Here is a 57,203-nt window from a genome sequence, read left to right as displayed (position 1 = left end):
GCCGCAATGTAGGGATTTTCGCTCGCATTGACAGCCGTGACGACGCCATGCGCACCGGATTTTTCCGCCCCTCAGTCCGGTCGGACGCAGCGGGTCAGGAACTCCATGACGGCGCGAATGAGGGGCGTGCGCCTGAGGTCGCGATGAACGATGAGCCAGATGTCCCTGCTGATGGCCGCGCCGGCTTCGAAGCGGGTGAGGTCGGGATCATGATCGCCGAGAAAATGCGGCAGGGCGGCGAGCCCCAGCCCTGCGCGCGCCGCTGCAGCCTGGCTCTCGAGATCGCTGCTCCGAAACACGATCGTGCGCTGCCCGGCGACCGCCTTCAGCCATTGCTGCTGGGGTGCCGAGTCCATGCTGGCATCATAGGCGATGAATCCGAGCGCATGCTGCGGCGTCTCCTTGAGATAGTGCGGCGCGCCGTAGAGGTTGAAGCCGAAGCTGCCGATCTTGCGTGCGATCAGGCCGGGCTCGTCGGGACGCGACAGTCGCAGAGCGATGTCGGCTTCCCGTCGGTTGAGCGAGGCGCTGCGCTTCTCGCCGATCAGCTTGATGATGATGGCAGGATGCCGTCGGTGCAGCTCGACCAGCCGTGGCGCGATCAGCCTGTTGGCGAGCGTCGGCGGCGCGCTGACCGAGACCTCACCGGCCAGACCGGGACGCGATGCGACCACGGCGCGCTCGATCGCGAACGCGGCCTGCTCCATCGGGCCGGCGGCCGCGGCGAGGCGGCGGCCGTCCTCGGTCAGCTCATAGGCCCGCGCTCGGCGGTCGACCAGCTTCAGCCCGGTGACCCGTTCCAGGGCCGCGACCCGGCGGGCCACCGTGACATGATCGACGCCGAGACCACGAGCGGCGGCCGACAGCGTGCCCTCGCGGGCCAGGGTCACGAAGTGGTGAAGGTCGGTCCAGTCGATCCGCATGTTCGAATATTCACAATAGGGGAGCCAAATTGGGCAATTCCGCAGAATGCCAACGCTGACCACACTGTCCGGATCAAGGCAAGATGTGTGGAGACGGGCATGGTTGCTATCGTTCGACTGAAGGCACCGGGTGGCGCGGAGAATCTGGTGCTGGAGAATGTTGAGCTGCCGGCGCCGGGCGCCAACGAGATCCGGCTGCGCCACACCGTGATCGGCGTGAACTTCATCGATATCTATCAGCGCAGCGGCCTCTATCCGCTGCCCGATGGAATTCCTGGCGTCGAAGGGGCGGGGATCGTGACGGCGAAAGGCGCCGACGTGACAGAGTTGTCCGTCGGCGACCGCGTCGCCTATGCCGGCGCCCCGGTCGGCGCCTATGCCTCGGAGCGAAATCTGCCCGCCTGGCGCGCGATGCCGCTGCCCGACGCCGTGTCTGAAGCGAGCGCTGCGTCGACCCTGCTGAAAGGCATCACCGCGGTGATGCTGCTCAATCGTACCTATGCCGTCGGAGCCGGAACGACGCTGTTGGTGCACAGTGCCGCCGGCGGGCTCGGCCTGGTGCTGACGCGACTGGCTCGGCTGCGCGGCGCGACCGTCATCGGCACGGTGAGCTCGGAGGCCAAGGCGGAGCTCGCGCGTGCCGCCGGCGCGCGCCATCTGATCGTCGGCCGGGATGCTGACTTTGTCGATGCCGTGAAGCGATTGACCGACGGGCGCGGCGTCGACGTCGCCTATGATGGCGTCGGCGGCAAGACGCTTGCGCGGACGCTCGCCTGCGTCAGGCCGTTCGGGACGGTCGCCAGCATCGGTCAGTCCGGCGGTCCAATTCCAAGCCTTGCCGTCGAGGAGCTGGGGCCGCGCCGCAGCCTGTCGCTGGCACGCCCGAGCGTGATGGCCCATGTCAACGATGTCGCCGACTATCGCAGGGATGCAGCGACGGTTCTCGCCGCGCTCGCCGATGGCGATCTCGTCGGCCACGGCACCGCGTATCCGCTGGCGCGGGTCGTCGAGGCCCATATCGATCTGGAGAGCGGCCGCAGCCGTGGCGCGCTGCTTTTGGTGCCCTGACGGTGAGGCTACTCCGCCGGCTGCAACACGGCTTTCGGCTTCGGCGGCGCGATCCAGAACGCGATGGGGCGTTCGAACAGGAAGCGGGCGCCGACGCGGAGCGCGAGGCGCCAGATCACGAGCGCGCCGAGCACGCCGGCGATCGTGACCAGCAGCGAGATCGTTCCGATGTCCCCGATCACCCCGGTCTTCAGCAGGACTGTACGTGTGGCTGCCATTGGCAGGAAGAAGGCGAGATAGATCACGATCGAATGCTCGCCACAGAAGCGCAGCGCATTGAGGAGTTGCGCGCGCGCCAGCAGCGTGCCGGCGATGATGATGGCGACCGCGCCGGCATAGCCGAGCATGAGGGAGACAGCCGGCCATTCGCTGACACCGAGGTTCACCAGCGACTGGTTGATGACAGCCCAGGCGAGCAGGCCGACGATGGCGAGCATCGGCTGCGCCCGCGCGCGGTCCGACAGCGCGAAGATGGTGGTCGCGAACAGATAGCCGGAATAGATGTAGACGAAGCGGGCGCAGAATTCGTCGATCACGGTCCAGCCAGTGACGATATGCGACATTTCCAGGCCGGCCGCGATGCCCCAGATCACCGGCGCGGGCAGCTTTCGTGTCAGTTTGATGACGACGAAGAAGATCGGCAGCAGATAGATGAACCACAGCGTGCCGAACGGCTCGATGAAGGATTCGAGATACAGATAGCCGGCATGTTGCCAGCCGGAGGCCGCGGCGAAGCCGGGCGCCTTGAAGCCGAACTGGATGGTCACCCACAGCACGTAGAAATAGGCGAAATGCACGACCTTGCGGTCGATATAGGTGCGCCAATCCCGGTCGATCACCAGCGGCAGGAACAGGCCGGAAATCAGGAAGAAGTCGGGCATCCGGAACGGCTTGGCGAATGCGACGACGGCGTGCATGAAGCCGGTCTCGCCGGCGGCCAGCTCGACGCCGAGCACCGAGTGCATCATCACGACCATGATGATGCAGATACCCTTGGCGTAGTCGACCCAGTCGATGCGCGCCTCGGTTCCGGCCGATTTCGGCGTACCATTTGCGGTCATGCTGTCCCTCTTTGGCGCGGAGCTGCCGCATTGTCGGGCAGAGCCGTTAATACTCCTCCTTGTCATCCAAACGTCATGCCGTTTTCTAAATTCCCCTTGAACCGCAAATGGTTTAAGACGCGAAAGTATTAACCTTGAAGGATGGGTTTCGATGCGAATTGCGATGATCGGCACGGGCTATGTGGGGCTGGTGTCCGGTGCCTGCTTCGCCGATTTCGGCCACCAGGTGACCTGCGTGGACAAGGACGAGAGCAAGATCGCCGCGCTGCATCGCGGAGAAATCCCGATCTTCGAGCCCGGCCTGGATGCGCTGGTCGCGGCCAACGTAAAGGCCAAGCGGCTCGATTTCACCACGGACCTCAAGCAGCCGGTCGCGGAGGCCGACGCCGTGTTCATCGCGGTTGGTACGCCGTCGCGACGCGGCGACGGTCACGCCGACCTCACCTACGTCTATGCCGCAGCGCGCGAGATCGCAGCGTCCCTCACCGGCTTCACCGTGGTCGTGACGAAGTCGACGGTGCCGGTCGGCACCGGCGACGAGGTCGAGCGCATCATCCGCGAGACCAATCCGACGGCCGACGTCGTCGTCGCCTCCAATCCGGAATTCCTGCGCGAAGGTGCCGCGATCCGCGATTTCAAATGGCCGGATCGCATCGTCGTCGGCACCGCGGACGAGCGCGGCCGCAAGGTGCTCGGCGACATCTATCGCCCGCTGTCGTTGAACCAGGCGCCGATGATGTACACCGAGCGCCGCACCGCCGAGCTGATCAAATACGCCGCCAACGCGTTCCTCGCCACCAAGATCACCTTCATCAACGAGGTCGCCGATCTCGCCGAGAAGGTCGGCGCCGACGTGCAGGAGGTGGCGCGCGGCATCGGTCTCGACAACCGCATCGGCTCCAAGTTCCTGCATGCCGGTCCGGGCTTCGGCGGCTCGTGCTTTCCGAAGGATACGCGCGCGCTGATCAAGATCGCGCAGGACTACGACACGCAGCTGCGCATCGTCGAATCGGTGCTGGCCGTCAACGACAACCGCAAGCGAGCGATGGCGCGCAAGGTCGCGCATGCGGTCGGCGGCAATCTGCGCGGCAAGACGGTGGCGGTGCTCGGCCTCACCTTCAAGCCGGAGACCGACGACATGCGCGAGGCGCCGTCGATCCCGCTGGTGACCGGGCTGCTCGACATGGGCGCCAAGGTGCGCGCGCATGACCCGGTCGGCATCGAGCAGGCCAAGAAGGAGCTGCCGGAGATCGCCTATTTCGACGATCCCTATGAGTGCGCGACGGGCGCCGATGCGATCGTGCTGGTGACCGAATGGGTGCAGTACCGCGCCATGGATCTCGATCGCCTCAAGGAGGTGATGGCCCATCCGGTCGTCGTCGACCTGCGCAACGTCTACCGTCCCGACGAGATGGCCGCTCACGGCTTCGTCTACGAGAGCGTCGGCAGGCCGTCGGTGAAGGGCGCGTGATGCGAGGAGCGTGACATGACATTGTCATACCCCGCGCAGGCGGGGTATCCAGTAGCCTCGATCTTCGTCATCCGCGAGATCTGCGTCTACTGGATTGTCCGCCTTCGCGGGCAATGACGGGTTCAACGATTGCCCCTTCGCTTCGATACACCGCTGCCCATCGATGCCGTGCTGGACGAACTGTCCGGCACGCTCGAGCGCAGCAACACCGCCGTGCTGGTGGCGCCGCCCGGCGCCGGCAAGACCACGCGGGTGCCGCTGGCCTTGCGTGATGCGCCGTGGGTCGGGGACAACAAGATCATCGTGCTGGAGCCCCGCCGGATCGCGGCCCGCGCCAGCGCCGAGCGGATGGCGAAGTCGCTCGGCGAGCGCGTAGGCGACACCGTCGGCTACCGCGTGCGCTTCGGCTCGAAGATCTCGCGCGCGACCCGCATCGAGGTCGTCACCGAGGGCATCTTCACGCGGCAGATCCTGGATGATCCCGAGCTGACCGGCGTCGCCGCCGTGCTGTTCGACGAATTCCACGAGCGCTCGCTCGATGCTGATCTCGGCCTGGCGTTGGCGCGCGACGCGCAGCAGGGGCTGCGCGAGGATCTCCGCATTCTCGTGATGTCGGCGACGCTCGACGGCGCCCGCGTCGCCAGCCTGCTCGGCAATGCACCGGTGGTCGAGAGCGAGGGCCGCGCCTATCCGGTCGAGACCCGCTATGTCGGCCGCAAGCCGGATGCGCCGGTCGAGCGCCAGATGGCCGAGACCATCGCCAGCGCGCTGCGCGCCGATGCCGGCTCCGTGCTCGCCTTCCTGCCAGGCGCCGCCGAAATCCGGCGCACCCAGACGATGCTCGCCGAGCGCGTCCACGATGCCAGCATCGAGATCGTGCCGCTGTTCGGTGCGCTCGATGCCGCCGTGCAGGATCGTGCCATCTCGCCCGCCCCAAAAGGGCAGCGCAAGGTGGTGCTGGCGACCTCGATTGCCGAGACTTCGCTGACCATCGAAGGCGTCCGCATCGTGGTCGATTCCGGGCTCGCCCGGGTGCCGCGCTACGAGCCGGACATCGGCCTGACCCGGCTGGAGACGGTGCGGGCTTCGCGCGCCGCCGTCGATCAGCGCCGCGGCCGCGCCGGCCGCACCGAGCCTGGTGTCTGCTACCGGTTATGGGACGAGCCGCAGACGGCCTCTCTGGCGGCCTATACGCAGCCGGAAATTCTCAGCGCCGACCTGTCCTCGCTGGTGCTCGATCTGGCGCAATGGGGTGTCAGTGACCCCTCCGCGCTGAGCTTCCTCGATCCGCCGCCGCAACCGGCCTGGAAGGAGGCGCGTGATTTGCTGCGCGAGATCGACGCTCTCGACGAAGAAGGCCGCCTCACCGACGAGGGCCGCCGCCTGCGGGCACTGGCGCTGCCGCCGCGGCTCGCCCGCATGATCGTCGACGCCGCCGATTATGGCGCCGCCGCGCAGGCCGCCGACATCGCCGCCATCCTGACCGAGCGCGGGCTGGGCGGCGACAGCGTTGATCTCGAGGTCAGGCTCGATCAGTTCCGTCGCGACCGCTCGCAACGGGCGCAGAGTGCGCGAGACATGGCACGGCGCTGGGCGCAGCAGGTCGGGGCGGCTTCCTCCCCGCAAGTGCAAGGGCAGCTCAGCACCGGCTTGATGCTCGCCTTTGCCTTTCCGGACCGGGTCGCGCGCAACCGCGGCAATGCCAGCTTTGTGCTCGCCAATGGCCGTGGCGCCGCCGTCGAGCCGACCTCGTCGCTGGCGCGCGTACCCTATATCGCGGTCGGTGAGCTGACGGGAACGGCGGCCAGCGGCCGCATCCTGCTGGCGGCGCCGCTGGCGATCGAGGATATCGAGCGGCATTTTGCTGCGCATATCGAAGCGAGAGACGAGGTCAGCTTCGATCAAGACGCGATGGCGTTGCGGGCGCGGCGCCGACGCAAGCTGCATGCGATCACCATGGCCGATGCGCCGGTCGCGCTGACGCCGTCGGAGGAGACCGCGCGCATCTTCGCCGACGGCATCTGCGCCGCGGGCCTTGACAGGCTGCCGTGGTCGAAGGCCGCCCTGCAATGGCGCGATCGCGTTACCTTCCTGCGCAAGGCGGAAGGCGACAGTTGGCCGGACCTGTCGGATGCGGGGCTTGCCGAGCGGCGCGAGGACTGGCTGGTGCCGCTGCTGGCCGACAAGACCTCGCTCAAGGATGTCTCGCCCGGCGACGTCTCGGATGCCGTCATGGCACTGCTCCCCTGGGATCTGCGGGCCCGGCTCGACCGGGAGGCGCCGACGCATTTCGAGGCGCCGACCGGCACCATGCTGGCGATCGACTACGAGGCCGAGCAGGGGCCCACCATCGCGGTGCGGCTGCAGGAGCTGTTCGGCCTGAACGTCCATCCCTCGATCGCGCGCGGCGCGGTGCCCCTGGTGCTGGAGCTGCTGTCGCCGGCGCAGCGGCCGGTACAGGTGACGCGCGATCTGCCCGGCTTCTGGCGCGGCTCCTATGCCGCGGTCCGCACCGACCTGCGCGGCCGTTATCCGCGCCATCCCTGGCCCGACGATCCGGCCCATGCCGAGCCGACCCGGCGGGCCAAGCCGCGGGGAACGTAGCTCATGCAAATTGTACCGCCGCTATCGTTGTCGTTAACGCTTCACTCATCGTTTTCGCCAAAATGGCGGCGGCAGCCGGTCGCTCGCAGTCGCCCGTCAGCGGCTTTGATGGTCAAATCGGTTGCGGGGTAAAGTCGGGCGTTTGCGTCATGCGTAACATAATGATCTTTGCGGCCGTTCTCGTCGGTCTCGGCACCTTCATGGCGCAACTGGCCGATCGCCTGACCCCCGCGTCGGCATCCGCGACACCGTCCGTGCGGGTTGCCACGGCGGAACCGTCTGCCGCGGGCCAGCGCAGCCTGAGCATTCCGACCGACCGCCGCGGTCACTTCCGCGCCGACGGCCGCATCGACGGCCAGCGCATCAGCTTCATGGTCGATACCGGCGCCTCGATGGTCGCGCTGAACGAGAGCTCGGCCGCCCGTTTCGGCCTGCGTCCGGCGCGCGGCGACTACACCGCCACCGTGACCACGGCCAACGGCACCGTGAAGGCCGCCCGGGCCAAGCTTGCGATGGTCGAGCTCGGCGAGCTCACCGTGCGTGACGTCGATGCCCTGGTGCTGCCCGATACGGCGCTGTCGGAGAATCTGCTTGGCCTGTCGTTCCTGTCCAAGCTGAAGCGTTTCGCCTACGCCAACGGCCAGATGGTGCTGGAGCAGTAGGCTGCACCGAAGCGGAATGTTGTTTCGCGCGTCACCGGCCCCCATATACCGGCAGGCAGGCCGATCCCGAGTCGCAGTCATTGAATAGTTCGTCGGGTGGCCTGCGCGAGCGGTCCTGCCCGATTGTTGCCTGCATTCCTCTGCCTTCTGACACTGTTGTCTGACGTCGTGCTAAGCATGAACGCCTTCTTCCATTGATGTGATATTGCCGAGGCCGTCTCCTGATGTTTCCGAAACCCAAGCCCGTCCTGGTTCCCAATACCTACGCCTTCGAATCCGAGCCGATGGTGAAGCCGACGGGCTTCCGCGAATATGACGCGCGCTGGCTGTTCAACAAGGAGATCAATCTGATGGGGGTGCAGGCGCTCGGCATGGGGCTGGGCGCGCTGATCGCCGAACGCGGCGTGAAGCAGGAGATCGTGACCGGGCACGATTTCCGCGGCTATTCCGCCTCGATCAAATACGCCCTGATTTCGGGCCTGATGGCCGCCGGCTGCAAGGTGCATGACGTCGGCCTCGCGGTGACGCCGATGGCCTATTTCGCGCAGTTCGATCTCGACGTGCCCTGCGTCGCCATGGTGACCGCCTCGCACAATGACAACGGCTGGACCGGCGTGAAGATGGGCGCCAACCGTCCGCTCACCTTCGGGCCCGAGGAGATGACCCGGCTGAAGGAGTTCGTGCTCAACGCTGAGTTCAAGAACGGCGGTGGCGGCTCCTACCAATTTCACGAGAATTATCCGGCGCGCTACATCGCCGACCTCACCAGCCGGCCCAAGCTCAAGCGCAGGCTCAAGGTGGTCGCGGCCTGCGGCAACGGCACCGCGGGCGCGTTCGCGCCGCAGGTGCTGGAGGCGATCGGCTGCGAGGTGATCCCGCTCGACACCGAGCTCGACCACACCTTCCCGAAATACAATCCCAATCCCGAAGACATGGAGATGCTGCACGCCATCCGCGATGCCGTGCTCGCGCACGAGGCCGATGTCGGTCTCGGATTTGATGGCGACGGCGACCGCTGCGGCGTGGTCGACAACACCGGCGAGGAGATTTTTGCCGACAAGGTCGGCGTGATGCTGGCGCGCGACATGTCGGCGATCCACAAGAATGCGCAGTTCGTCGTCGACGTGAAATCAACCGGGCTGTTCATGACCGATCCGGTGCTGCAGGCCCAGGGCGCGAAGACCGTCTATTGGAAGACCGGCCATTCCTACATGAAGCGCCGCACCAACGAGCTCGGCGCGCTCGCCGGTTTCGAGAAATCCGGCCACTTCTTCTTCAACAAGCCATTCGGTCGCGGCTATGACGATGGTCTGGTCTCGGCGATCGCGATCTGCGAGATGCTCGATCGCGCGCCCGGAAAATCGATGGCCGACCTGAAGGACGCGCTGCCGAAGACCTGGTCGTCGCCGACGATGTCGCCGCATTGTGGCGACGAGGTCAAATACGGCGTCGCCGACGCCGTAGTGAAGCATTTCCAGGCGCTGCAGCAGCAGGGCGGCAAGGTCGCGGGCCAGCCGATCCGCGATCTCGTCACCGTCAATGGCGTGCGCGTCACGGTCGAGGACGGCAGCTGGGGTCTGGTGCGAGCGTCATCCAATAAGCCCGAGCTCGTGGTGGTAGTCGAAAGCCCGGTGTCCGAGCGGCGCATGCACGACATGTTCGAGGCGGTCAACGAGGTGCTGCGGACGCATCCCGAAGTCGGCGCCTACAACCAGACGATCTGAGGCCGCGTTGATGATGTCGCGCTGGGGCCGATGCTCGCGCTGATCCCATCCTATTCGATGGGATCAAGCAGCCCTCAGGGAGCTCAGGAACTGATCGACCTCGGATTTGAGCCGGGTGGATTGCGAGGATAGTCCGTTCGCCGACTCCAGCAGCCGGGACGCGGCGCTGCCGGTCTCGTCGGAGGCACGGGTCACGCTGCCCATGCTTTGGCTGACAAGCCGCGTGCCTTCGGCCGCCTGCTGCACGTTGCCGGAAATTTCTCCGGTGGCGAGGCCCTGCTGCTCGACCGCGGTGGCGATCTCCTTGGAGATTTCGTCGATCTCGGCAATCGTTCCCCCGATCGCCTGGATGGCGCTGACGGCGTCCCCCGTGGCGCTCTGGATGCTCTGCACCTGGCTGGAAATTTCCTCGGTGGCCTTCGCGGTCTGGTTGGCGAGCGCCTTGACCTCGCTTGCCACGACGGCGAAGCCCTTGCCGTGCTCGCCAGCGCGCGCCGCCTCGATGGTGGCATTCAGCGCCAGCAGGTTGGTCTGGCTGGCGATCGTCTGGATCAGCGTCACCACCTCGCCGATCTTCTGGGTGCCGGCAGCCAGGCTCTCGACCACCGTGTTGGTACGGCGAGCTTCGTCCGCCGCCTTCGCGGCGATCTCCGCCGAGCGCGTCACCTGCTGTGAGATGTTGTTGATCGAGGCCGTCAGCTCTTCCGTTGCGGCAGCGACCGTCTCGACATTGGTCGACGCCTGTTGCGAGGCGCCGGCCGCGGCCGACGTCTGGCGCGAGGACTCGGCGCTGCTCCGGCTCATCGACGAGGACAGGCTCTGCATCTCGTTGGCGGCGACGGCCACCGCTTCGACGATGCCGCCGATCTTGCGCTCGAAGCCCTCTGCCAGCTCGCGCCGGGCAAGATCGGCCTGCTGCTTGACGCGTTGCTCGGCCTCGAACCGCTCGGCGTTGGCGCGCGCCTCGGCAGCGATCGCCGATTCGGCTTCCGCGGTCTTGCGCGCGCTGGTTTCGAACAACTGCGTCAGCTTGAGCGCGAGGGCGATGAGAACGCCGGCCTCGATCAGCAGGATGGCCGCATGCAGCACAACGCGGCCGAAATCAGCGCCGCCCGGATAGATCGCTGCAGGAAAGATGAAGTTCAGGACCAGATGGTGAAGCGCGACGGCAACGGTGCCGGCCAGGATCGGCCGGTAGTCGCAATATGCGACCAGACAGGCCAGCGCCGCGAAGAAATACATGTGCATGTCGATCTGCCAGGGATGTCCAGACATTTGGTAGACAAGCACGGATACGCCGCCCATGACGGCGACTGCGACGGTGAGCTGGGTCGACAAAGTGTCGCCAGCGCTGCGCCAGGAAAGGGTTGCCACCACTGCCATGACGACCATGAGCATGGTCGGCATCAACCAGTCGCCGCGCGACAGCCCGATGATGAGGGAGAGCGGAACGTGAACCCAGAGCACCGCCAGCAGAAGCTTGCTGGTCGTGTGCCGGAGGGTTGCCAGATCGCTGGTCTCGACGGTCATTTCCTATTCCCCCAAAGAGATCATTTTGCAAAGCAGGCGGACACCGCCTGCGGATCGATGATGAGCCAGGCGCCAGCCTCGCGCAGCCGCGCCAAGCCGTCGTGTTCGCCGGGACGGACGACCAGCAGCGATGAAACGGTTGTCGTGCGCACGAGAGCGGCGTCAGCCGAGGCCGCAGCGAGCATCGCCTGTTGCGCGCTCCACCAAGGTGGGAAAGCGACGGCCACGATTTCGCTCCCCATGCGCACCTGGAGTGACAGCGCAGCAACCGCGACGAAGCTCGCGATCAGGAGTGCCGTGGCATTGAGCCAGGCGCGCGAAGACTGAGGTATGGTTGCACCGGACGTCATCGCATCCAAGAATAGAGGGATGGGAATAACTTCCGGTAAACGTTCGTTAGGGATGACGACCGAGGTTCGGGACGCTAGCGCTGCAACGTCGAAGCTGCCCGGAATGCTCGGCTCAGACCGGCGGCACCGGCAGCGCCGTGACCGACTTGATCTTCTCCATGGCGAAGCGCGAGGTGACGTTCTTGAGGGGCACCGCGCTGATCAGCTTCTTGTAGAAGACATCGTAGCTCTGCATGTCCGCAACGACGACGCGTAGCATGTAGTCGACGTCGCCGGCCATCCGGTAGAACTCCATCACCTCCGGCATCGAGCTGACCGCCTCGGCGAATTTGCGCAGCCAGGCCTCGGAATGGTCGGCGCTCTCCACCGACACGAACACGGAGATGCCGAGCCCGATCTTGTTCTGATCGACCAGAGCCACCCGGCGCAGGATCACGCCATCGGCCTCCAGCCGCTGGATGCGCTTCCAGCACGGTGTCGACGACAGTCCGACCCGGTCGCCGATCTCGGCGACGGACAGCGAAGCGTCCTCCTGCAGGACCATCAGAATCTTGCGGTCGATGGCATCGAGCCGGCGATTGGCCTCGGAGCTTTGGGCGGCGACATCGGTCATGGAGAAACTTGTTCCATATGAAGGCTATAAAACCCTCATATAGAGAAAATCGTTCCAAGGCAAGGATCGGCCGTTCAGCCCTTTGCGGACGGGCTGGCCGTTTCCGCGGAGCGATAGCTGGTTTCCTGCTACCGCTCGTCGTTCTCTTTCAGCCAGCGGCCGACCAGATGATGAGCAATCGCGAACGGATGCGGTCCCGCCAAGCCATCTGGATGCTGCCGCACCAGCATCTGCCGGGCCTCGTCGCGGCTGAACCAGCGCACGTCCTCGAGCTCGTTACGGTCGATGACGATGTCTTCGTTGAGCGCCCGGGCGCTGCAGCCGATCATCAGCGACGACGGGTAAGGCCAGGGCTGGGTCATGTAATAAGTCACGTCGGTGCAGCGAATGCCGGATTCTTCGAACACCTCGCGCCGGACGGCGTCCTCGATCGTCTCGGCCGCCTCGACGAAGCCGGCGAGGCAGGAATACATGCCGGCCGGAAACTGCTTCTGCCGCCCGAGCAGGCACTTGTCGCCGGAAGCGACCAGCGAGATCACGACCGGATCGGTGCGCGGGAAATGCTCGGTCTTACAGCTCGGGCATTCGCGCTTCCAGCCGCCCTCGCGCATCGCGGTCTTGGCGCCGCAATTGGCGCAGAAGCCGTGACGCTGATGCCAGGACACCAGGGATTTCGCCATCGCGATCGTCGCCAGCTGGTCGACCGGGGTCGCACCCTGCATCGCCATCCCGCGCAGCTCGGCGACCGACACATCGTCGCGCCCGGCGAGCTTTTCGACGGCGGCCGGCGAGATGCCCATGCCGAACACGGCCGCGCCGTCCTGCAGCCCGAGGAAGATCGTTCCCGGATTGGCACCGAACTTCAGCGCCTCGTCGATCGACAGCAGCGCGCGCAGCTGGTCGCCGTCGCGCTTCAGCACCAGCGAATCGCGGTGCACGACATAGGCGCGCGTCGAGGGATTGCTCTCGAAGGCGATCAGCTTGTCATCATGGAAGCGCAGATGGGCGGCGCGATCGATTGGATGGCTGACGAAGGCCGGCTTGCCGAGCGGAAACAAGTCGAATGGCGACATCTCTTACCCTAACCAGATCTTGCGCCTGACAGCGCTGATGAACTGCTGCACCTCCTGCGCATCGTGCGGCACAGGCGGCGCGGCGCCCCACACCGGTCGCGGCCAGGCCACGTCACTTGTGCGTCGCGCGATGATGTGGACGTGCAACTGCGGCACCATGTTGCCGAGCGCGGCGACGTTGAGCTTGTCGCATTTGGTGATCTCCTTGAGTGCGCGCGACACCCGCGTGATCTCGGTCATCAGCTGCGCCTGCGCGACCTCGTCGAGATCGATGATCTCGACCGCGCCCTCGCGGCGCGGCACCACCAGCAGCCAAGGATAGTTCGCGTCCTTGATCACCAGCACGCGGGACAGCGGCAGGTCGCCAATGTCGATCGTATCCTTCGCAAGTTGCGGATGCAGCGACCAGGCTGATTCGGGCATGCGGCGGTTCCTGGCGGACGGTCTGGCGGGGAATTCGACGGCACCTAAAGCCTTTCCGAGCTGCGGCACAAGCCCGCGGGGCGGTGGGCCGCCCCGGCGAAGCTCGCGCTTGCTTTCCGGACCGTTTGGCCCCAAATAGGCAGCGGGAGATTGGCGGTGGACGAGCCACTCGCCAACCGGGTCAGGTCCGGAAGGAAGCAGCCCTAACGAGGTCCGGATCGGGTCGCTCGTCAGTCTCCTACCTGTTTTCTCGAGCGAATCGCGCAAAGATGGCGGGGACCCCGCGCAGGGCGGGCGCTCGACCGCGCTCCGGCTGATTGCGTCGACGATCGCGATCGATGCCGGCCTGGAATACTCACTTGCGGATCGCTCGATGACCGACGCTGGCGCCCCACCTGTTCCGCCTGACAGCGCCGACGCTCCCGCCAAGCCCTACCGGGTGCTGGCGCGCAAATACCGCCCCGCCAGCTTCGCAGATCTGATCGGCCAGGAGGCCGTGGTGCGCACGGTCTCGAACGCGTTCGAGACCGGCCGGATTCCGCAGGCCTGGATTCTGACCGGCGTCCGCGGCGTCGGCAAGACGACCACCGCCCGCATTCTCGCCCGCGCATTGAATTACGAGCTGCCGGACGGCTCGGTGAAGGGGCCGACCATCCACATGCCGGTGCTCGGCACCCATTGCCAGGCGATCATGGAAAGCCGGCACATGGACATCCTCGAGATGGACGCGGCGTCCCATACCGGCGTCGACGACGTCCGCCAGATCAATGACAGCGTCCGCTATGCGCCGGCCAGCGCGCGCTACAAGGTCTACATCATCGACGAAGTCCACATGCTGTCGACGGCGGCGTTCAACGCCTTCCTGAAGACGCTGGAGGAGCCGCCGGAGCACGCCAAGTTCGTGTTCGCCACCACCGAGATCCGCAAGGTGCCGGTCACGGTGCTGTCGCGCTGTCAGCGCTTCGATCTGCGCCGGGTCGAGGCCGAGGTGCTGATGAAGCATCTCCAGGGCATCGCGACCAAGGAAGGCGTGACGATCGAACCCGAGGCGCTCGGCATCATCGCGCGCGCCGCCGAAGGCTCGGTGCGCGATTCGTTGTCGCTGCTCGATCAGGCGATCGCGCACAGCGCCGGCGAAGTCCGCGCCGATGACGTCCGTCAGATGCTGGGCCTCGCCGACCGCACCCGCGTGATCGACCTGTTCCACCATCTCGCCAGCGGCGACATCGCCGCCGCCTTCAAGGAATTCCGCGAGCAATATGACGTCGGCGCCGACCCCGTGGTCGTGCTGTCGGATCTGGCCGAGTTCGTGAACTTCGTCACCCGGGTGAAGGTCGTGCCGGCGACGGCCGACAACGTCGCCTTCAGCGAGACCGAGCGGCTGCGCGCGCGCGACTTCGCCACCAAGCTGTCGATGCGGGTGCTGTCGCGGATGTGGCAGATGCTGCTGAAGGGCATTGCGGAGACGCAAGGCGCGACGCGCCCGGCTGCAGCGGCGGAAATGGTGCTGGTGCGCATCGCCTACGCGGCCGATCTGCCGACGCCCGACGAAGCCATTCGTATGATCGAGCAGAGCGGTGGTGGCTCGCCGATCGTCACGAACGGCGGCGGGGCGCGCCCTGCGCCGGCATCCGGCATGAGCGCGGGGGCGCCGCCTGTGATGACGTCGGCGCCGATGCAGGCGCCGCGCGCGCAAGGCCCGACGCTCGCCGCGGTCGGCGGTTCGATGCGCCCGCAGGCGATGTCATCGCAGCCGTCGCCGGCATCACAGGACCAGCCCGCACTGCGCATAGGGAGCTTTCAGGAACTCGTCGCGCTGGCCGGCAAGAATCGTGACCTGATCACCAAGAGCGCGCTCGAGATGGACGTGCGGCTGGTCCGCTTCGAGGAGGGACGGCTGGAGATCGCGCTGGAACGGACGGCGCAGCGCTCGCTTGTCTCGGACCTCGGGCGCAAGCTGGAGGACTGGACCGGCCGGCGCTGGACGGTGATCGTTTCCAACGAGCCAGGCCAGGCGACCTTGCGCGAGCAGAATCTGCGCGCCAAGAGCGAGCGCGAGGCGGCGGCGGAGGCCGATCCGCGCGTGCAGGAGATCCTGGCGCGGTTCCCGGGCACCAAGGTGGTCGAAGTGCGCCGGCTCGCCCCCGAGCCGCCCGAATCGGACGCCAGTGCTGTCGAGCCGCCTGACGAGTCCGACGATGATGATTTCTAGAGCATGATCCGGAAAAGTGGAAACCGGTTTTCCTCGCGACAAACGCCAAAGGCGTTTGCGCGGAGATCATGCTCAACAAGATGGCTAATGATGAGGTGCTCCGATGGCTGACTTTCTCGGCATGATGAAACAGGCGGCGCAGCTGCAGACGAAGATGCAGGAGATGCAGGAGGAACTCGGCAACGTCGAGGTCGAGGGCATCTCGGGCGGCGGTCTGGTTGCCGTGCGCATGACCGCCAAGATGGACGTGAAGAGCATCAAGATCGATCCGTCGCTGCTCAAGCCGGAGGAGGCCGAGATCCTGGAGGACCTGCTGGTCACCGCGCATGGCGATGCGCGCCGCAAGGCTGAAGCCGCGATGCAGGAGAAGATGCAGGCCATCACCGGCAAGCTCGGCCTGCCGCCGGGCTTCGGTTTCGGTTAGTTGACCTGATGACATTCGTGAACTGATGGCCGTCGCCGGTCCCGAGATCGAACGCCTGATCCAATTGCTTGCGCGCCTGCCCGGCCTCGGGCCGCGCTCGGCGCGGCGCGCCGCACTGCATCTGATCAAGAAGCGCGAGGCGCTGATGGTGCCGCTTGCCTCGGCGCTGCAGGTCGCGATCGATCGCATCCAGGTCTGCAAGACCTGCGGCAACATCGATACGCAAAGCCCGTGCACTGTGTGCACCGATCCGCGTCGCGATCCCGCGATGATCGTCGTCGTCGCCGACGTCGCCGACCTCTGGGCGCTGGAGCGCGCCAAGGCCTCCAACGGCCGCTATCACGTGCTCGGCGGCACGCTGTCGCCGCTCGACGGCGTGGGCCCGCAGGATCTCACCATCGATGCGCTGGTGCAGCGCGCGCATGCGCCCGAGGTGCAGGAGATCATCCTCGCTTTGAATGCGACGGTCGACGGCCAGACCACCGCGCACTACATCACCGACCTCCTGCAGGAGGCGAACGTCAAGGTCACGCGGCTGGCACATGGCGTGCCGGTCGGCGGCGAGCTCGACTATCTCGACGAAGGCACGCTCTCGGCCGCGATGCGGCAGCGGACCTTATTCTAAGCATAGACGGAAGTGGAATGATGACGAAACGCGGATTCGGCAAACGGCTGGCTTTGGGCGCGATTCTGGCGGCGCTCTCGGCGCCGTCAGTGCTGGCGCAGCAAAGCGAGGCGGCGCAGAAGGCGGGCAAGCCGCTCAATGCCGGTGACGTGCTGTCGGGAGAGCTGAACGCGCTCAAGCTCAAAGGCGCCAAGCCGGGCCAGCCGTCCGCCGCCTATCAGATCACGAGCGAGCCGCGCCGCCTGCCGCCGCCGAGCGGGCTGTGCAACCTGGAGACCGGCCCGGAGACGTTCCAGCTCGTCACCGCGAACACGGCGCAGGCGTCGCAGCTCAAGGGTCTGCTCGGCAAGCAGATCGCGGTCAAGGTCGACGAGATCGCCTGCGCCCAGGATGCGGGACAGATGAGCGAGGCGGTCGTGACCAAGTGGAGCTTAGTGAAGCGGTGAGACCTGATTGGGCCGTCCACGCGAGCGCGGCGTCCTGACTTTCCGCTGTCAGCGCCCGGCTCGACCGGGCGATCCAGTACCCCGCGGCTGCTCGGTCGATGGCTGACGTCTCTGGAATACTGGGTCACCCGTCGGAGCCTGTCATCGGGCTCGTCGAAGACGACACCCGGTGGTGGGTGACGACGGTCGAATGTGAGGCGGCAGCTACACCTTCACTGGCCCCAACTGGTCGAAATGTCCGCGCCGCTGCAGCCAGGCGAGCAGCACGAGGCTCGGGATCGCGACCAGCACGCAGATCACGAAGAACAGCGGCCAGCCGGTCGCCTTCGCCACGTAGCCGGCGCCTGACGACAAATAGGTGCGCCCGACCGCGGCGAGCGCGGTCAGCAGTGCATATTGGGTGGCGGTGTGCAGCGGGTTCTGACACAGCGCGGAGAGATAGGCGACGAAGATCACGGTGCCGACCGCGCTGGTGAAGTTTTCCGCCGAGATCGCCAGCGCCAGTGCCCATTGATTGACTCCGACGATCGCAAGCCAGGAGAACGAGAGGTTCGCCAGCGCCTGCACCATGCCGCCGATCCAGAGACTCGTCGCGAGCGAATAGCGTCGCGCGACGAAGCCGCCGGCAAAGCCGCCGGCGAGCGTCGCGGCGAGGCCCACGCCTTTCACAATCGCGGCGTAGTCGACCTTGCTGAAGCCGAGATCGATCACGAACGGCGCGGTCATCGTGCCGGAGAAGGCGTCGGTGAACTTGAACAGCACGACGAAGGCGAGCGCCGTGAGCGCATCACGTCGGCCGAGGAACTCGACGAAGGCTCCGGCAGCCGCATGCATCACGCGGGTGAGCGCGGTGTCCGCACCCATCGCGGCCTCCGCCTGCTGCGACTGGGCCGGCTCGGTCGCCGCGAGGGCCGTGATCGTGCCGATCAGCACCAGTCCGGCCATCGCGACATAGCCCCACATCCAGGACGATGGCCGCGACAGTCCGCTGGTTTCGAACGCACTGACCGCCACCAGCGCGCCGGCGGTCGAGACCAGCATGCCGATGCGATAGGCGGCGACATACGCCGCCATGCCCGCGGCCTGCTCGCTCTCCGGCAGGCTCTCGACGCGGAAGGCATCGACCACGATGTCCTGGGTCGCCGACATCGCGGCGACCAGCAGCGCGGCCAGCGCCACCATGAACGGCGCATGTGCCGGATCGGTGAGCGCCAGCAGCAGGATGGCGCCGATCAAGAGCAGCTGTGCGAATACCAGCCAGCCGCGCCGCCGTCCAAACGCGCGCGTGAGCAGCGGCACGTGCAGCGCGTCCACCAGCGGCGCCCAAAGGAATTTCAGCGTGTACGGCGTCCCGACGAGGGCGAACAGCCCGATCGTGCCGAGATCGACGCCGAGCTCACGCATCCAGATCTGAAGCGTCGAGCCGGACAACGCCAGCGGCAGTCCCGACGAGAAGCCGAGGAACAGCACCACGAGCACGCGCGGCTGCAAGTAGACGGCCATGCTCTCGCGCCAGGTGGGGGCGGGTTTGGCGGCGGACTCTGCGGCGGTCGCGGTGATCTCGGAAGCGGTGTCGGGTGCAGTCATGACCGGGTGGTAACAGATTTCGACAGCACCACAAACACGGCCGTCATCGCCCGGCTTGACCGGGCGATGACAATCTTGTCTGGATTGCCCTCTCATGCAACAGACGCAGCCAACGATCACTCTCCGGCCTGCATGCGCCCCGTAAGAGGAAACAGGTCCGGCGTCGTCCCCGCAGCCGGAGCGATGCGTGGTGAGTCCACCGGCGAATCCTGCTTGCTGAAATCGAGCTCCTCGATGCGGGCGGCGCGCTTCTCGATCTTGTCGGCGGAAATGAGGATCTGGCGGATGTCCTCGCCGACATCGCCGAAATGCTTCTGCAGTTTGAGCACGCGCTCGCGCAGGCGGCCGAGATCGTCGCCGAGATGGATCACCTCGTTGCGGATCTGGTCGGCGGCGTCGCGGATGCGCGCATCCTTCATGATCTGCTGCATGACCTGGATCGCGAGCATCAGCAGCGACGGCGACACCAGCACGACGCGCGCGCGATAGGCTTTCTGGATCACGTCGTCGAAGCCGTCATGGATCTCGGCATAGACCGATTCCGACGGCACGAACATCAGCGCCGTGTCCTGCGTCTCGCCGACCACGAGGTACTTCTCGGCAATGTCATTGACGTGGCGGAGCACGTCGGTGCGCAGCCGCTGCGCCGCGGCGCGCTTCTCCTCCTCGGTCACGGCGTCGTGCAGTGCGGTCACGGCTTCCAGCGGAAACTTGGCGTCGATGCACAGCGGTCGCGAATCGGGCAGGAACACGACGCAGTCGGGCCGCTTGCCGCTGGCGAGCGTGTGCTGAAACGCGTAGCTGCCCTTCGGAAGCCCGTCCTGGACGATCGCCTCCATGCGCGCCTGGCCGAAGGCGCCGCGCGACTGTTTGTTGGCGAGGACGTCGCGCAAGGTCGTCACTTGCGTCGTCAGCTCGCTGAGATCACGATGGGCGTTGTCGATGATGCCGAGGCGCTCGTGCAGCACGCGCAGACTATCCATTGTGTGGCGCGTGCTCTGCTCCATCGACTGTCCGACGCGGTGGGTGACCGCATCGAGCCGTTCGTTCACGCTGCGGGCCAGGTCCACCTGACGGCCGGCGAGCAGCTGGGCCATCGCGTCGACCCGGCCGGAGGCCTCGCTCTGGACGCGGATCATCTCGCCGAACCGTTGTTCGAGCTCGTCAGCCCGCATCGCCTGCTGGGCGGCGAGCTCCGCGCCGCGCCGTCCGGAGCGGGCCACGGCGGCCACGATGATCACGAGCAGTAGCAGCACCAGTACGCCGAATCCGATCAGCGCATCGCTCGCCCTGATGGGCAGGTCGCCGATGATGACGACGACAGGATTGAGGGATTGGCTGACGGTCATCACCCCCGTCTATCCGATTCGCGCAAGCTCGCGAACGAAGAGAGAACAATTATGGTTAAGGGCACGTTAAGAATCATGGTTAACGAAACGTTGAAATTCATGGTTAGTGAAGTCTTAACCGCGAGCCATCACATTGACCCCGCCGGTTCCGCGGCTTAAATCGCGCGCCATGTCCCTAAGAGAAATCATCATCCTGCCGGACCGGCAGTTGCGGCTGGTGTCCAAGCCGGTCGAGAAGGTCACGCTGGAGATCCGGCAGCTGGTCGACGACATGTTCCAGACCATGTATGACGCGCCGGGCATCGGGCTCGCAGCGATCCAGGTCGCGCAGCCGCTGCGCGTCATCACCATGGATCTGGCCAAGCCCGACGCGAACGGGGAAGGCAAGCGCGAGCCGCGCGTCTTCATCAATCCGGAGATCGTCGCCAAGTCGGACGAGCTGTCGGTCTACGAGGAAGGCTGCCTGTCGATCCCCGAATATTACGAGGAGGTCGAGCGGCCGGCGCGCGTGCGCGTGCGGTTCATCGATCTCGACGGGGTGGTCCGCGAGGAGGATGCCGAGGGGCTCTACGCCACCTGCATCCAGCATGAGATCGATCATCTCAACGGCGTGCTGTTCATCGACTATCTGTCGAAGCTGAAGCGCGACCGCGTGATGAAGAAGTTCACCAAGGCCGCCAAGCGCGCCAGCGAGTAACGATCAACTCTCTCCTCCGTCATGCCCGGGCTTGACCCGGGCATCCACGTCTCGCCGCGCGTTACAGGCAGCTCGACGTGGATGGCCGGGACAAGCCCGGCCATGACGCGGAGGATTCGGCAATGCAGGATCTTCCACCAGATGCCGCTTCGCCTGATCTTCATGGGCACGCCGGATTTCGCCGTGCCGACCCTGCTCGAACTCGCCGGCCACGGCCACGAGATCGCGGCGGTCTATACGCGCGCGCCGAAACCCGGCGGCCGCCGCGGCCTCGCGCTGCAGCCGACGCCGGTCGAGACCGAGGCGCGCCGGCTCGGCATTGCCGTGTTCACGCCGAAGACGCTGAAGACCGAGGAGGCCTTGGCCGAGTTTCAGGCTCATCAGGCCGATGCGGCCGTGGTCGTCGCCTACGGCATGATCCTTCCCCAAGCCATTCTCGATGCGCCCAAGCTCGGCTGCTACAATCTCCACGCTTCCCTGCTGCCGCGCTGGCGCGGTGCCGCGCCTATCAACCGCGCGATCATGGCGGGTGATGCCGAGTCCGGCGTCATGGTGATGAAGATGGATGTCGGGCTCGACACCGGCGATGTCGCGATGGCCGAGCGCCTTGCGATCACCGACGCGATGACGGCGTCCGATCTGCACGACCGCCTGTCGCGGATCGGCGCCGATCTCATGGTGCGCGCGATGGCGGCGCTAGAGCGCGGCGGGCTGACGCTGACGAAGCAGGCAGAGGAAGGCGTCACCTACGCCGCCAAGATCGAGAAGGCCGAGGCGCGGATCGACTGGACGAAGCCGGCCCACGCGGTGCTGCGGCACATCCACGGCCTGTCGCCATTTCCTGGCGCCTGGAGTGAGTTCACGCTTGATGGCGAAGCGGTCCGCTTGAAGATCCTGCGCTGCGCGCTTGCCGACGGCGGGGGCGAGCCGGGCGCCGTTCTTGACGAGCAGCTCACCATCGCCTGCGCCGACGGCGCCATCCGCGTCACCGAGCTACAGCGCGCCGGCAAGGGTCCCATGAAGGCCGCGGATTTCCTGCGCGGCACCCGTATCGCGCCGGGCCTGCGTTTCGGCTGACCACCTCATCTCGTCATGCGCGGGCTTGACCCGCGCATCCATCTCAAGAACAAGCTTCGTCCAGGGATGGATTGCCGGGTCGAGCCCGGCAATGACGGCAAAACTCGATCGGGTCAGATGCCCCGCTACAAGCTCACCATCGAATATGACGGCGCGCCGTACTGCGGCTGGCAACTGCAGGCGACCTTGCCGTCGGTGCAGGGCGCGCTCGAAGCGGCGGTGCAGGCGACCTGTGGCGTGCCGACCCGGGTGCATGGCTCGGGGCGCACCGATGCCGGCGTCCACGCCACCGGTCAGGTCGCGCATTGCGACGTTGAGAAAGAATTCCGGCCCGACAAATTGCGCGACGCGCTCAACGCGCATCTGCGGCCCAACCCGATCGCGGTGCTCAACGCCGAGATCGTCCCCGACACCTTCGAAGCACGCTTCTCCGCCCGCAGGCGGCACTATCGCTATCGCATCGTCAACCGCCGCTCCAATCTCGCGCTCGAGGTCGGCCGCGTCTGGCGCGTGCCGCAGCGGCTCGACTCGGACGCGATGCACGCGGCGGCCCAGCGGCTGATCGGCAAGCATGATTTCACGACTTTCCGCGACACGGAATGTCAGGCAAAATCGCCGGAGAAGACGCTCGATCAGCTCGACGTCGTCAGGGACGGCGATGCCATCACCATCCTCACCTCCGCACGCTCCTATCTGCACAGCCAGGTGCGCTCGATGGTTGGCTCGCTGGTGTGGGTCGGGCAGGGCCGCTGGAGCGCCGATGATCTCGCCGCCGCGCTCGCCGCGCGCAATCGCGCCGCCTGTGGCGTCGTCGCCCCGCCGGAAGGCCTCTATCTCATGAAGGTCGACTATTGAGATCGTTCTGCAGTGGAACCCGCGAATCGCTACTAGCTGCCAATGATTGTCCTAATGAGTAGTCGTTTCGGGAGTAAGGAACAGGATTCATTAACTCCAAATTGAAGCCCTCGCTGCTATCCGGACCTCAGGCTGCTGTCCAGCGAGGTCGATCGTGCGCATTCGTCAAGTCTTCCTGCTCTCTTTGCTGCTCGGGGCCGTCATCGGCCTGCTCGCAACCATGTTGTTCGCCTGGCAGCAGTTGACCTCGCTGCAGGCCGCGAGGACGGCAGGCCGTGATACCCAGCTGCTGGCCGCCATGCTGCGGCTGCCGGAAAAGCTGAACCTCGAGCGCGCCATGGTCAATCCGCGCCTGGCATCGCCGAATCCGGCGACGGCCGATGAGCTGGCCGCGCTGCAGAAGATACTTCAAGGCTCTGACGACGCCTTCGCCAAGGCGCGCAGCCTGGCGCTGCTGAGTGAAGACACCGCCGCGCTGGACTCGATCCAACAGAAATTGCGTGCGACGCGCGGGGCCGCTCTCGATGCCGTCGCGCAGGCCAAGGCGGCGCGATCCGAAGCAATCGTCCGTGATTACGTGCCGCAGATGTTCACGATCCAGGAAACGACCGGCAGCCATGTCGACGTGATCGTGCGCCGGATCAATGCGGCCAATCCCGCGGTAGGCCAAGCGGCGCGTCTCGCGGTGATCGGCTGGGATTTGCGCGACTGGGCCGGTCGCGCCACGACGACGTTCGTTCGCATGATCGCGACCAAGCAGCCGATGGCGGGTGAACCGGCCGAGGCGCTCGCGACGTTCAAGGGACGCATCGAGCGCATCTGGACGACGGCCAAGCTCGCTGCCGCAGAGATCAACCAGAAGCCGATCTTCGCGGCCCTGACCGAGGTCGAGAATGGCTATTGGGCCCGCGGTGGCGAGTTCTATTCGTCGCAGGTGGTGCCGAACCGGGGCAAGGTGCTCGAGCTCGATCCCGACCAGTTCCTGCGGTCCGTATTCCCGATCCTCGATACGATCCTGCCGCTGCGGGATGCAGCCCTCGCCGAGGCGCTGAGCCAGAGCGAGGTCGCGATTGCCGAGTCGCAGACCCGTTTTGCCCTGGCGCTGGTCCTGTTGCTGATCAACGTCGCGGCCGCCGCACTGGGGACGGTCTGGTTCAATGCCCGCGTGATCAAGCCGCTGTCGAATCTGACCGAGATGATCCGTCGGATCGCCGGTGGCGAGCGCAGCGTCGAGATCGGATATGGCGATCGGACCGACGAGATCGGCACGCTCGCCAACGCCATCGGTGTTCTGCAGGAGAAATCGGCGGAGGCCGACCGGCTGTCGCTGCAGGGCGCCGATGCCGAGGCCCGGCGCGACGCCCGCCGGCAGAAGATCGAGGCGCTCACGCGCCGCTTCGGCGAGGTCATCGACACGCTGTGTGGCCGGCTGAGCGATGCCGCGAGCGGCCTGAAGCAATCGGCCGAGACGCTCGACGGCTCGGCCAGCACCACCGCGTCCCGTGCCACCGCCGTGGCCGAAGCGGCGGCGCAGGCGACCTCTGGCGTCAATACGGTGGCGGCTGCCTCCGAGGAGCTGGACGCGTCGATGAAGGAGATCACCCGACAGATCGCGGAAGCCGCGTCGGAATCCTCGAACGCGACCAGCCAGGCGCTCGATACCACCGACAAGGTCCGGACGCTCGCCGGCAGCGCCACGCGCATCGGCGACGTCGTGCAGCTGATCCGCGCCATCGCCTCGCAGACCAATCTGCTCGCGCTCAACGCCACGATCGAATCCGCGCGTGCGGGTGAGGCGGGCAAGGGGTTTGCCGTGGTCGCGTCAGAGGTGAAGAGTCTCGCATCCCAGACCAGCAAGGCCACCGAGGAGATCGAAAGCCAGATCGCCGCGATCCAGAACGAGACCGGCAGCACGGTGGCCGCGATCGAGAAGATCGCCGCCGTCGTCAACACCATCAGCGGCGTCACCGGTGCGGTGGCGAGCGCGGTGGCCGAGCAGAGCGCCACGACCCGCGAGATCGCCCGCAGTGTGCAGCAGACCGCGAGCGGCACCAACGACGTCTCGTCGTCGATCGCGCTGGTCAGCGCGGCCGCCGCGGACACCCGCGGATCGGCGCGCTCGCTGCTCGACTCCGCGGCGAGCCTTGCCGGCCAGGCCACCGACCTGCGTCGCGAGGTCGATCAGTTCCTGGCGGAGGTGAAGGCCGCCTGATCAGGATCAGGCGCGCCGCTCAGGCGAAATATCTTTCGAGAATGCCGCGATAGATCTTCGTCAGGGTCGCGATGTCGGCGACCGAGGCGCGCTCGTCGATCTGGTGCATGGTCTGGCCGACCAGGCCGAACTCGATCACCGGGCAGTAGCTCGATATGAAGCGCGCGTCCGAGGTGCCGCCGGTGGTCGACAGCTCCGGCTTGCGCCCCGTCACGCTCTCGATCGCGGCGACGGCGAGCTCGGTGAACGGTCCGGGCTTGGTCAGGAACACGTTGGAGTTCGACGGCAGCCAGTCGATGTGGGCGCGGATGCGGTTGCCACAGGCCTTGGCGAGCCGCTCTTCCACCAGCGCGCGCAGCGTCTCCTGCGTATGGCAGTCATTGTAGCGGATGTTGAACTTCGCCCGCGCCAGGCCCGGGATGACGTTGGTTGCGGTGTTGCCGACATCGACGGTGGTGAATTCGAGATTCGACGGCTGGAACTGCGCGCTGCCATGATCGAGCGGCTCGTCCGACAGTGCGACGATCAGGCGCGAGATGTCCGGCACCGGGTTGGAGGCACGGTGCGGATAGGCGACGTGGCCCTGCTTGCCCTCGACGATCAGGGTGCCCGACTGCGAGCCGCGGCGGCCGATCTTGATGCAGTCGCCCATGACCTCTTGATTGGACGGTTCGCCGAGCACGCAATGGTCGAACCGCTCGCCGCGCTCGGCCGCCCACTGCAACAGCTTGATGGTGCCGTTGACCGAGACGTCCTCTTCGTCGCCAGTGATCAGGAACGAGATCGAGCCTTTTGGCTGTCCGCCGTGATCGCGTAGATAGTCGAGCACGGCCGCAACGCTGCAGGCGATGCCGCCCTTCATGTCGACGGCGCCGCGGCCATAGATGTAGCCGTCCTTCACCTCGCCGGAGAACGCGCCAAGGCTCCACGCCGCTTCATCGCCGGGCGGCACCACGTCGGTGTGGCCGGCGAAGGTGATGTGCGGCCCCTCGGTGCCGATACGGGCGTAGAGATTGTCGATGTCGGCCGTGCCTGCTTCCGAGAAGGTCACGCGATGGGTCGTGAAGCCGGCCTGTTTCAGCAGGGCCTCGAGCACGCCGAGCGCCCCGGCATCGGCGGGGGTCACTGAGGGACAGCGGATCAGGTCGCGGGTGATGGCGAGGGCATCGGTCATGCCCTCGCTTAACATGGGCGTTCGGGCGGCGGCTAGTGCGGCCGCCCGAGCGCGGACGATCAGTCGCGCAAGAGCTCGTTGATCGAGGTCTTGGAGCGGGTGCGCTCGTCGACCCGCTTGACGATGACGGCGCAGGCGGTGGAGGGGCCGATCTGGCCGTTCTTCATCGGCTTGCCCGGCAGTGCGCCCGGCACAACGACGGCGTATTCCGGCACCTCGCCGACGAACACCTCGCCGGTCTCGCGGTCGACGATCTTGGTCGACGCGCCCAGGAACACGCCCATCGACAGCACCGCACCCTTGCGCACGACCACGCCCTCGGCAACCTCCGATCGCGCGCCGATGAAGCAGTCATCCTCGATGATCACAGGACCGGCCTGCAGCGGCTCCAGCACGCCGCCGATGCCGACGCCGCCGGAGATGTGCACACGCTTGCCGATCTGGGCGCAGGAGCCGACCGTCGACCAGGTGTCGACCATGGTGGCTTCGTCGACATAGGCGCCGAGATTGACGAAGGACGGCATCAGCACGACGTTCTTAGCGATGTAGGCCGAGCGGCGCACGATCGCGCCGGGCACGGCGCGGAAGCCGGCATCGCGAAAACGGTTCTCGCCCCAGCCTTCGAACTTCGACGGCACCTTGTCCCACCACGACGCCTGGCCAGGGCCGCCTGGGATCACGCTCATGTCGTTGAGGCGGAACGACAGCAGCACGGCCTTCTTGAGCCACTGGTTGACGCTCCACTTGCCGTCCGATCCGCGCTCGGCGACGCGCGCCTCGCCCTTGTCGAGCAGCTCCAGCGCGCTCTCCACGGCGTCGCGGACCTCGCCCTTGGTCGTGGTCGAGACGCCGTCACGGGCATCGAAGGCGCTGTTGATGGTGGATTCCAGGGCGGACAGTGACATCGGTCGATCCTCGCTTGGTCCCTGGGCAGAAAGCCGGGGACGGCCGTGTACGAGCATGGTGGGCAGGGCGGCTTTTTCGGGATTTGGACCCGGAGAGTCAAGGACGCATCGGTGGCGTGGCCGTCCGCGCGGGAGGTGCAGCTTATCGCGCTCCGTCATTCCGGGATGGTCCGAAGGACCAGACCCGAAATCTCGAGATTCCGGGTTCGATGCATCGCATCGCCCCGGAATGACAGTTCAATGCGTGGCGGGTTTCACCCCGCCAGCCGCTGCAAGAATCCGGTCAGATCGTCCGTGACATGATCGACATGCGGGTCGTCGCGACCCGCCAGCTCCCAGTCCTCGCGCACCACCTCCTTGGTGCCGTCCGGCACCACGAGCACCGTGGTCATGCCGAGGTCGTGCGGCACCACGAGGTTGCGGGAAAGGTCCTCGAACATCGCCGCCCGTGTCGGATCGACGGCATGCAGCTTGAGGAATTTGTCGTAGGTCTCGCGCGCCGGCTTCGGCGTCAGCTCGGCCGCGATGATGTCGAACACGCCATGGAAATGCCCGGCAATGTCGAGCCGCGCCAGCACGGCATCGACATGGTCGACCGAGCCGTTGGTCAGGATCAGCTTGCGTCCGGGCAGCTTCTCGATCGCCGCGCCCATCGCCGGATTCGGCTCCAGCGGCGAGTGGTCGATCTTGTGCACATAGGCCAGGAAGTCGTCGGCGTGTACGCCGTGCTCGGTCATCATGCCGCGCATCGTCGTGCCATAGCGGCGGTAGTAGTCCTTCTGGATCCGGCGCGCCTCATCCGCGTCGACCTTGAGCCAGTTGGAGACGAACTCGCCGATCCGCGCATCGACCTGCTGCCACAGATTGACGTGATGCGGATATAGCGTGTTGTCGAGATCGAACACCCAGGTGTCGACGTGATCGAAGGCGCGGGGGGATTCTGTCATGTGGGCGTCGGTCCATCCTGCCTTCGGTCATCATGCCCGGCTAGGGCGGCATATTCCGCTGTCGTTCCGGCGAACGCCGGGACCCATACCGCGGAAGCTATCTTGCGGCATGATGGCTGATGCCGATGGCCCAAACCTCGGCCGGTGGTTATGGATCCCGGCGTTCGCCGGGATGACAGCTGTGGGTGTGGTGGCAACGTGGGCAACATCGATATGCCTATCAAGGCAGTGCAAATCGCAGCGTCTTGCCGCCGCGGGTGATGTCGACGGCGGTGAAGCCGGTGGCGGTGAAGCCGCGGCTCGGACAGTCGCCCTGCTCGGATGTCTCGAACTTGTTCTCGCGGGTGCAGAGCTGCACCAGCCCGCCCCAGTTCAGCGGCTTGTTCTTCACTTTGATGGTGCGGTTCTCATCGTCGACCGCTTCGGCGAAGCTGTAGACCTTCTTCGGCTGTCCGGTGATGTCCGGATGCAGGCATTTGCCGGCATCGATCCGGTACCAGCCGCGGCTGACCACGGTGCGGCCGTCGTCCGTCGCCACCGCCGCCATCACCTTGTGCGGTGTGTCGTTGCACCAGGTCAGCCCGGTGGGTGAGGGCGTCTGCACGGCGTCCACCATCGTGGCAAAGAACGTCGGCTGCGACACGACATCGGACCCAAGCCCGCGGCTTTTCAGGAACGCAGCGAGCGCCGCTTGCGTCTTCGGCCCCTCGACGCCGTCGATCGGCGAGGCGTCATAGCCGGCGATGCCGAGCAGCCGCTGGATGCCGGCGAGCCGCGCCTGCTCGTCGTCATATTCGGCGCTCTCGGCGAGGTAGGCGATCAGGGTGCCGTCGTCGGTCTTGCTCGGTGTCACCTGCGTGAACGCTGCCGGCGTCTGCCCGGTGCGGCACTGGCGGGCGGCTGCGATGACGAAATTGTCCGGCGCCACGCATAGCTGGTCGTTGCCATTCTCGGCGAGCGGCGAAGCGCCGTAGAGGCTCAACGCGCGCGCATGCAGCAGGATGCGGTCGGCGGTCATGGTCCCCTGCAGCACCACACGGCAGGTCGCCGGATCGAGCCGGAACCAGCCGCGCGTCGCGGTCGCTGCTTTCTCGTCGATGCCGATCGCGGCCTCGACGACATAGCTCATGCGGTTGCATAGCTTGAGGTCGGCGAGGGCGGGGGTGATGGTGGTGAGGAGAGGAAGAAGTAAAGCGGATAGAGCGAGAGCGATGCGAGTTTTGGTGGACGTTTTATCCGCGGATATTTCCGTAGCGTCATGGCCGGGCTTGACCCGGCCATCCACGTCTTTGCAACCACCGGAAAGGAAATCGTGGAAGCCCGGGCCTTCGCCGCGCCGAAGCGGCTTCGGCCGCGCAGGCGGGTCAAGCCCGGGTACGACGAGTCCTGACTGCGTGGCGACCGTGTCCATCACTTATGAATCAGTGTGCCCGTGCCTTGGTTGGTGAACAGCTCGAGCAGCACGGCGTGCTGCACCTTGCCGTCCAGGATGACGACGCCCTGCACGCCCTGCTCGAGTGCGTAGATGCAGGTCTCGACCTTCGGGATCATGCCGCCGGAGATGGTGCCATCGGCGATCAGCTTGCGCGCGTCCTTCACCGACAATTCCGGGATCAGCTTCTTCGACTTGTCGAGCACGCCGGGCACGTCGGTGAGCAGCAAGAGGCGCTTGGCCTTCAGCGTACCGGCCACAGCCCCGGCGAACGTATCGGCATTCACGTTGAAGGTCTGGCCTTCCTTCGAGGTCGCCAGCGGCGCGAGGATCGGGATCAGCTCGTAGCCGATCAGCTGATTCAGCAGCGTCAGATCGACCTTGTCCGGCTCGCCGACGAAGCCGAGATCGACCACCTTCTCGATGTGACTGTCGGGATCGACCATGGTGCGGGTCGCCTTGACCGCGCGCACCATGTTGCCGTCCTTGCCGCACAGCCCGACGGCCTTGCCGCCGGCCTCGTTGATGTAGCCGACCAGCTGCTTGTTGATGGAGCCGGCCAGCACCATCTCGACGATCTCGATGGTTGCGGCATCGGTGATGCGCAGGCCGGCGGCGAATTCGGAGACGATGCCGAGGCGCTTGAGCATGGTCGCGATCTGCGGTCCGCCGCCGTGCACCACCACCGGATTGATGGCGGTCTGCTCGAGCAGCACGATGTCGCGCGCGAACGCTTTCGCGGTGTCCTCGTCACCCATGGCGTGGCCGCCATATTTGATGACGATGGTCTCGTCGTCATACTCCTGCATGTGCGGGAGCGCTTCGGACAGGATGCGGGCCTGATCGAGCGGGCTGATGGTGGTCGCGTCGGTCATGTCTGGGAGGTCTCGGCTGTCGGGGGCGTCGCGCCGCGTTCTAGCCGATTGCCGCCCGCGGCGCAAAGCGCCGGATCACGCCCGCCGCGGCCACAGCGCGCAGACCGCGAGTGCGAGCCAGCTCGCGATCTGCAAGCTACCGCCGATCGGCGCCGCGAACGGAAACAGCCGATCGCCGGTGAACTGCCGCATCAGGAGGTCGCCGGCGAACAGGGCCGGGCCGAGCACGAAGCCGATCGCCGTGATCAGGCCGATGCGCCGATGAACCACGCCGCGCTCTGCCAGCGCGATGGTGCCGAGCAGGGCGCAGGCGTGGAACAGCAGCATGGTGGAGGCGGTCGCGAGCCGCGATGCGTCAGGCTCGTGCGCGGCCTTGGCCGCCAGCGCGACGCCGGCGGCGCCCATCAGCCCGGCCATCGCGACCAGGATTCGCCACGGCGTCATCATGTGCTCCGCTCTTCCAGCAGCCGCACCATGGCGGCACGCAGCTCCGGCATGCCGGCGCCGGATCGTGACGACGTCGCCAGCACCTGAGGAAACGCCGCCGGATGCTTGGCGAGCGCGGCCTCGGTCTCGGCGATCCGGCTTGCGAGCTCAGCCGGCTTGATCTGGTCGGCCTTGGTCAGGACGAGCTGATAGCTGACGGCGGACCTGTCGAGCGTTTTGAGAATCTCCTGATCGACCTCCTTCAGCCCATGACGGGCATCGATCAGCACATAGACGCGGGCGAGCGAGGCGCGGCCGAGCAGGAATTTGTGGATCAGCTCGGTCCAGGACGCGACCTTGGTCTTCGCCGCGGCGGCATATCCATAGCCGGGCATGTCGACCAGCCGCAGCGGCGCATGCTCGGGCCCCTCGAAGAAGATCAGCTCCTGGGTGCGGCCCGGCGTATGCGAGGTGCGCGCCAGCGCGTTCTGGCCGGTCAGTGCGTTGATCAGGCTGGACTTGCCGACATTGGAGCGGCCGGCGAAGGCGACTTCGAGGCTTCCCATCGGCGGCAGGCTCTCGATCGAGGGCGAGGCGTGGGTGAAGCGCCACGATTGAGCGAACAGCTTGCGGCCTTTTTCGATCAGGCGCTCGTCAGTGTCGTGGCTGGTGGTCATGACAAGGCCTCGCTCTTCGTCATGCCCGGGCCTGACCCGGGCATCCACGCCCATTGCGCGGGATATCAAAACGTGGATGGCCGGGACAAGCCCGGCCATGACGGTAGATGGTTTGTTGCTTCAGCGGCTCACGCCGCCTTACTCGTCACGCCGCTTTTTTTTTGAACGTGCCGCGGATGTTGTCGAACAGCTCCACCTTCACGCCGTTGCGGCGCATGATGAAGCCCTGCTGCAACACCGACAGCGTGTTGTTCCAGGCCCAATAGATCACGAGGCCGGCCGGGAAGCCCGCGAGCATGAAGGTGAAGATCAGCGGCATCCAGTTGAAGATCATCGCCTGCGTCGGATCCGGCGGCGTCGGGTTCAGCTTCATCTGGAACCACATCGTGATGCCCATGATGATCGGCCAGATGCCGAGCGCCAGGTAGTGGCCGAACAGCGGCAGCTGGGTCGGGTCGAACGGGATCAGGCCGAACAGCGTGAACAGATTGGTCGGATCCGGCGCCGACAGGTCCTTGATCCAGCCATAGAACGGCGCATGCCGCATCTCGATGGTGACGAACAGCACCTTGTAGAGCGAGAAGAACACCGGGATCTGCAGCACGACCGGAAGACAGCCGGCGACCGGGTTGATCTTCTCCTTCTTGTAGATCTCCATCATCTCCTGCTGCTGCTTCATCCGGTCGTCCGGATAGCGCTCCTTGAGCGCCTGGAGCTGCGGCTGGATCGCCTTCATCTTCGCCATCGAGGCGTAGGACTTGTTGGCGAGCGGGAAGAACAGGAGCTTCACCAGCACCGTCACCAGCAGGATCGAGATGCCGAAATTGCCGAAGAAGCGGAAGAAGAAATCCAGCGCCAGGAACATCGGCTTGGTCAGGAAGTAGAACCAGCCCCAGTCGATCAGGAGATCGAAATGGTTCAGCCCGAGCTGCTGGTTGTAGCCGCCGAGGCCGCCGATCGGGAAGTTGATGCCGACGACGCCGGCCTCCTTGGCGCCGGCGAACAGCCGCGTGGAGACGCTGGCCGAGCCGCCGGCCGGTACCGTCTGCGGGGTCTCGACATAGTCCGTCTGGTAGCGATGCTGGTTGTCGACCAGCTTCGACGAATAGTTCGCCTGCAGGCGGGCATCCGTCATCGGCAGCAGCGCGGCCGCCCAATATTTGTCGGTGATGCCGAGCCAGCCATTGGTGACGTCGAACTTCGCCGCCTTCTCGTCGTCCATCTTCTTGTAGGTGAATTCCTGCAGGCCCTTTTCGCCGAGATAGCCGATCAGGCCTTCATGCAGGATGTAATAGCCCGAGACTTGCGGCGTGCCATGACGCGAGATCAGGCCGTAGGGATACAGCGTCACCGGCGCATTGCCGGCGTTGGTGACGTCGTCCTTGATGGTGAAGAGATAGTGGTCGTCCACGGAAATGGTGCGCTGGAAGGTCAGGCCGTCGCCGTTGGTGAAGGTCAGCTTCACCGGGGTCGAGGGCGTCAGCGCGTTGGAGCCGTCCTGCTGCCACATCGTGCTCTGGTCCGGCACCTGCACCTTGGCGCCGGCGGCGTTGACCCAGCCGAACTCGGCGTAATAGGGCTCGGCGGTGTTGGACGGCGAGAACAGCACGATCGCCGGCGATTTCGGATCGACCGTCTCGCGGTACTTCACGAAAGCCAGATCGTCGATGCGCGCGCCCTTCAGCGAGATGCTGCCGGTCAGCCGCGGCGTGTCGATCTTGACGCGCGGGGTGGCGGCGATGGCGGTGTCGCGCGGCATCACGCCTGTGCTGATCACGGCCCCGCCCGGTGCGCTCGGGCTGCCGGTTGCGGAAGCGCCCGGCTGCGGGGTGGCAGACGGAGCGGTGCTGTCGGGCTGCGTTGCCGGCGCCTGCTTCTTGGCGAGCTCGGCCTGCAGTTGGGCCTGCGCGCGCTGCTTCTCCATCTGCGGTCCGTTGTAGAAGACCTGCCACAGGATCAGCACGAGGCCGGACAGAATGACGGCGAGGATGGTGTTGCGATTGTCGGTCATCGTTTTCTTATCGTCTCGTCGTTCAATCCGGTTTGCGGGAATGCGCGTCCGGTGCGGGAGCGTTTGGCTGATCCGCATCCGACGGCTTGCGCGGCTGCGGCTTGGCCTGCGGCCGGTCGAGGCGGCGGAGCGTCGCCTGGAGGTCGGCGAGCATGGTCGAGAAGTCGCGTGACAGGGCATCCCGCCGGCCGACCAGCACGTAATCACTGTGCGGCCGCATCGACAGGGGATCGAGCCGTTTCACAAGCTCGCGCAACCGCCGACGGATGCGATTACGCTCCGTGGCGGTGCCATTCTTCTTGGTGACGGTAAAGCCGATCCGGATCGGGCCCTGGTCCGGCCGTTCCCGGCGCTGGACCCCGAAGGCAGGGCTGTTCGCCCGCACGCCATCGGCAACGGCGAGGAAGTCCGCCCGCTGCCGCAGCCGATCCATGATGGAAATCTCCGGGACAGACGCCCTGGCTTCAGGCGCTGAGACGCTTGCGGCCCCGGGCGCGACGCGCGGCAAGGACCTTGCGGCCGCCGGTGGTGGCGAGACGGGCGCGGAAGCCGTGACGGCGCTTGCGCACCAGTTTGCTGGGTTGATAAGTCCGCTTCACGGGTCGTTCTCCGCTGCCGGGCAATTTGCCAGTTGACAACTTGCCTGCTTGAAATGTCGATTGATGTCCGGTGATGCTTCCGGGCCCGAAATGGACCGCTGCCGGCCCTGAAATCGAGCCGCTCCCGGGCGGGCCGGGTCATCGCGGACGGTTGGCGCGGCTTATAAGGGAGCGTCCCGCCTTCGTCAATCGCGGCAAGGCGTCCTAGGCGGTGCAGGCGATCGACGGCGCCGTGATCTCGTAAAGACCTTCGTCACCGGGTCGGCATGGCGAATGAGACGAAGCAAGACGAGAACGCAAGACCCTGGGCGCAGGACGAGGGCAAGAATAGCCTCCGCACGGCGGGGTTGAAGACGTCAGAGGTCGTGCAGTTTTGGGTTCCATTATGAACGATTTGGAAACCGGAACATGAGCGATCCGTAATTTGACCGGACTCCGGTGCAGTCCCATCTTGCGGTCCCGTAAGGGTGGGGGTGTCTCTTACAAGGGCGATACGTGACCGAGAGCGACAACCAGCCAATCCTGGAGCGCCTGCGACCGAAAAGGTCGCGCCGGCTCGGCTTGTCTGGAAAGCTGCTGCTGTTGACCATTCCGCTGGTGATGATCGCGGAGGTGCTGATCTACGTGCCGGCGATCGCCAATTTCTGGACCAACCGGCTCAACGATCGCCTGGCGGCCGCCAATACCGCTGCGCTGGTGCTTGATGCCGCGCCGTCCGGCATGGTGCCGGATTCGCTGGCGCGGCAGATCCTCACCTCCATCAACGCGCGCGGCGTCGCCATCAAGATGGGCCAGCAGCGCCGCCTGCTCGCCAGCGCCGACCTGCCCGCCTCGATCGACCACGACTTCGACATGCGCGACATGACGGTGTGGTCGTCGATCGTGAACTCGCTGACGATGATGACGGAGACCGGCGATCACACCATGCGCGTGATCGGGCCGTCGCCGGGCCGCGCCCAGTTCATCGAGGTCGTGACCGACGAGAAGCCGTTGCGCAAGGCGATGTATCGCTTCTCGCGCAATCTGCTCGGCGTGTCGCTGCTGCTGGCGGTGCTGACCGCGGCGCTGGTCTATCTTGCTCTGCATTTCCTGTTCGTGCGGCCAATGCGGCGCCTCACCGCGAGCCTCGTCGGCTTCCACGAAAATCCGGAGAGCGTGGCGCGAATCATCGTGCCGAGCCAGCGTTCCGACGAGATCGGCGTCGCCGAGCGTGAGCTCGCCGACATGCAGCGCGACCTCGTCTCGATGCTGCATCAGAAGAGCCGGCTCGCCGCCCTCGGCCTCGCCGTGTCCAAGATCAACCATGACCTCCGCAACCTGCTGGCCTCGTCGCAACTGCTGTCGGACCAGCTCGCCAGCGTTCCCGATCCGCGGGTGCAGCGCTTCGCGCCGAAGCTGATGCGCTCGCTGGAGCGCGCCATCGCGTTCTGCCAGTCGACGCTGTCCTACGGCAAGGTGCAGGAGCCGGCGCCGGACCGCCGCATGGTGGCGGTCGAGCAGGTGGTGGCGGAGGTGCGGGAGACCGCTGGCCTGTCGCCGGATGCCTCGATCACGTGGATCGCGGCGATCGAGCGCGGGCTGAAGATCGATGCTGATCCGGACCAGCTGTTCCGCGTGCTGCTCAACCTGGTGCGCAATGCCGCCCAGGCCTTGGACAGCCTCGCGGCGGATGCCGGCGTGCGCCAGATCCGCATCACCGGCCGCCGCGAGGGCGGGGTGGCGATCCTGGAGGTCTCGGACACGGGTCCCGGCGTCCCGGCGAAGGTGCGAGAGCACCTGTTCGAGGCCTTCCGTGGTGCCGGTCGTCCGGGCGGCTCGGGGCTGGGCCTTGCGATCGCGGCCGAGCTGGTCCGGGCCCATGATGGCGACATCCAGCTGGTCGAAGGGACCCTGGGGGCCACCTTCCGAATCACGATTCCCGACCGCCCTGTCGAGCTGCAGACCTTCTGGACCGAGCGCGCCAGCGCCTGAACCGGACCGGCCTCACCTGCCATTCCGGGGCGATGCCGCAGGCGTCGAGCCCGGAACTCCGGGCGTGCCGGAACGAAGCCCGTCCGCTCCGGCCCTACCGAACCGCGCCAGCGCGTCTGCGGAAAAATGGTCGCAAATTGTCCCGCTCCAGCCTTGCCAAGCGGTCTCCGAGCCGTTAGTCAGAGGCCCTTCGCGAGGCCTGCCGGCATTTGCCGCCCCGGCCTTCCGGGATCCGGCCCCTGGCCCGGAGCCTGCCAAACGCGAAAAACGCGCCCGTAGCTCAGCTGGATAGAGCATCAGACTACGAATCTGAGGGTCGGACGTTCGAATCGTTCCGGGCGCGCCATTTAAATCAATGACTTAGCTAAAGTCACCGTTTGAGATTTGAAAACTAAAACGGTTTTGGTGTGCGACATGCATGCTTGTGGACGGTGCCGCTCCTGGCAAAGGATTGCATCCAGATCGGAGAATTAACGGGAGTTCGAATTCCACTCTCTCCGCCAGTGCCTCTGAGGTCCTATAAATCATCGAAGCCGTCGAGATGGCTATGGCGTGGCCGAAGCCACGCGTTCGAGAAGAGCCAATAGCCCGCGGAGAATTTCGAGCGGAGCGGGCGGGCACCCCGGGACATGCAGATCGACCGGCACGACCTCTCCCACGCCCCCCACCACGGCATAGCTGCCGGCGAAGCACCCGCCGTCGCGGGCGCAGTCGCCCACGGCCACGACCCACTTCGGATTTGGCGTTGCGTTGTAGGTCCGCTCCAGCGCCATGCGCATGTTCTTCGTCACCGGCCCAGTCACCAGCAGCACGTCCGCGTGGCGCGGTGAGGCGACGAAGCGGAGGCCGAAGCGTTCGAGATCGTAATAGGCGTTGTTGAGCGCATGAATTTCCAGCTCGCAGCCGTTGCAGGAGCCGGCGTCGACCTCGCGGATCGACAGCGACCGGCCAAGGCGCCGGCGGGCCGCCCGCTCCAGCGCAGCGCCCACTTCTGCAAGTGCCCGGTCGTCGGCCGACGGCGCCGGCTCCGTCAACGGCATCTGCACGAGACTCTGGAACAGCAGCTTTCTCATCTGGATGGACGTCCCTAGAGGTCGTGGCCCGAGTAGGAGCAGTTGAACGATTTGTTGCAGAGCGGGAAATCGGCAACGATGTTGTCTTGGATCGCGGCCTCCAGCAGCGGCCATTGGAACCAGGAAGGGTCACGCAGATGGCAGTGCGCAATGCTGTTGTCGGCATTGAGCCTGAGCCAGACCAGGATGTCGCCGCGAAAACCCTCCACCAGCGCCATGCCCTCGCGAACCTCGCCGGCCATGGGCAGATCGATCCGCAACTCGCCCTGCGGCATCCGCTCCAGCAATTGGGTGACGAGCCCTAGACTCTGCTCGATCTCGCGAAGGCGAATCCACACCCGCGCGTTGACGTCGCCGGCCTCAAGCACAGGAATCTCGAAGGCGAGCTTGTCATAGGGCGCGTAGGCAAGATGCTTGCGCGCGTCGAAGGCGCGGCCCGATGCGCGGCCGATGAAGCCGCCGGGCGCGTATTGACGGGCGAGATCGGCCTTCACCGTGCCCGTGGTGACGGTGCGATCCTGGAGCGAGGCCGTGTTGTCGTAGAGTTCGACCAGGGCCGGGAAGCGTGCCTGGATATCGCTCACCAGCGATCGGATCGCCTGGATGCCACCCTGGTTGATATCGGTCGCAACGCCGCCGGGCAGGATCAAGTCGCGCATCAGGCGGTGCCCGAAAACATTGCCCGCGCCGCGCAGCACCTTCTCGCGCAACACGCCGCAATGGGCCAGCATCAGGGCGAAGGAAGCATCGTTGCAGATTGCGCCGAAATCGCCGAGATGATTGGCGAGACGTTCCAGCTCCGCCATCAGCGCGCGCAGATGGTGCGCACGCAGCGGAACTTCCACCCCCAACGCGGCCTCCACCGCGCGCGCGAAGGCCAGTCCGTAGGCGACCGTGCTGTCACCGGAGGCGCGAGCTGCGAGCTTGCCCGCCTTCGCAAGGTTCGCGCCCGCAATCAGGCCTTCGATACCCTTGTGCACATAGCCGAGCCGAGGCTCTAACCGCACAACGGTCTCGCCGTTGGCTGTGAAGCGGAAGTGGCCGGGCTCGATGATGCCGGCATGGACCGGGCCGACCGGAATCTGATGCAGGCCGTCGCCTTCGACGGGAAGGAACGCATAGGTCTTGTCGATCGGCGTCGGCTCGGGCTTCGCAGCGAGCGGATGCCGCAGGTCCCAATTGCCGTGGTCGAGCCAGGCGCGCGGGTCCGGCAGGCCCTGCGGCTCCAGGCCGCGGAGATCGCGGATGGTCCGTTCCAGCCGAAGTGCCGGTGGGTGGTGCAGACCGACCGACGGATAGCGGCGGGTCGGGCAATCGAGCGTGACGATGCCGACCACAGTCTTCGGCGCATCGAGCAGCGCCATGTGAACGCGATCCGCCTCGCCCCAAAGGCCGAGCAGTTCCCAGTCGGCGCCGGCAAGTCCCGCGATCGCCTCGTTCCAGGTCGCGACGCCGACGACGGCGCGCGGCCAGGGACAGGGGCTCGATGCAAGCTCGCCTTGGCGCAGGAGTTCGTCGAGGCCCATTGCGATCACCCCAGAATATCGGCGACGTGCCGGAACCACGTGACGAGCGTGGGCGGGAGGAAGATTCCGGCGATCAGCACGAGACCGAAATGCACGATCATCGGCATGTAGGAGGCATCCGATGGTGCAGTGCTTCCGGTCGGCACGCCAAAGGCGATACCGTTGAGATGATAGAACAGCGCGCCGAGCGCGAGCAGGATGCCGAACACGAGCGGGATGGCAAGCAGTGGCTCGCGCGCGAAGGTCGAGGTCACGACCAGGAATTCGCTCATGAAGACGCCGAACGGCGGCAATCCGGCGATGGCCACGACACCGATCACGAGGCTCCAGCCGAGCGCCGGATGGGTCGCGGTCAGGCCGCGGATATCGGCGATCTTCTGCGTGTCCTTGATCTGCGCGACATGGCCAACGGCAAAGAAGATTCCCGACTTGGTAAGGCTGTGCATCACCATGTGCAGCAGCCCCGCAAAATTGGCGACCGGGCCGCCCATCCCGAAGGCAAAGGTGATGATCCCCATGTGCTCGATCGAGGAATAGGCGAACAGGCGTTTGATGTCGCGCCGCCGGTAGAGCATGAAGGCGGCGAACACCAGCGACACCAGACCGAGTGTCACCATCAGGGGTCCAGGAGCCACCGCGCTCGGATTGGCTGCCAGCACGATCTTGAAACGAAGCACTGCGTAGAGTGCGACGTTGAGCAGGAGGCCGGACAACACCGCGGAGATCGGCGTCGGCCCTTCCGCATGCGCATCCGGCAGCCAGGCGTGCAGCGGCGCCAACCCCACCTTGGTGCCGTAGCCGAGCAGCAGGAATATGAAGGCGACGTTGATCAGCGCCGGATCGAACTGCGAGGCATGCGCGACCAGCACCGTCCAGACCATGCCGTTGATGCCTTCGCCCACCACGGGGAGCGCAGCCATGTAGACCAGGATGGTACCGAACAGCGCGAGCCCGATGCCGACGCTGCCGAGAATGAAATATTTCCAGGCGGCTTCGAGCGCTTCATGGGTGCGGTAGATGCCGACCATCAGCACGGTCGTCAGCGTCGCCAGTTCGATGCCGACCCACATCAAGCCGATATTGTTGGCGGTCAGCGCGAGATTCATCCCGCCCATCATGACCTGGAACATGGCGTGGTAGAAACGCAAGTATGCAGGCGTCAGCCGCCCGGTCGCCAGCTCGTGGCCGATATAGCTTGCCGAAAACACGCTGGTGGTGAAGCCGACGAAGGTATTGAGCACGATGAACGCGATGTTGAGTTCATCGACGAACAGGTAAGAGCCGGGCTGGATGTGATCGGCGAAGAACATCGAGAGCGAGGCCGCGAAGGTCAACCCCGACGCCAGCACGTTGAGGCGCGCGGACAGCCGATAGCCGGGAAGCAGGGCCAGCACAGCGGCCGAGACGACCGGAATGACGGTGACGAGGACGACGCCCTCGTTGGTGGACAACATCATCGGCGCTCTCCGCGAAAGCGATCCAGCGCCTGGACATCGACGGTATCGAAGCGCTCGCGGATCCGGAACAGGAAGACGCCGATCACGAAGAAGGCGATCAGGATCGAGAAGGCGACGCTGATCTCGACTACCAGCGGCATGCCGCGCGCGCCGGTGCCTGCGAGCACCAGCCCGTTTTCAAGCGACATGAAGCCGACCACCTGGCTCACGGCGTTACGCCGGCTCACCATCATCAACAGACCGAGCAGTACGACCGACAGCGCGAAGGCGAGGTCCTCGCGCGCGAGCGGATCGGCGGCGGGGGTGACCTTCAGCATGACCGTCATCGAGAGCGCGACCAGTCCCATGCCGGTCAGCATGGTCGTTCCGGAACCGATCACGGTTTCGATCTCGCGATGGATGCCGAGCCGCTGGATGATGCGATGCAGCCCGACCGGCACGACCACGGCCTTGAAGACCAGCGCGATCATGGCGGTGACATAGAGATGCGGCGCGCTCTGGACGTGGGCCTGCCAGGCGACCGACATCGCGAGCAGCACGGCCTGGAGCGCAAAGGCGTTGAGCAGGGCATAGAGCCGGTGCTGTGTGATCATCAGGAAGCTGACCAGCAACAGGCTGCCCGCCAACAGGTGCGCGACGTCGAATGTCAGTCCGTGCGCCATTGCTAGAGGCTCCTCGATACGAACAACAGCAGCGTGCCGAGCAGGCCGAGCATCAAGGCAGCGCCGACGAAATCCGGTAGGCGGAACACCCTCATCTTCGCAATGGCGGTCTCGAACACGCCGAGCAGAAAGCCGAACACAGTGAGCTTGGCGAGATAGCCGGTGAATCCGGTCAGATGGCTTGCGGTGCTCGCGCTGGGCGCAGCCAGCGTCCACGGCACGAAGATGCAGCCGATCAGCGAGATGTAGAGCAGCAGCTTGACCGCGGCGGCGAGTTCGATCATGGCGAGGTGGCGACCTGAATATTCCAGCACCATGGCTTCATGCACCATGGTGAGTTCGAGATGGGTCGCCGGGTTGTCGACCGGAACGCGGCCGTTTTCGGCGATGGCGACGATGATCAGCCCGACCATCGCAAGGCCCAGCGAGACACGCAGGCCGACGCCCGAGGCGAACAGATCGGCCACGGCCGAGAGCTGCGTCGAGTGCGCGACCAGCGCCATGGTGAAGACGACCAGCAGCATGGCCGGCTCGGCGAGCGAGGCGATCATCATTTCCCGGCTCGCCCCGATGCCGCCGAAGGCGGTGCCGATATCCATGCCGGCGAGCGCGAGGAAAAACCGCGCGCTGGCGAGCAGCGCGATGATGGCGATGAGGTCCGCGGACCAGCTGAACAGCAAACCCTTGGCGAAGGTCGGCACCAGCGCGGCGGCGACCCAGGTCGCCGCGAAGATCAGATAGGGCGCGACGCGGAATATCCACGAGGCATTGTCCGCGACCACGACCTCCTTCTTCAGGAGCCGTAGGATATCGCGATAGGGCTGCACGATCGGCGGGCCGCGGCGGCGCTGGAGACGCGCCTTCACCTTGCGGATGAAGCCGGTCAGCAGCGGCGCCGCCAGCAGCACCAGCATCATCTGCGAGACCTGAACGAGAAGGGCGGAGATCAGCTCCATATCGCCAGCACCAGCAAGAGCAGCACGAGGGAGAGGAAGACAAGGCTGAGGTAGCGGCGGATGGTGAGGAATTGCAGTTTGTTGAGCTGGAGCGCGGCGCGTTCGACGGCGCCGGCAACCGGCTCGTAGAGCCAGTCCCACACCGGATCGGCGATCGTCAGCGTGAAGCGGGCGGCGCGTGTGTCGCCGGGCGCGGGCATGGTGACCTCTTCACTCGTGACAGGAGTCCGCGCCAGGAACACGCGGCGGATAGGCTGGGCAAAGCTCGAGCCGGAATACTGCGTCAGCGGACTGGGATCGGGAAAGCCGCAATCCCATGCCGGGCCGCGGCGGATCGCGTGCGAGGCGAAGCGGTGGATGGCCCACACCGCCAGCAGCGCGGACGTGGTGATGAAGAGAAAGACGAGCAAGCCGTTATAGGAGCTGCCGGTTTCGGCCTCCGGCACGATCGTGAGCCAGGGCCGGCTCCCCTGCGGCGTCAGCGCCGTGCCGGCAAGCTGGTGCGTGATCGGGGCGATGGCATCGATGATGAAGCCCGGAACGATGCCGGTGATCAGGCAGAGCAAGGCAAGTGTCGCCATGGCCGAGAGCGAGAAGCGGTCCACCTCCGTTGCTTGTCCCGCTTCCGTGCTGCGTGGACGGCCGAGGAAGGTGATACCGAAGGCCTTGACGAAGGTCGCGCCCGCCAGCGCTGCTGCGAGCGCGAGCAGGCCGCCTGCCGCCGGGACCATGACCTTCAGCAACCATCGCGCCAGGTCGGGACTCTGAAGCACGGCCTGGAAGGTTAGCCATTCCGATACGAAACCGTTCAGTGGCGGCAGCGCCGAGATCGCCATGCAGCCGACCAGGAACAGGAAGCTCGTCACCGGCATGCGGTGGATCAATCCGCCGAGACGATCCATGTCGCGCTCGCCGGTTGCGGTCAGCACCGCGCCGGCGCCGAAGAACAGCAGGCTCTTGAAGAGGGAATGGTTGAGCACGTGCAACAAGGCCGCCGTTATGGCCAGCGCGGCCGCCGCATTCATGCCGTCGGCTCGGAACGACAGCGCGAGGCCGAGCCCGATGAAGACGATGCCGATATTTTCTATGGTCGAATAGGCGAGCAGCCGCTTGGCGTCGTCCTGCATCAGGGCCTGCAACACGCCGAGGACTGCGCTCAGGCTGCCGATCGCGAGCAGCAGCGCGCCCGACCACCAGGGCAGGTCGCCGGCAAGATCGAACACGATGCGGATGAAGGCGTAGATCGCGACCTTCGTCATCACGCCGCTCATCAGAGCCGAAACGTGACTTGGCGCCGCCGGATGCGCAAGCGGCAGCCAGGCATGCAGCGGCACCAGCCCGGCCTTGGATCCTGCACCGATCAGGACCAGTACGAGGACCATCGCAGCCGTCAGCGGCGTTCGCACGCCATGTCTGATCGTCTCGAAGTCGTAACTGCCGCCTGGCCCGGCGAGCAGGCCGAGGGCGAGCAGGAGCGCGAGCGTGCCGAGGCTCGCCATGATCAGATACACGTAGCCGGCGCGCCTGTTCTCGGGATCGCGATGATGCGCGATTACGAGCGCCCAGGAGGCCAGTGACATGAACTCCCAGGACAACAGATAGCTGAAGGCATCGGCCGCCAGCAGGACCAGATTCATTCCGGCGAGGAAGGCCGGAAAGAACGGCAGCACGCGATGCGGCTCCTCCGCGTGCGCGCCGTAGCCGAGCGCGTAGAGACTTGCCACGGCGCCGCCGATATTCACGACAACGAGAAAGAAGGCCGAGAGCGCATCGATCGCGAAGTGTGCGCCGATCCAGGGCAGGCCGAGCGGCAGAACGAGGTCAGTCGGGGCGCCGGCATGGCCGGCAAGCGCGAGAAGCGAAAAAACCGTCGCCGCGCTGCACAGCGCCAGCATGGCGCCGTAGATGATGCGAGTCGCCGCATACGCGCGCGCGATGGCTACCGCCAACAGCGCAACCCCCAACATCGCCGCTGCGCAGAGCATGAGGAATGCAACGACACTCATCTGAATTGGATCCTATGCCCTTTTCGCCATACCCTTCACGTGGCGCGAGTCGGAGAGTGCGGGCTCCTTGAGCCGGACTCCGCGGCCTCCGGTCTGACTGGCTGCTCCGTCGCCGATCAGTTCGATGCCGCTCTGGATCAGCGCCTCGATCAATTTCATCAAGGAATCGACGTTGCCGCGCACGACGCCTTCGCTCGCTTCCATGCGCTGGATCGTGGGGACCGAAAGGCCAGACAGTTCGGCAAGCTGGCGCTGGTCGATGTCAAGAAGCGCCCTGGCCGCGCGGAGCTGTGCTGCGGTGATCATCGTCGAGATGCCAGTACTGATATTTTGTGCATCAATACTGCACGTAAAAGTGCTAGCTGTTCGATCAATTATACCAATGAAGTTGTTTTGTATAGCTATATTGATGTTCGAGACCTCATTTGCCGAGGACTTTGTCCCAGGCATCAACGCATTGGAGGGTGCGTATTGCAGGCCGGCCATTGATCGACTCGCTTGATGGACTTTCGGCGATGACGGATTATTGGTGGAACAGGTCGTTGTCGGGGGCGAAACCCTATTCTCCGGCCGTAGCTCAATCGGTGGGTTTGGGTCGGGGAAGAACGAAAATGCGTTCTCTTTCAATGGAGATTGACTGATACTCTCTCCGCCACAGGGGAGCTTGTGCCGTCATCTATGCAGAAGAGCGGATCGCTACACGCGTTTCGCGCGTCTAGGAGCCGACACTAAGCACCTCTCTCCCACGGAGCGCGCTCTTGCTATTCCGCGATCGCTGACTTCAGCCCTTGTTGCCCGCGAATGTCGTCAGCGATAACATTGGCATGTGGGTTGAGAAGTTGCGAGTTGGTGGATTTCAGCCACCGACGGATACTTGGGCTATTCGCATTCGATGCCGCAAATACCGTACTGCTGATTGCTTGTTGTTGGCGTCGTAGGTGATCCTCCAGCAGCTTGGGGCGAGTGATGTCGCCTGCGTTCACGCCGGGAATTGCGTGGTTCATCAGCAGCTTTGCATCGAACTCCGACACGCCGGCTGCGGCGGCGATGGTGCGAAAGCTCTGCCGTAGATCGTTACCCCATTTCGACAGCGTGGCCCGATCTTCCTTCTGCTCGACGATGTGCCCCGACACGCTGTCGGCCGGGAATATCCATTGGCGGGCGTGCGACGGATGCATCTGATGTCCGAAACGCATGACTCGGATCAGGCAGCGGATCATTTCCCGAGATAGAGGATGTCGAAGGCCCGCTTCGCGCAGCCCTTGGGCTTGGGAATGTGCAGGATCCGTCTCTTGAAATCGATATTGCCCGGAGTGGTTTCCTGCAACGCGGTGGGCCGACATCCCGAAAGCAGCGTGAAGAGATGGAATTCACGGCGGATCGGATTGTCCAAAGCCGGCAATTCGGAAAACCAGGCCCTCAGATCACCGGGCCCCATTCCGGTGTCGCGTCGCTTCTCTCCATCCCAGTCGATAGCCCCGACGGGATTATCGGGCGGCAAGGTCTTGTTGGCTTTTCGGGCGTGGGAATAGATGGCCCGGAGAGTGCGCATGCTTCCATTCGCAATATATGGCCCGTTCTCCTTGGTGATTTCGTCATGTCTCTCGACCACCTTTGCAGGGTGGCGGCCCAAATCTTCCAATGGCGTATCGAGCCATTTGATGAAGAGTCGTTCCACGTGATCCCGATAGCTCTCGATTGTGCGCTCGCTACGGCCTTTCCCAATCATGTGGGCGTCGCGATATCGCTCCCACGCTTGCCTGAGCGTGATGCCGCCGGATTGATGCGCGGTCGGGCTATCCCCGCTGGCCGCGACGCGACTCGGTTTCGACCCGGCCTTGGGATGCTGACCCCGGCCTATCTGAGCAAGATATTCCTTGGCAGTCGCTCGGGCCGTCCTTGTCGAGAGTTCTTTGACGTCGCCGATTGCGACCCGGATCGACGTCGCTCGCTTGCCGTCCTCGCGAAGGTCGCCTTGGACGGTAAAGGTTCGTTTTCGCTTTCCGACGACGACGAAGAATCCCTTCAGTTCGGTGTCGCGCGCCAGATACCAGCCCTTCCTCGGGGTCGGCAGGCGAGCGATTTCTTTGTCGGTCAGCAGGAGGCGGACATCGGCCATCGGAGCGCTCCGAAACAAAAACGGTTTTTCAAACGGTTTTGGAAAATCGGGGAGTTCGACGGTTCGACCCTGACCTTGTAGGGAGGATGTGCGATAAAAGGCTCGAAATTAAGGACTTTTGCGTCTATCGTTGCGCTGTGGCGTACAGTCGGATAGCGTGGCGAAGCAATGTTTTTGAACTACGAATCTGAGGGTCGGACGTTCGAATCGTTCCGGGCGCGCCATTCGCCGATGAACCACAGCACGTTCAATTCGCACGTCCATCAGTTCCGGTCGATGCGTCGATTGGCGGATCTCGGGCGCGCAGGAGAACAATCTTGAGTCGCTTCTGGTCAGAGCTCGTTCATGGGCTGTCGCCCTATGTGCCTGGCGAGCAGCCGCAGATCCCGGGCCTGGTCAAGCTCAACACCAATGAGAGCCCGTTCGGGCCGTCGCCGAAGGCGATCGAGGCCATACGGGCCGCCGCTGCCGACACCTTGCGGCTCTATCCAGATCCCCAGGCAACGCGGCTGCGCGAGGTGCTCGCGGCCTATCACAAGGTCTCACCCGAGCAGGTGTTCGTCGGCAACGGCTCCGACGAGGTGCTCGCGCATACATTTGCGGCGCTCCTGAAGCAACCTGCGCCGCTGCTGTTCCCTGACGTGACCTACAGCTTCTATCCGGTCTACTGCCGGCTGCTCGGAATCGATTACGCGACCGTTCCGCTCGATGCCGAGATGCGCGTGCGTATCGACGATTATGTCGACCGCCCCGGCCCCGTGATCGTGGCCAATCCGAATGCGCCGACCGGAATTGCGCTGTCGCGTGCCGAGATCGCACGGTTGGCTGCTGCCCACAGCGATGTGGCCGTCGTCATCGACGAGGCCTATGTCGATTTCGGCGCCGAGACTGCGATCCCTTTGATCTCCGAGCATCCCAACCTGCTGGTGGTGCAGACGATGTCGAAATCGCGCGCGCTGGCCGGGCTGCGCGTCGGCTACGCGATCGGCGCCGCCGGCCTGATCGAAGGCCTGACGCGGGTCAAGGACAGCTTCAACTCCTACCCGCTCGGCCGGCCCGCCCAGGCCGGCGCGATCGCCTCGATCGAGGACGACGCCCATTTCCAGCAGGCGCGCTCGGTCATCATGAAGAACCGCGCCGACCTCACCGCCGCGCTGGCCCGTCTCGGCTTCGAGGTCCTGCCGTCCAGCGCCAATTTCGTCTTCGTCCGTCATCCTGATCATTCCGGCCAGGCGCTGGCCACGGCCTTGCGTCAGCGCGCCGTGCTCGTCCGCCATTTCACCGCCCCGCGGATCGCGGACTATCTGCGTATCACCATCGGCTCGGAGACGGAGCTCGCGCGGCTGACGGACGCGCTGCGCGAGGTGTTGGCGCAGAATGGTTGAGAGTTGTGGCTGAGATGACGATCGGTCGGAGCCGATCCGCCACGACCGGCACACTCTGCGAAGCCTGGATGCCATTGGTCCCAGACATCAGACCCGAAGCACGCGCGCGATTTCTAGCAGCCGCGGCACCTGCGCGTGAATGGCTGCAGCCACGTCGCGGTCGAGCCTGTCGCGCCAGCGCGCAGGAATCGCCGCCAGCCCATAGGTGGCGCCGGCCAGCATGCCCGCGAGAGCGCCCGTCGTGTCGGCGTCGCCGCCCTGGTTGACGGTCTGCACCAGGCATTCTGTGAACGAGTCGATGGCGAGATAGTGGTGCAGCACGGTCTGCATGGTGTCGACGATGAAGGCCGAGCTCTGCCCGGGGTAGGGGACGAAGCTGAAGGCGCGGTGCTTGCCGATCAGAGCTTCGGCTTCGCGGCGGACGGCGTCCTGGCCCTCACCCTGCAGCAAGGCATGAGTCATGCGCACCAGCGCAACGCAGGCGTCGTCCGACAGCGGATGATGGTGCGTGGCGCGCGCCTGCGCCAGCGTCCACGTCTCGGCGTTGTCCGGTGCCTCGAGCGTCGCGAGCGCCACTGGCAGTACGCGCATCGCCGCGCCATTGCCGGCGTCGCCTTCGGCGTAGACACCTTCGACCGTGCCGCGCATGACGTAGCGGCGGATGCCGCGGCGGCAGGTGTTGCCGACATCGGCCGGCCCGGTCCGGAGCCACGCCGCGAACTCCTCGCAGACGTCGCGTGCGTCGAAGCCGCCATTGCGGATCAGCGAGCGTCCCAGCGCCAGCGACATCTCGGTGTCGTCGGTGACCTCGCCCGGCTTCAGCTTCAGCCAGCCGCCGCCGATGATGTCGCGATGCACGCCATATTGCGCGGCGATCTCGTCTCGGGTCATGAACTCGACGGTGGCGCCGAGCGCGTCGCCGATGGCAAAGCCGAGATAGGCCGCGAGCGCGCGTTCCTCGACATCGAGTGCGGTCATGCTGCGATCCGCTCACACATAGTCGACGCTCACGCGGTAGTCGCCGCCGATCACGAGGTATTCGCCTTCGCCCTTCAGCGCATGTGATGACAGCAGGCCGTTGAAGAACACGATCTTGCTGACGGGGACGTGCGCGGTGAGGATCATGTCGCCGAAGCAGCCGGCGGTGTCGCGGTCGGAGGAGAACGAGACGAGATTGTTGAGCCGGACCACCGCCTCGCGCCGCGTTGTTCGCGCCACGATCCAATGCTCGTCGAACGAATTGACGCCGCGATGCAGCGTCAGATGCGTCTCGCCTGGAAAGGCGAAGCGGCGCATCGCCCATTGGCAGAATTCGAACAGCAGATCGAGCTGCACCCAGATCGCATTGTTGTGGAAGCGGCTCGACATCTTCTCCTCGACATAGGTCGTCCAGGCCCGGCTTGCCACGCGTTCGATGATCTCCTTGTGGTAGGACGGACCGAGGCCGAACCGGCTCTCGACCCAGCCCTTGAGCACGGCGCCTTCCGGGCCGTTGCTGTCGAAGCCCCAGCCCTGGATCAGCCGCAGGAAGGACGAGCGGAAACGCCGCTGGCCGCCGGACGTCGCGGCGCGTTGCTCGGGATCGAGGCCGAACATCGCCATCATGTAGGTGGTGAAGGCTTCGCCGGCTTCGGCGAGATGTTCGGCCTGATCGAGCATCGTGAACAGGCTGGGGTTCATCTCGGTGACGCCCCAGATGTGCAGCGGCACCGCCGCCTCGTTGAAGGCAGCGCTCGCCAGCCACTCGGAAGGACGCCCCACGAGGTTGGTCGAATGGCCGATGCCGCGGCGGGCGCGCTGTGCTGCGTCGTTCATGGCCGGCATGATGCCGGGTCGCGCAGTGTAAGGGAAGCCGTCGGTACTGACATGGCGGAGAGCTTGTGATTGTCAGCTGCAACCGCCCCAGCCGGTGCTACCATGACCACCGCAACCCCGCCGCTTGGCGCCTTCGAAATCGCCCGCAGGCAACTGCGTCGCCGTTGCGCTGTCGGAGCGGTTCGTCTGTGAAGTGCATCGAGCGCGCCTGCCGAGAGCGTTGTCTTCGATCTATTCGAAACCGGCTGCTCGATCGCGCGCAGTGTGTCAGCACGGAGGGCAATCAGCACGATCGCGTTGAATTCTTCCCGGCCGTCCACGGGTGAGATGCCCGCGTCATCTGCGTCCACTGTAATGCTGCGGTAAGGCCGTGACGCTAGCTTCAATGCGTCCTTACGAGCGGCATCACATCGGTTTCGCCATCGACAGCGTGTCACGATGAGCCATGGCTCGCCGTCTCTCGATGTGGTGTTCGATCGGAAGGACATTGGAGCGCCGCCGCAGACCCGAAAGCCCGGCCTGATCAGGTCGGCTCCGTCCCACCTGCGGCACCTTCCATCATGATCTGGCGCCGCATGGCTTCGAACGTCGTCGGAGTCCAGTGAGCGGGCCGTTCGGTTTGTGTCCCAGCCCCACACGTCCGAACGGCCTGCCATGATGGACCTCGTGGTGACACTCGCGCTCACATGTTGGTCGCATCGTCTTGCGTCTGTAATGATCCGGTAAGCCGCGGCCGCGAGTCTCCCGCAGCGACGGCTGAGCTGATCGCAAGGAGAACCCAATGAAACGAATTTGCGCGCTTATGATCGTGGCCTCGACCATGGCAGGCACGATCGCGACGCCGGCCAATGCCGGTGGCAACCGCGGAGCGGCGGTGGCGGCCGGTGTCGTCGGAGGTCTGGCGATCGGAGCCCTGATCGGGTCTGCGGCAACCGCCCGTTCCGCGCCCACCTATGTCTACAGCTACGAGGATTGTCCGCCGCCGCGGGTCGTCTATCGTCGTCACCGCGTCTATGAGTACGACGCGGAATACGGCAACTATGGCGACGGCTATGTGTCCGGCTACCGGGACGGCTATTCCGACGGATCCTGGGACAACGACTGAGACCGCCGCCCGAGCGTACGACGCAAGGTCCCGCCAATGCGGGGCCTTGCCCTCGATCCGGACGTTCGGATGCGGTGACGAGGCTGCCGCGTCCAGCGTTGCCTCGACCTATCGCTCCCTCGGCCGTGTCACCAGGAATGCGACCACAGTCCGTGTGCATCCCGTCCAGCCGAGCAGCCGGGCCTGCACCGCGAACTCGCGCTTGACGTAATTGCCGGATCCGGCGGCCGCCGCTTCCGCGGCGGCGATGCAATCCGCCTGGTCGCGGAAGCACAGCGAAATCCAGCCTCCGCTGCCAGAGTCCGCACCGGTCTGGTGGGGTGTGGTGGGCAGACCGTAAGCGGGATGATCGGCACTGTAGAAGGTGGTTGCGAGCGCAAGGCTCTCGGTGCCGCCGACATGCTCGAGCGGCTTCCCCGTCAACTCCCGCCATTGTCGCGTCGCTTCCCGCGCGGTCTGCTGGTAGAAGGTACGGCCTTCCTCATAGCCGTGCTTGTTGCGATAGAAGGCGTGGAGCGGCGCCGCAACGATCGCAGCCAGGACGGCGATCCCGGCCGTCAGCACCGCGATGTTGACGGTATGAAAGCGCGCGATCGGATAGCTGGTGGCGCAGACGACGACCACGACGAACAGGAACAGTCCCTGCAGCGCCCATAGCGACGGCAGGTCGGTGCCCATGACCAGCGCGTTGATGACGGGCAGGCCGAGCGTGCCGATGGCGATATATGACAACAGCCGGAGGCCGTCGTTCAGCGTGGCCATCTCCGTGGAGAAAGACCTGATCCTGGCGCCGGCGACGATCAGCCAGGTCGCGGCCGGCACGGCCATCGCGGCCGCGAGCCCCAGCAGGAAGAACAGGGAATCCCGTAACGACGTGGACAGGTTGGACCTGGCGTGCAGCAGCGCGTACTGAATGGGGGCCGCATCGTTGGCGACGAGCCAGTCGAGATGCATCGACAGCGCGGCGAGGCCCACGACGCCGGAGATCCACGGCGATGCCGATGTGAAGTAGGCGCGTCGCTGCGGATGCGCCATGGCGGCGAATGCGAAGCTCATCACCAGAAAGATCGAGTAGTACTTGCCGAGCAGCGCGAGCGCGGCCGTCAGGCCGGCGGCCGCCGCCCAGGGCAGTGTTCGCGTTTCGAACGCGCGCAGGAAGCAGTAGGTGGCGAGCGGCCACGTCGCGAGCTGCACCGAGTTGGCGTTGAAGCGCTGTGCGTGAAACTGATAGGCCGGCGTCAGCATCAGCAGCAGCAGCACGATCACCCGCTTGTCCCCAGTGACGAAACGGCGCGAGACGAGATCGACGCACCACAGCGCCAGCGCCGCATTGGTCATCGCCATCAGGTGGAATGACCAGTCGGAGAGAGGGAAGACGGCGGTCCAGGCGCCGGCGATCCAGCCCATCAGCGGTGGATGCTTGTCGTAGCCCCAGGCGAACTGCCGTCCGAATGTCCAGGTCTCGAGAACGTCGGGATGCAGGCCGGCGCCGGCATAGGCGATCGAGAGATAGGCCGTCCACACGGCCACGAAGCAGGTCAGCAGCAGCGGCACCGCCCAGCCGGCCTCGATGCCGTCCAGCCAGCGCAGGAATGGAATGCGCCAGGCTGCCGGATGGCTGTCCGACCGTTCAGCGACGGTCGAGAACGCAAACTCGTGGAACATGCCGGTGTGCATCAAAAATGGTGCGTCGAACGGGACGTTCGGTGAGCGGCCGCGGCCGATAATTGGGGGCGGACCGTCCGGTGTGTCCGGTCGATCATGCGGCAGGCTCCATGCGAGCGAATCCTCGGCGTTTGTTTGAGTGCGCCAGTCTCGGCCAAGACGATTACGAAAGGCTGACGCCGCCGGCTTGCCGGCCGATGGAAAAACGGATCATCGCGGCGGGGCACGTCATACGACCGCAATCGCGCCAGCCGAGAAGCGGTTCAGCTTGCAATCGGAGATGTCGCGATAGGGCCAGTGCCCGCCAGCAGCGTGGAGTATATGAGCTGCGCGCGATCGGCGCTGGCAGAACGAGTCAACTTCGCTTGCGCGATCAAACAAAAGTATCAGAACACCGCCGACGTAATCCTATTGTAATCCCTCCGTAATGATAGGAACAGCCGATTGTCGATGATGCGGGAGAATCGCGTGCGCGTTCTGGTCGTTGAGGATGACCCCCAGCTGGGGATCTGGCTGCGGGATGCGCTCGCGACGGCGTTCGGCTCGTCGGACATCGTCACGACGCTCGACGAAGGGCGTGCGGCGATCGCCGTGCGCAATTTTGAGCTCGTGGTGATCGACCGCGGCCTCCCGGACGGCGACGGGCTGGCGCTGTTGCCGGATCTGCGGCAGCAGAAGCCGAGCCCGGCGACGGTCGTGCTGACCGCGCTCGATGACCCCGCCGACATCGCGCGTGCGCTCGACGAAGGCGCCGACGACTACGTCGCCAAGCCGTTCGAGCCGATCGAGCTGGTGGCACGGGCGAGGGCGGTGCTGCGCCGGCTGTTTCTCGACCGCGGCGCGACGGTGTCCATCGCCAATCTGAGCTACGACATCGTCAATCGCGCCGTCTGCGTCGAGGACGTGCCCATCGTGGTGCCGCGGCGCGAGCTGGCAATCCTTGAGGCGCTGGTCCGCCGCAGCGGGCGGGTGGTCCTGCGCGAGACGCTCGAAGCCGCGGCCTACGGCTTTGAGGACGAGATCCAGTCGAATGCCATCGAGGCCCACGTCTCGCGGTTGCGCCGCCGGCTGCGCGAGGCCAATTGCAGGGCCGCCATCAGGCCGGTGCGCGGCCTCGGCTATCTCCTCAGCGGCGAGTGACGCAGGTGAGGTGGCAGAAGCTCAGCCGTATCCGCCGCTCGATCACGTTGCTCTCGGCGACGCTGATCGGGGTGGTCACCACCATCATGCTGATCTGCGCGGCCGCCCTGCTGATCCGGTTCGGCGGCGACGATGACGGCACATGGGGCGCCGCCGACGTCGCCGATGCGCTGAAGGAGGCCGTATCCCGCGATGCCGGCGGCAAGCTGCTCATCAAGCAGACGTCGCGTCTCGACAAGATCATCCAGGATTTCGCGACATTCTGGTACGTCGTCTCCGACAAGAGCGGCGAGGTCAGCTACGGGCCGATTCCGAAATGGCGTCCGCACAAGCCTCCGTCGTCGCAGGACGGCACCAGCTTTCTGGCCTATGCGATCGATGGCGAGACGCGGAATTTCAAGCGCATGACGGCCGTTCGGAATACGCCGGTCGGTGAGGTCTGGATCGAGACCGGCGGCGTCGCCTATACGTCGACGCAGCTGATGCTGGGCACGCTGACCGACGCGACGGTCGTTGCGCTTCCAATCATCCTGGTGCTGGTCGTGACGGTATTCGCGGCCCTGGTGTTCGTGCCGACGCTGATCGCGCGCCCGGTTCGTGCGGTGGCGCGCGCGGCCGAGATGATCGACGGCGTGCCGGACGGCCGACGGCTGCCCGAGCGGGACGCGCCGGCGGAATTGCTGCCGCTGGTCACCGCGTTCAATCGCGCCCTGTCGCGCATCGATCATGCCGCGGAGGCGCAGCGCAACTTCCTGTCCAACGCGGCGCATGAGCTGCGGACGCCGCTGACCAATGCGCGGACCATGCTCGAGGCAATCCCGGATGCTGGCTTGCGGGCACGTCTCGTCGGCGAGAACCAGAAGCTGTCGTCGATCGTCACTATGCTGCTGCAACTGGCGCGCATTTCGATGGAGCCGGTCGAGCTGACCGAGATCGATCTGGTGGCGCTGGCCCGGCGCGTCACGGCCGAGCATGTGCCGATGGCGCTGAAGGCCGGCCTCGAGATCGGCTTCGCCGGATGCGATGCGCCGGTCTCGATCCTCGGCTCGGAGCCCGCGTTGGCGGTCGCGCTCTCCAACCTGATCAGGAACGCTGTCATGCATGCCGGCGCCGGCGGTCCGATTCTCGTCGAGGTCGACGCGTCGGCGCGCCTGAGCGTGATCGATTCGGGGCCCGGCCTGCAGGCCGATCAGCCCGAGCGCCTGCTGCAGCCGTTCGAGCGCGGCCGCGCCCATGGCGACGGCATGGGGCTCGGGCTCTCGATCGTGTCGCAGGTCATGGCGACGCATCACGGCCGCGTGGCGTTGCGTGAGACGCCAGGTGGCGGCACCACGGTCGAGCTCAGCTTCGCGCCTGCCGCGCCTCAGCCGGGCGGTGCACCGGCGGCGGCCGAGGCGGCAATCCCGGCGGTCCGCCGCATAGCCGAGAAGGCCGCGCCGCCGCCGCGCTCCGTTTAACGATTCCGCGCCCCGACCTCGCGAGCCTCGCGCGGCCCGCGCTCAGCGCGGCTCCCTGCTCCGCTGCCACTTCAGGAAGTCGCTGTAGAGTCTCGCGGCCTCGTCCGGCGACATCCGCGCCTGCGCCTTGCGCTCGTCGAGAAACTTGCGGAATTCGGCCGGGTTGGCATCCTGGCCCGGCGACTGCATCGTGCGGGCGCCGTCGAGCCATTCCTGCGCCGCCTTGAAGCGGACCAGGCCCTGCACCGGCGCCGACAGCACGGTGTCGCGCCATTTCGGATGCCGCGGCGGCGATTGCAGCACCTGGATCTTGCCGAACAGCGCGTCGACGAACCGCGCCGTGCGGCGATAGCGCTCGCTGTTCTCCGGCCAATTGTAGACCATCAGCACGGTCGAGGCGGCGACGGTCTCGACCTTGGTGCCGGGCGGCACCAGGTTCGGATATTCCTCGGACGAGAACGACGACGGCAGATAGATGTCCTGCAGCGCGTGGTCATAGGGGATCGTCAGGAGATGCAGCCGGCCGCCCTCGTTCTTGATGCCCTTGATGATCGGCGCGTCCTTCGACACCGAGGCGATCCAGGCATCGCCCTGGCCGTCGATCAGCTTCTGCAGCCCGCCGGTCGGATCAGTCTGGGAGTCGATGTCGGCGCGGATGCCGAGCCGGCGGAAGATCGTGCGCGCCGCCGGCAGGCCGATCGAGCGCTCGGCGAACACCCGCCGTCCATTGAGATCCTCCAGCGAGCGGATCTCGCGCCGCGCGACGATGTGGACGTCGTTGTGGAAGAGCTGCGCGATGTAGCGCACGCGCTGGGCAATGTCTGGAATGTTGTATTCCGTCTTCACGAATTCCAGCGCGTCGGTGGTGACGAAGCCCATGTCGATGTTCTTCAACATGATGATGTCGATGAGGTTCTGCGCCGAGCCCCTGCCGAGGATCGGCAGCACGCGCAGGCTCTCGCCCTCGTCGAGCACCGCGGCCATGTCGGAGCCCATGACCGACATCGGCCCGCCGATCGGCGCGGTGATCACGGTGACGGTGCCGGAGTTCAGCGCCTCGCGGTCCGGCAGCGTACCGACGGCGCCGCCGGTCGGCGGGCGCTGCGGCAATTGCTGCGCCCGGGCGCTGCCAGCCAGCGCCACGACGGATGACAGAACACATGCAAATACGAATGCGCCAACAGCTACGCGCGCGACACGATTCACCGAACGCTTCCTCGATACATTCTAACTTGACAGTGGACTTAGCAGTTCGATCCCGGCCGAAGTTTGGCCGTGAGGTGGCGATCAGCGAGATGCTGCAAAGTCGCCCGGCCCGCTTCACGGCTGTGCTGAAAATGCGGTGCAGGAGCAGCGTGATCAAGTGCCGCGATCAAGGACCGGCGCTCAGCGCGCCGAATCCTCGATCACAGGCCGAGTTCGGCGGAGAACGATCGTACTGCGTGCGTGTCGAAACGTCGCATGCCCCGCGCTGAATGATGGCGCCGCGCGCCGGCGCTCACGCGCTGGCCGCGTCGAGCCGCGCGACCTGATCCGCGGTCAGCGCGAGCTGCGTCGCCGCCACCAGGGTGTCGACGTGCTCGGGCCTGGTGGCGCTGGCGATCGGCGCCGTCACCGACGGCTTCGCCAGCAGCCACGCCAGCGCGATCGAGGCCTGCTGCGCTCCGGTCTCCCTTGCGACCGCGTCCAGCGCGGCGAGGATGCGCATGCCGCGCTCGTTCATGTATTTCGGGATGCCGCGCTGTCCGCGCGGGCTCTTGCCGAAATCGGCCTCCGAGCGATACTTGCCGGTGAGGAAGCCGGCGGCCAGCGAGAAGAAGGTGATGACGCCGACGCCGTAGTTCTCGCAGACGCGTTGCAGCGCGCCTTCGTAGGATGCGCGCTCGGCGAGGCTGTATTCCGGCTGCAGGCTCTCATAGCGCGGCAAGCCGCTCTTCGCCGACAGCTCGAGCGCGGCCTGCAGCCGCTCCGCCGAGAAGTTCGAGGCGCCGATCACCCGCACCTTGCCGGCCTTGATCAGCCTGTCATAGGCCGCCAGCGTTTCCTCCTGCGGCGTCGTCTCGTCGTCCTTGTGCGACTGATAGAGATCGATGACGTCGGTCTGCAGCCGGCGCAGGCTGTCCTCCACCGCGCGCGCGATGTAGTCGGCCTTCAGCCCGACCTTGCCATCGCCCATGTCCATGCCGACCTTGGTGGCGAGGATGATGCGATCGCGGTTGCCGCGCAGCTTCATCCACTTGCCGATGATGGTCTCGGACTCGCCGCCGCTGTGGCCGGGCACCCAGCGCGAATAGACGTCCGCCGTGTCGAGGAAGTTGATCCCGGACTCCAGCACCTTGTCGAGCAGGCGGAACGAGGCCGCCTCGTCCACCGTCCAGCCGAACACGTTGCAGCCGAAGCAGAGGGGCGGAACGTTGAGGCCGGAACGGCCGAGCGGGCGCATCTTCATGGGAGGCTCTCGATCTGAATGATGTTGGCTGCATCCGTCGCGGACGCCTGCTGCAGATTGCCGTCATTCGTTGCGCGAGACCAGCGCGGCAGGAGCATGGCGGGCCCGCCCGGCCGCATCCAAACCGTGGCGCGGCTGCCCCGAAGTGGGTCCGGCAGCGTCAGACTTTTCACTCACTTGCCGATGATGGTCGCAGCCTGCGAACGCCTCGCAGCTGGAGACTCGAGGCCATGAGTGAGGAGTCCGTCTGATGAACACGCTGACCTATGACCAGCTCGGGCTGAGCTCAGATGGCCTCATGATGCCCGATCCGGCCGCGACGGCGAAGAACACGACGACCAATATGGCTGCGGCCGCCTCGCCTGTCGTGCTGCCGCCCGGCGCG

General features: G+C 65.7%; 50 protein-coding genes, 1 tRNA gene, 1 other RNA gene and 1 pseudogene (1 of these 53 only partly in view). 21 read left to right on the top strand and 32 right to left on the bottom strand.

The annotated features are described in order from the left end of the window. Nucleotides 1-71: 71 nt before the first annotated feature. Nucleotides 72-923, bottom strand: coding sequence for a LysR family transcriptional regulator (locus tag QX126_RS23390; protein ID WP_315734967.1), 852 nt, complete (start codon nt 921-923; stop codon nt 72-74). A 99-nt stretch (nt 924-1,022) separates the two neighbouring features. Here QX126_RS23390 and QX126_RS23385 point away from each other — a divergent pair, with 99 nt between their 5' ends. Further along, entirely contained in the window at nt 1,023-1,991 is a 969-nt protein-coding gene (locus tag QX126_RS23385) for a quinone oxidoreductase (protein WP_315783924.1), read from the top strand. An 8-nt stretch (nt 1,992-1,999) separates the two neighbouring features. Here the strand turns inward: QX126_RS23385 and QX126_RS23380 are convergent, their stop codons facing one another. Next, a complete protein-coding gene (locus tag QX126_RS23380) occupies nt 2,000-3,052 on the bottom strand; it encodes an acyltransferase family protein (protein WP_315783922.1) in 1,053 nt (350 codons plus the stop codon). A 151-nt stretch (nt 3,053-3,203) separates the two neighbouring features. On the opposite strand from QX126_RS23380, the gene QX126_RS23375 reads away from it, so the two are divergent. The 4 genes from QX126_RS23375 to QX126_RS23360 all read left to right on the top strand — a co-directional run bounded on the left by QX126_RS23375 (nt 3,204) and on the right by QX126_RS23360 (nt 9,513). Continuing rightward, a complete protein-coding gene (locus QX126_RS23375) occupies nt 3,204-4,523 on the top strand; it encodes a UDP-glucose/GDP-mannose dehydrogenase family protein (protein WP_315734961.1) in 1,320 nt (439 codons plus the stop codon). Nucleotides 4,524-4,652: 129 nt separating this feature from the next. Next, nucleotides 4,653-7,127: an ATP-dependent helicase HrpB gene (gene hrpB, locus QX126_RS23370; RefSeq protein WP_315783920.1), complete on the top strand. Its 2,475-nt coding sequence runs from the start codon at nt 4,653-4,655 to the stop codon at nt 7,125-7,127. 161 nt (nt 7,128-7,288) lie between these two features. Further along, nucleotides 7,289-7,789, top strand: coding sequence for a TIGR02281 family clan AA aspartic protease (locus QX126_RS23365; protein ID WP_315773682.1), 501 nt, complete (start codon nt 7,289-7,291; stop codon nt 7,787-7,789). 224 nt (nt 7,790-8,013) lie between these two features. Further along, a complete protein-coding gene (locus QX126_RS23360) occupies nt 8,014-9,513 on the top strand; it encodes a phosphomannomutase/phosphoglucomutase (RefSeq protein WP_315783918.1) in 1,500 nt (499 codons plus the stop codon). Between the two features lie 63 nt (nt 9,514-9,576). Here QX126_RS23360 and QX126_RS23355 read toward each other — a convergent pair whose 3' ends face one another. The 5 genes from QX126_RS23355 to QX126_RS23335 form a co-directional block, all read right to left on the bottom strand. After that, the gene (locus QX126_RS23355) at nt 9,577-11,043 is read right to left on the bottom strand and encodes a methyl-accepting chemotaxis protein (protein ID WP_315783916.1); all 1,467 of its coding nucleotides are present in this window, start codon (nt 11,041-11,043) and stop codon (nt 9,577-9,579) included. 20 nt (nt 11,044-11,063) lie between these two features. Further along, nucleotides 11,064-11,393 carry a hypothetical protein gene (locus QX126_RS23350; RefSeq protein ID WP_315773684.1) on the bottom strand — a complete coding sequence of 110 codons (330 nt, stop codon included), beginning with the start codon at nt 11,391-11,393 and terminating at the stop codon, nt 11,064-11,066. A gap of 112 nt (nt 11,394-11,505) precedes the next feature. After that, nucleotides 11,506-12,006, bottom strand: a complete 501-nt coding sequence (locus tag QX126_RS23345; RefSeq protein ID WP_315773624.1) for an Lrp/AsnC family transcriptional regulator — start codon at nt 12,004-12,006, stop codon at nt 11,506-11,508. A gap of 128 nt (nt 12,007-12,134) precedes the next feature. Then, on the bottom strand, nt 12,135-13,079 hold the full coding sequence (gene nudC, locus QX126_RS23340) for an NAD(+) diphosphatase (protein WP_315773626.1): 945 nt from the start codon (nt 13,077-13,079) through the stop codon (nt 12,135-12,137). 3 nt (nt 13,080-13,082) lie between these two features. Then, nucleotides 13,083-13,502, bottom strand: coding sequence for an HIT family protein (locus QX126_RS23335; protein ID WP_315734951.1), 420 nt, complete (start codon nt 13,500-13,502; stop codon nt 13,083-13,085). A gap of 145 nt (nt 13,503-13,647) precedes the next feature. On the opposite strand from QX126_RS23335, the gene ffs reads away from it, so the two are divergent. The 5 genes from ffs (at nt 13,648) to QX126_RS23310 (ending at nt 17,209) form a co-directional block, all read left to right on the top strand. Next, nucleotides 13,648-13,744: signal recognition particle sRNA small type (ffs, locus tag QX126_RS23330), an RNA gene on the top strand. Between the two features lie 131 nt (nt 13,745-13,875). Then, on the top strand, nt 13,876-15,714 hold the full coding sequence (locus QX126_RS23325; protein ID WP_315783914.1) for a DNA polymerase III subunit gamma/tau: 1,839 nt from the start codon (nt 13,876-13,878) through the stop codon (nt 15,712-15,714). A gap of 103 nt (nt 15,715-15,817) precedes the next feature. Further along, a complete protein-coding gene (locus QX126_RS23320; protein ID WP_315715348.1) occupies nt 15,818-16,138 on the top strand; it encodes a YbaB/EbfC family nucleoid-associated protein in 321 nt (106 codons plus the stop codon). A 25-nt stretch (nt 16,139-16,163) separates the two neighbouring features. Beyond that, a complete protein-coding gene (recR, locus tag QX126_RS23315; RefSeq protein ID WP_006609565.1) occupies nt 16,164-16,763 on the top strand; it encodes a recombination mediator RecR in 600 nt (199 codons plus the stop codon). Nucleotides 16,764-16,783: 20 nt separating this feature from the next. Beyond that, a complete protein-coding gene (locus tag QX126_RS23310; RefSeq protein ID WP_315773633.1) occupies nt 16,784-17,209 on the top strand; it encodes a hypothetical protein in 426 nt (141 codons plus the stop codon). Nucleotides 17,210-17,413: 204 nt separating this feature from the next. Here QX126_RS23310 and QX126_RS23305 read toward each other — a convergent pair whose 3' ends face one another. Then, nucleotides 17,414-18,796 carry an AmpG family muropeptide MFS transporter gene (locus QX126_RS23305; RefSeq protein WP_315783912.1) on the bottom strand — a complete coding sequence of 461 codons (1,383 nt, stop codon included), beginning with the start codon at nt 18,794-18,796 and terminating at the stop codon, nt 17,414-17,416. Between the two features lie 116 nt (nt 18,797-18,912). Then, complete coding sequence (locus QX126_RS23300; protein ID WP_315783910.1) at nt 18,913-20,145, bottom strand: DNA recombination protein RmuC; 1,233 nt, start codon at nt 20,143-20,145, stop codon at nt 18,913-18,915. Nucleotides 20,146-20,314: 169 nt separating this feature from the next. On the opposite strand from QX126_RS23300, the gene def reads away from it, so the two are divergent. The 4 genes from def to QX126_RS23280 all read left to right on the top strand — a co-directional run bounded on the left by def (nt 20,315) and on the right by QX126_RS23280 (nt 24,986). Next, entirely contained in the window at nt 20,315-20,842 is a 528-nt protein-coding gene (gene def / locus QX126_RS23295) for a peptide deformylase (protein ID WP_315783908.1), read from the top strand. 141 nt (nt 20,843-20,983) lie between these two features. After that, nucleotides 20,984-21,919: a methionyl-tRNA formyltransferase gene (gene fmt / locus QX126_RS23290; RefSeq protein ID WP_315734937.1), complete on the top strand. Its 936-nt coding sequence runs from the start codon at nt 20,984-20,986 to the stop codon at nt 21,917-21,919. 117 nt (nt 21,920-22,036) lie between these two features. Then, nucleotides 22,037-22,774 (top strand): tRNA pseudouridine(38-40) synthase TruA, encoded by a 738-nt coding sequence (gene truA, locus QX126_RS23285; RefSeq protein ID WP_315783907.1) that lies wholly within the window; start codon nt 22,037-22,039, stop codon nt 22,772-22,774. Between the two features lie 154 nt (nt 22,775-22,928). After that, on the top strand, nt 22,929-24,986 hold the full coding sequence (locus QX126_RS23280; protein WP_315783906.1) for a methyl-accepting chemotaxis protein: 2,058 nt from the start codon (nt 22,929-22,931) through the stop codon (nt 24,984-24,986). Nucleotides 24,987-25,005: 19 nt separating this feature from the next. Here QX126_RS23280 and dapE read toward each other — a convergent pair whose 3' ends face one another. From dapE to rpmH, 10 genes are all read right to left on the bottom strand, one after another. Next, complete coding sequence (dapE, locus tag QX126_RS23275) at nt 25,006-26,160, bottom strand: succinyl-diaminopimelate desuccinylase (protein ID WP_315783905.1); 1,155 nt, start codon at nt 26,158-26,160, stop codon at nt 25,006-25,008. A gap of 59 nt (nt 26,161-26,219) precedes the next feature. Beyond that, nucleotides 26,220-27,065, bottom strand: a complete 846-nt coding sequence (dapD, locus tag QX126_RS23270) for a 2,3,4,5-tetrahydropyridine-2,6-dicarboxylate N-succinyltransferase (RefSeq protein WP_315734929.1) — start codon at nt 27,063-27,065, stop codon at nt 26,220-26,222. Between the two features lie 254 nt (nt 27,066-27,319). Next, the gene (locus QX126_RS23265; protein WP_315734927.1) at nt 27,320-28,012 is read right to left on the bottom strand and encodes a pyrimidine 5'-nucleotidase; all 693 of its coding nucleotides are present in this window, start codon (nt 28,010-28,012) and stop codon (nt 27,320-27,322) included. A gap of 220 nt (nt 28,013-28,232) precedes the next feature. Further along, nucleotides 28,233-29,297: a DUF1036 domain-containing protein gene (locus tag QX126_RS23260; RefSeq protein WP_315734925.1), complete on the bottom strand. Its 1,065-nt coding sequence runs from the start codon at nt 29,295-29,297 to the stop codon at nt 28,233-28,235. 125 nt (nt 29,298-29,422) lie between these two features. Beyond that, a complete protein-coding gene (argB, locus tag QX126_RS23255; RefSeq protein WP_315783903.1) occupies nt 29,423-30,319 on the bottom strand; it encodes an acetylglutamate kinase in 897 nt (298 codons plus the stop codon). 75 nt (nt 30,320-30,394) lie between these two features. Then, nucleotides 30,395-30,766 (bottom strand): DUF423 domain-containing protein, encoded by a 372-nt coding sequence (locus tag QX126_RS23250; RefSeq protein ID WP_315734924.1) that lies wholly within the window; start codon nt 30,764-30,766, stop codon nt 30,395-30,397. Further along, nucleotides 30,763-31,422 carry a ribosome biogenesis GTP-binding protein YihA/YsxC gene (yihA, locus tag QX126_RS23245; RefSeq protein WP_315734923.1) on the bottom strand — a complete coding sequence of 220 codons (660 nt, stop codon included), beginning with the start codon at nt 31,420-31,422 and terminating at the stop codon, nt 30,763-30,765. Before yihA ends, QX126_RS23250 begins: the two co-directional genes overlap by 4 nt. 145 nt (nt 31,423-31,567) lie before the next feature. Beyond that, the gene (yidC, locus tag QX126_RS23240; protein WP_315734922.1) at nt 31,568-33,433 is read right to left on the bottom strand and encodes a membrane protein insertase YidC; all 1,866 of its coding nucleotides are present in this window, start codon (nt 33,431-33,433) and stop codon (nt 31,568-31,570) included. A 22-nt stretch (nt 33,434-33,455) separates the two neighbouring features. Continuing rightward, nucleotides 33,456-33,866 carry a ribonuclease P protein component gene (rnpA, locus tag QX126_RS23235; RefSeq protein WP_315734921.1) on the bottom strand — a complete coding sequence of 137 codons (411 nt, stop codon included), beginning with the start codon at nt 33,864-33,866 and terminating at the stop codon, nt 33,456-33,458. A gap of 31 nt (nt 33,867-33,897) precedes the next feature. Then, nucleotides 33,898-34,032, bottom strand: coding sequence for a 50S ribosomal protein L34 (gene rpmH, locus QX126_RS23230; protein ID WP_006609582.1), 135 nt, complete (start codon nt 34,030-34,032; stop codon nt 33,898-33,900). 495 nt (nt 34,033-34,527) lie between these two features. Between rpmH and QX126_RS23225 the strand changes: the two genes are divergently transcribed. Together QX126_RS23225 and QX126_RS23220 are read left to right on the top strand one after the other, a co-directional pair. Further along, nucleotides 34,528-36,003, top strand: coding sequence for a HAMP domain-containing sensor histidine kinase (locus tag QX126_RS23225; RefSeq protein WP_315734920.1), 1,476 nt, complete (start codon nt 34,528-34,530; stop codon nt 36,001-36,003). A gap of 269 nt (nt 36,004-36,272) precedes the next feature. Continuing rightward, a tRNA-Arg gene (locus tag QX126_RS23220) sits at nt 36,273-36,349 on the top strand. Nucleotides 36,350-36,548: 199 nt separating this feature from the next. Here QX126_RS23220 and QX126_RS23215 read toward each other — a convergent pair. The 8 genes and pseudogenes from QX126_RS23215 to QX126_RS23180 all read right to left on the bottom strand — a co-directional run bounded on the left by QX126_RS23215 (nt 36,549) and on the right by QX126_RS23180 (nt 45,802). Further along, the gene (locus tag QX126_RS23215; RefSeq protein ID WP_315734919.1) at nt 36,549-37,076 is read right to left on the bottom strand and encodes an NADH-quinone oxidoreductase subunit NuoB; all 528 of its coding nucleotides are present in this window, start codon (nt 37,074-37,076) and stop codon (nt 36,549-36,551) included. A gap of 14 nt (nt 37,077-37,090) precedes the next feature. Beyond that, complete coding sequence (locus QX126_RS23210; protein ID WP_315783901.1) at nt 37,091-38,602, bottom strand: NADH-quinone oxidoreductase subunit C; 1,512 nt, start codon at nt 38,600-38,602, stop codon at nt 37,091-37,093. 5 nt (nt 38,603-38,607) lie between these two features. After that, nucleotides 38,608-40,056 carry a hydrogenase 4 subunit F gene (locus QX126_RS23205; RefSeq protein WP_315735705.1) on the bottom strand — a complete coding sequence of 483 codons (1,449 nt, stop codon included), beginning with the start codon at nt 40,054-40,056 and terminating at the stop codon, nt 38,608-38,610. Then, nucleotides 40,056-40,721 carry a hydrogenase-4 component E gene (locus tag QX126_RS23200; RefSeq protein ID WP_315734917.1) on the bottom strand — a complete coding sequence of 222 codons (666 nt, stop codon included), beginning with the start codon at nt 40,719-40,721 and terminating at the stop codon, nt 40,056-40,058. Before QX126_RS23200 ends, QX126_RS23205 begins: the two co-directional genes overlap by 1 nt. A gap of 2 nt (nt 40,722-40,723) precedes the next feature. After that, on the bottom strand, nt 40,724-41,677 hold the full coding sequence (locus QX126_RS23195; protein WP_315773651.1) for a respiratory chain complex I subunit 1 family protein: 954 nt from the start codon (nt 41,675-41,677) through the stop codon (nt 40,724-40,726). Then, nucleotides 41,668-43,683, bottom strand: a complete 2,016-nt coding sequence (hyfB, locus tag QX126_RS23190) for a hydrogenase 4 subunit B (protein WP_315783899.1) — start codon at nt 43,681-43,683, stop codon at nt 41,668-41,670. Before hyfB ends, QX126_RS23195 begins: the two co-directional genes overlap by 10 nt. A gap of 12 nt (nt 43,684-43,695) precedes the next feature. Further along, on the bottom strand, nt 43,696-43,989 hold the full coding sequence (locus QX126_RS23185; protein ID WP_315773686.1) for a helix-turn-helix domain-containing protein: 294 nt from the start codon (nt 43,987-43,989) through the stop codon (nt 43,696-43,698). A 455-nt stretch (nt 43,990-44,444) separates the two neighbouring features. Beyond that, nucleotides 44,445-45,802: pseudogene (locus QX126_RS23180) on the bottom strand (tyrosine-type recombinase/integrase). A gap of 317 nt (nt 45,803-46,119) precedes the next feature. Between QX126_RS23180 and hisC the strand changes: the two are divergent. Beyond that, nucleotides 46,120-47,187, top strand: coding sequence for a histidinol-phosphate transaminase (gene hisC / locus QX126_RS23175; RefSeq protein ID WP_315775592.1), 1,068 nt, complete (start codon nt 46,120-46,122; stop codon nt 47,185-47,187). Nucleotides 47,188-47,274: 87 nt separating this feature from the next. On the opposite strand, the gene draG is transcribed toward hisC, so the two are convergent. Both draG and QX126_RS23165 read right to left on the bottom strand, forming a co-directional pair. After that, nucleotides 47,275-48,165, bottom strand: coding sequence for an ADP-ribosyl-[dinitrogen reductase] hydrolase (draG, locus tag QX126_RS23170; protein WP_315773658.1), 891 nt, complete (start codon nt 48,163-48,165; stop codon nt 47,275-47,277). Nucleotides 48,166-48,177: 12 nt separating this feature from the next. Further along, on the bottom strand, nt 48,178-49,002 hold the full coding sequence (locus QX126_RS23165; RefSeq protein ID WP_315783897.1) for an NAD(+)--dinitrogen-reductase ADP-D-ribosyltransferase: 825 nt from the start codon (nt 49,000-49,002) through the stop codon (nt 48,178-48,180). Between the two features lie 781 nt (nt 49,003-49,783). Here QX126_RS23165 and QX126_RS23160 point away from each other — a divergent pair. Beyond that, nucleotides 49,784-50,107 (top strand): hypothetical protein, encoded by a 324-nt coding sequence (locus QX126_RS23160; RefSeq protein ID WP_315783895.1) that lies wholly within the window; start codon nt 49,784-49,786, stop codon nt 50,105-50,107. Nucleotides 50,108-50,215: 108 nt separating this feature from the next. On the opposite strand, the gene QX126_RS23155 is transcribed toward QX126_RS23160, so the two are convergent. Continuing rightward, the gene (locus QX126_RS23155; protein ID WP_315783893.1) at nt 50,216-51,772 is read right to left on the bottom strand and encodes a glycosyltransferase family 39 protein; all 1,557 of its coding nucleotides are present in this window, start codon (nt 51,770-51,772) and stop codon (nt 50,216-50,218) included. Between the two features lie 468 nt (nt 51,773-52,240). On the opposite strand from QX126_RS23155, the gene QX126_RS23150 reads away from it, so the two are divergent. Beyond that, complete coding sequence (locus QX126_RS23150) at nt 52,241-52,912, top strand: response regulator transcription factor (protein ID WP_315783891.1); 672 nt, start codon at nt 52,241-52,243, stop codon at nt 52,910-52,912. Between the two features lie 5 nt (nt 52,913-52,917). Further along, nucleotides 52,918-54,369, top strand: a complete 1,452-nt coding sequence (locus QX126_RS23145) for a HAMP domain-containing sensor histidine kinase (RefSeq protein ID WP_315783889.1) — start codon at nt 52,918-52,920, stop codon at nt 54,367-54,369. Between the two features lie 42 nt (nt 54,370-54,411). On the opposite strand, the gene QX126_RS23140 is transcribed toward QX126_RS23145, so the two are convergent. Together QX126_RS23140 and QX126_RS23135 are read right to left on the bottom strand one after the other, a co-directional pair. Beyond that, nucleotides 54,412-55,575 (bottom strand): hypothetical protein, encoded by a 1,164-nt coding sequence (locus QX126_RS23140; protein WP_315783887.1) that lies wholly within the window; start codon nt 55,573-55,575, stop codon nt 54,412-54,414. 292 nt (nt 55,576-55,867) lie between these two features. Further along, nucleotides 55,868-56,818, bottom strand: a complete 951-nt coding sequence (locus QX126_RS23135; protein WP_315783885.1) for an aldo/keto reductase — start codon at nt 56,816-56,818, stop codon at nt 55,868-55,870. Between the two features lie 250 nt (nt 56,819-57,068). Here QX126_RS23135 and QX126_RS23130 point away from each other — a divergent pair, with 250 nt between their 5' ends. After that, a protein-coding gene (locus tag QX126_RS23130) for an NF038122 family metalloprotease (protein ID WP_315783883.1) crosses the window boundary here: on the top strand, nt 57,069-57,203 show its start. 1,104 nt of this gene lie beyond the right edge of the window; the window shows 135 of its 1,239 coding nt (coding positions 1-135); the start codon lies at nt 57,069-57,071; its stop codon lies off the right edge, out of view.

It is taken from the genome of Bradyrhizobium sp. SZCCHNPS1003 (assembly GCF_032381555.1).
GTDB lineage: Bacteria > Pseudomonadota > Alphaproteobacteria > Rhizobiales > Xanthobacteraceae > Bradyrhizobium.
Note: the sequence above shows the minus strand (reverse complement) of the source record. Positions and strands in the feature narration are given on the sequence as shown.

Excerpts from the sequence above, each read along its gene's own strand:
- QX126_RS23195 (WP_315773651.1), bottom strand. The coding sequence starts at position 41,677 with ATGGAGCTGATCTCCGCCCTTCTCGTTCAGGTCTCGCAGATGATGCTG.
- QX126_RS23250 (WP_315734924.1), bottom strand. The coding sequence starts at position 30,766 with ATGATGACGCCGTGGCGAATCCTGGTCGCGATGGCCGGGCTGATGGGC.
- recR (WP_006609565.1), top strand. The coding sequence starts at position 16,164 with ATGGCCGTCGCCGGTCCCGAGATCGAACGCCTGATCCAATTGCTTGCG.
- QX126_RS23135 (WP_315783885.1), bottom strand. The coding sequence starts at position 56,818 with ATGAAGATGCGCCCGCTCGGCCGTTCCGGCCTCAACGTTCCGCCCCTC.
- QX126_RS23360 (WP_315783918.1), top strand. The coding sequence starts at position 8,014 with ATGTTTCCGAAACCCAAGCCCGTCCTGGTTCCCAATACCTACGCCTTC.
- QX126_RS23265 (WP_315734927.1), bottom strand. The coding sequence starts at position 28,012 with ATGACAGAATCCCCCCGCGCCTTCGATCACGTCGACACCTGGGTGTTC.
- QX126_RS23215 (WP_315734919.1), bottom strand. The coding sequence starts at position 37,076 with ATGAGAAAGCTGCTGTTCCAGAGTCTCGTGCAGATGCCGTTGACGGAG.
- yidC (WP_315734922.1), bottom strand. The coding sequence starts at position 33,433 with ATGACCGACAATCGCAACACCATCCTCGCCGTCATTCTGTCCGGCCTC.
- QX126_RS23390 (WP_315734967.1), bottom strand. The coding sequence starts at position 923 with ATGCGGATCGACTGGACCGACCTTCACCACTTCGTGACCCTGGCCCGC.
- QX126_RS23380 (WP_315783922.1), bottom strand. The coding sequence starts at position 3,052 with ATGACCGCAAATGGTACGCCGAAATCGGCCGGAACCGAGGCGCGCATC.
- QX126_RS23365 (WP_315773682.1), top strand. The coding sequence starts at position 7,289 with ATGATCTTTGCGGCCGTTCTCGTCGGTCTCGGCACCTTCATGGCGCAA.
- QX126_RS23325 (WP_315783914.1), top strand. The coding sequence starts at position 13,876 with ATGACCGACGCTGGCGCCCCACCTGTTCCGCCTGACAGCGCCGACGCT.
- QX126_RS23185 (WP_315773686.1), bottom strand. The coding sequence starts at position 43,989 with ATGATCACCGCAGCACAGCTCCGCGCGGCCAGGGCGCTTCTTGACATC.
- QX126_RS23160 (WP_315783895.1), top strand. The coding sequence starts at position 49,784 with ATGAAACGAATTTGCGCGCTTATGATCGTGGCCTCGACCATGGCAGGC.
- QX126_RS23310 (WP_315773633.1), top strand. The coding sequence starts at position 16,784 with ATGACGAAACGCGGATTCGGCAAACGGCTGGCTTTGGGCGCGATTCTG.
- dapE (WP_315783905.1), bottom strand. The coding sequence starts at position 26,160 with ATGACCGATGCCCTCGCCATCACCCGCGACCTGATCCGCTGTCCCTCA.
- QX126_RS23320 (WP_315715348.1), top strand. The coding sequence starts at position 15,818 with ATGGCTGACTTTCTCGGCATGATGAAACAGGCGGCGCAGCTGCAGACG.
- truA (WP_315783907.1), top strand. The coding sequence starts at position 22,037 with ATGCCCCGCTACAAGCTCACCATCGAATATGACGGCGCGCCGTACTGC.
- QX126_RS23375 (WP_315734961.1), top strand. The coding sequence starts at position 3,204 with ATGCGAATTGCGATGATCGGCACGGGCTATGTGGGGCTGGTGTCCGGT.
- QX126_RS23345 (WP_315773624.1), bottom strand. The coding sequence starts at position 12,006 with ATGACCGATGTCGCCGCCCAAAGCTCCGAGGCCAATCGCCGGCTCGAT.
- QX126_RS23385 (WP_315783924.1), top strand. The coding sequence starts at position 1,023 with ATGGTTGCTATCGTTCGACTGAAGGCACCGGGTGGCGCGGAGAATCTG.
- argB (WP_315783903.1), bottom strand. The coding sequence starts at position 30,319 with ATGACCGACGCGACCACCATCAGCCCGCTCGATCAGGCCCGCATCCTG.
- QX126_RS23210 (WP_315783901.1), bottom strand. The coding sequence starts at position 38,602 with ATGGGCCTCGACGAACTCCTGCGCCAAGGCGAGCTTGCATCGAGCCCC.
- fmt (WP_315734937.1), top strand. The coding sequence starts at position 20,984 with ATGCCGCTTCGCCTGATCTTCATGGGCACGCCGGATTTCGCCGTGCCG.
- QX126_RS23350 (WP_315773684.1), bottom strand. The coding sequence starts at position 11,393 with ATGACGTCCGGTGCAACCATACCTCAGTCTTCGCGCGCCTGGCTCAAT.
- QX126_RS23165 (WP_315783897.1), bottom strand. The coding sequence starts at position 49,002 with ATGAACGACGCAGCACAGCGCGCCCGCCGCGGCATCGGCCATTCGACC.
- dapD (WP_315734929.1), bottom strand. The coding sequence starts at position 27,065 with ATGTCACTGTCCGCCCTGGAATCCACCATCAACAGCGCCTTCGATGCC.
- yihA (WP_315734923.1), bottom strand. The coding sequence starts at position 31,422 with ATGACCACCAGCCACGACACTGACGAGCGCCTGATCGAAAAAGGCCGC.
- draG (WP_315773658.1), bottom strand. The coding sequence starts at position 48,165 with ATGACCGCACTCGATGTCGAGGAACGCGCGCTCGCGGCCTATCTCGGC.
- def (WP_315783908.1), top strand. The coding sequence starts at position 20,315 with ATGTCCCTAAGAGAAATCATCATCCTGCCGGACCGGCAGTTGCGGCTG.
- QX126_RS23305 (WP_315783912.1), bottom strand. The coding sequence starts at position 18,796 with ATGACTGCACCCGACACCGCTTCCGAGATCACCGCGACCGCCGCAGAG.
- QX126_RS23155 (WP_315783893.1), bottom strand. The coding sequence starts at position 51,772 with ATGTTCCACGAGTTTGCGTTCTCGACCGTCGCTGAACGGTCGGACAGC.
- QX126_RS23205 (WP_315735705.1), bottom strand. The coding sequence starts at position 40,056 with ATGTTGTCCACCAACGAGGGCGTCGTCCTCGTCACCGTCATTCCGGTC.
- nudC (WP_315773626.1), bottom strand. The coding sequence starts at position 13,079 with ATGTCGCCATTCGACTTGTTTCCGCTCGGCAAGCCGGCCTTCGTCAGC.
- QX126_RS23300 (WP_315783910.1), bottom strand. The coding sequence starts at position 20,145 with ATGACCGTCAGCCAATCCCTCAATCCTGTCGTCGTCATCATCGGCGAC.
- QX126_RS23200 (WP_315734917.1), bottom strand. The coding sequence starts at position 40,721 with ATGGCGCACGGACTGACATTCGACGTCGCGCACCTGTTGGCGGGCAGC.
- QX126_RS23355 (WP_315783916.1), bottom strand. The coding sequence starts at position 11,043 with ATGACCGTCGAGACCAGCGATCTGGCAACCCTCCGGCACACGACCAGC.
- hyfB (WP_315783899.1), bottom strand. The coding sequence starts at position 43,683 with ATGAGTGTCGTTGCATTCCTCATGCTCTGCGCAGCGGCGATGTTGGGG.
- rnpA (WP_315734921.1), bottom strand. The coding sequence starts at position 33,866 with ATGGATCGGCTGCGGCAGCGGGCGGACTTCCTCGCCGTTGCCGATGGC.
- QX126_RS23335 (WP_315734951.1), bottom strand. The coding sequence starts at position 13,502 with ATGCCCGAATCAGCCTGGTCGCTGCATCCGCAACTTGCGAAGGATACG.